Origin of the sequence: Hydrogenibacillus schlegelii (genome assembly GCF_001653195.1) — a bacterium.
GTDB classification, from domain to species: Bacteria; Bacillota; Bacilli; order Thermicanales; family DSM-22653; genus Hydrogenibacillus; species Hydrogenibacillus schlegelii.
In genome coordinates this window covers 1-57,671 of sequence record NZ_JXBB01000007.1, presented here as the reverse complement: position 1 = coordinate 57,671, position 57,671 = coordinate 1, and the positions used below count along the sequence as shown (strand labels likewise).

The 57,671-nt window shown below is 68.3% G+C and carries 47 protein-coding genes (1 of these 47 running past the window's edge); 4 read left to right on the top strand and 43 right to left on the bottom strand.

What is annotated here, in order from left to right:
• From SA87_RS03465 to SA87_RS03455, 3 genes are all read right to left on the bottom strand, one after another.
• On the bottom strand, positions 1-1,914 hold the 5' portion of the coding sequence (locus SA87_RS03465; protein ID WP_066199233.1) for a transglutaminase-like domain-containing protein. Its footprint begins 558 nt before the window's first position; only the first 1,914 of its 2,472 coding nucleotides appear in the window; its start codon is at positions 1,912-1,914; its stop codon lies off the left edge, out of view.
• An 85-nt stretch (positions 1,915-1,999) separates the two neighbouring features.
• On the bottom strand, positions 2,000-2,947 hold the full coding sequence (locus SA87_RS03460; protein ID WP_066199231.1) for a DUF58 domain-containing protein: 948 nt from the start codon (positions 2,945-2,947) through the stop codon (positions 2,000-2,002).
• Positions 2,948-3,133: 186 nt separating this feature from the next.
• Complete coding sequence (locus SA87_RS03455; RefSeq protein ID WP_082718213.1) at positions 3,134-4,120, bottom strand: AAA family ATPase; 987 nt, start codon at positions 4,118-4,120, stop codon at positions 3,134-3,136.
• A 249-nt stretch (positions 4,121-4,369) separates the two neighbouring features.
• Between SA87_RS03455 and ytaF the strand changes: the two genes are divergently transcribed.
• Complete coding sequence (ytaF, locus tag SA87_RS03450; RefSeq protein WP_322787498.1) at positions 4,370-5,116, top strand: sporulation membrane protein YtaF; 747 nt, start codon at positions 4,370-4,372, stop codon at positions 5,114-5,116.
• 179 nt (positions 5,117-5,295) lie between these two features.
• On the opposite strand, the gene groL is transcribed toward ytaF, so the two are convergent.
• The 17 genes from groL to acpS all read right to left on the bottom strand — a co-directional run bounded on the left by groL (position 5,296) and on the right by acpS (position 22,940).
• Positions 5,296-6,915: a chaperonin GroEL gene (gene groL, locus SA87_RS03445; RefSeq protein WP_272999956.1), complete on the bottom strand. Its 1,620-nt coding sequence runs from the start codon at positions 6,913-6,915 to the stop codon at positions 5,296-5,298.
• 222 nt (positions 6,916-7,137) lie between these two features.
• The gene (groES, locus tag SA87_RS03440) at positions 7,138-7,419 is read right to left on the bottom strand and encodes a co-chaperone GroES (protein ID WP_066199228.1); all 282 of its coding nucleotides are present in this window, start codon (positions 7,417-7,419) and stop codon (positions 7,138-7,140) included.
• 216 nt (positions 7,420-7,635) lie between these two features.
• Positions 7,636-7,827 (bottom strand): twin-arginine translocase TatA/TatE family subunit, encoded by a 192-nt coding sequence (gene tatA, locus SA87_RS03435; protein ID WP_066199225.1) that lies wholly within the window; start codon positions 7,825-7,827, stop codon positions 7,636-7,638.
• A 6-nt stretch (positions 7,828-7,833) separates the two neighbouring features.
• Positions 7,834-8,316 carry a MogA/MoaB family molybdenum cofactor biosynthesis protein gene (locus tag SA87_RS03430; protein ID WP_066199220.1) on the bottom strand — a complete coding sequence of 161 codons (483 nt, stop codon included), beginning with the start codon at positions 8,314-8,316 and terminating at the stop codon, positions 7,834-7,836.
• Between the two features lie 207 nt (positions 8,317-8,523).
• Positions 8,524-10,323, bottom strand: coding sequence for a bifunctional metallophosphatase/5'-nucleotidase (locus tag SA87_RS03425; protein ID WP_066199217.1), 1,800 nt, complete (start codon positions 10,321-10,323; stop codon positions 8,524-8,526).
• A gap of 267 nt (positions 10,324-10,590) precedes the next feature.
• Positions 10,591-11,316, bottom strand: coding sequence for a 5-formyltetrahydrofolate cyclo-ligase (locus SA87_RS03420; protein WP_066199215.1), 726 nt, complete (start codon positions 11,314-11,316; stop codon positions 10,591-10,593).
• An 84-nt stretch (positions 11,317-11,400) separates the two neighbouring features.
• Complete coding sequence (locus SA87_RS03415; RefSeq protein ID WP_156516483.1) at positions 11,401-13,692, bottom strand: hypothetical protein; 2,292 nt, start codon at positions 13,690-13,692, stop codon at positions 11,401-11,403.
• A 111-nt stretch (positions 13,693-13,803) separates the two neighbouring features.
• Positions 13,804-14,931 carry a tRNA (adenosine(37)-N6)-threonylcarbamoyltransferase complex transferase subunit TsaD gene (gene tsaD / locus SA87_RS03410; protein ID WP_066199209.1) on the bottom strand — a complete coding sequence of 376 codons (1,128 nt, stop codon included), beginning with the start codon at positions 14,929-14,931 and terminating at the stop codon, positions 13,804-13,806.
• Entirely contained in the window at positions 14,894-15,394 is a 501-nt protein-coding gene (rimI, locus tag SA87_RS03405; protein WP_066199206.1) for a ribosomal protein S18-alanine N-acetyltransferase, read from the bottom strand. The genes tsaD and rimI overlap by 38 nt, the downstream gene beginning before the upstream one ends.
• Positions 15,391-16,329 carry a tRNA (adenosine(37)-N6)-threonylcarbamoyltransferase complex dimerization subunit type 1 TsaB gene (gene tsaB, locus SA87_RS03400; RefSeq protein ID WP_082910458.1) on the bottom strand — a complete coding sequence of 313 codons (939 nt, stop codon included), beginning with the start codon at positions 16,327-16,329 and terminating at the stop codon, positions 15,391-15,393. The genes rimI and tsaB overlap by 4 nt, the downstream gene beginning before the upstream one ends.
• Positions 16,307-16,780, bottom strand: a complete 474-nt coding sequence (gene tsaE, locus SA87_RS03395; RefSeq protein ID WP_322787488.1) for a tRNA (adenosine(37)-N6)-threonylcarbamoyltransferase complex ATPase subunit type 1 TsaE — start codon at positions 16,778-16,780, stop codon at positions 16,307-16,309. The genes tsaB and tsaE overlap by 23 nt, the downstream gene beginning before the upstream one ends.
• Before the next feature lie 136 nt (positions 16,781-16,916).
• Positions 16,917-19,235, bottom strand: coding sequence for a methyl-accepting chemotaxis protein (locus tag SA87_RS03390; RefSeq protein WP_066199202.1), 2,319 nt, complete (start codon positions 19,233-19,235; stop codon positions 16,917-16,919).
• A 139-nt stretch (positions 19,236-19,374) separates the two neighbouring features.
• Positions 19,375-19,725, bottom strand: coding sequence for a type II toxin-antitoxin system PemK/MazF family toxin (locus SA87_RS03385; RefSeq protein ID WP_066199199.1), 351 nt, complete (start codon positions 19,723-19,725; stop codon positions 19,375-19,377).
• Positions 19,726-19,727: 2 nt separating this feature from the next.
• Positions 19,728-20,018: a CopG family ribbon-helix-helix protein gene (locus SA87_RS03380; RefSeq protein ID WP_066199195.1), complete on the bottom strand. Its 291-nt coding sequence runs from the start codon at positions 20,016-20,018 to the stop codon at positions 19,728-19,730.
• Positions 20,019-20,211: 193 nt separating this feature from the next.
• A complete protein-coding gene (alr, locus tag SA87_RS03375; RefSeq protein WP_066441266.1) occupies positions 20,212-21,387 on the bottom strand; it encodes an alanine racemase in 1,176 nt (391 codons plus the stop codon).
• 89 nt (positions 21,388-21,476) lie between these two features.
• Positions 21,477-22,496, bottom strand: coding sequence for a LolA family protein (locus tag SA87_RS03370; protein ID WP_082910457.1), 1,020 nt, complete (start codon positions 22,494-22,496; stop codon positions 21,477-21,479).
• 27 nt (positions 22,497-22,523) lie between these two features.
• Positions 22,524-22,940 (bottom strand): holo-ACP synthase, encoded by a 417-nt coding sequence (gene acpS, locus SA87_RS03365; RefSeq protein ID WP_066199190.1) that lies wholly within the window; start codon positions 22,938-22,940, stop codon positions 22,524-22,526.
• Between the two features lie 80 nt (positions 22,941-23,020).
• Here acpS and SA87_RS03360 point away from each other — a divergent pair, with 80 nt between their 5' ends.
• A complete protein-coding gene (locus SA87_RS03360) occupies positions 23,021-23,368 on the top strand; it encodes a hypothetical protein (protein WP_066199185.1) in 348 nt (115 codons plus the stop codon).
• Positions 23,369-23,456: 88 nt separating this feature from the next.
• On the opposite strand, the gene SA87_RS03355 is transcribed toward SA87_RS03360, so the two are convergent.
• From SA87_RS03355 to SA87_RS03330, 6 genes are all read right to left on the bottom strand, one after another.
• Positions 23,457-24,323, bottom strand: coding sequence for a 2-oxoacid:ferredoxin oxidoreductase subunit beta (locus tag SA87_RS03355; protein ID WP_415579189.1), 867 nt, complete (start codon positions 24,321-24,323; stop codon positions 23,457-23,459).
• Positions 24,289-26,055, bottom strand: coding sequence for a 2-oxoacid:acceptor oxidoreductase subunit alpha (locus SA87_RS03350; protein ID WP_245637635.1), 1,767 nt, complete (start codon positions 26,053-26,055; stop codon positions 24,289-24,291). Before SA87_RS03350 ends, SA87_RS03355 begins: the two co-directional genes overlap by 35 nt.
• Positions 26,056-26,226: 171 nt before the next feature.
• Positions 26,227-26,736, bottom strand: coding sequence for a hypothetical protein (locus SA87_RS03345; RefSeq protein ID WP_066441273.1), 510 nt, complete (start codon positions 26,734-26,736; stop codon positions 26,227-26,229).
• A 73-nt stretch (positions 26,737-26,809) separates the two neighbouring features.
• On the bottom strand, positions 26,810-28,348 hold the full coding sequence (locus SA87_RS03340; RefSeq protein ID WP_066199178.1) for an HD domain-containing protein: 1,539 nt from the start codon (positions 28,346-28,348) through the stop codon (positions 26,810-26,812).
• A gap of 45 nt (positions 28,349-28,393) precedes the next feature.
• The gene (locus tag SA87_RS03335; RefSeq protein ID WP_082718145.1) at positions 28,394-28,798 is read right to left on the bottom strand and encodes a metal-sensitive transcriptional regulator; all 405 of its coding nucleotides are present in this window, start codon (positions 28,796-28,798) and stop codon (positions 28,394-28,396) included.
• A 220-nt stretch (positions 28,799-29,018) separates the two neighbouring features.
• Complete coding sequence (locus SA87_RS03330) at positions 29,019-30,335, bottom strand: RNA-guided endonuclease InsQ/TnpB family protein (RefSeq protein ID WP_066199173.1); 1,317 nt, start codon at positions 30,333-30,335, stop codon at positions 29,019-29,021.
• A 167-nt stretch (positions 30,336-30,502) separates the two neighbouring features.
• Here SA87_RS03330 and SA87_RS03325 point away from each other — a divergent pair, with 167 nt between their 5' ends.
• Both SA87_RS03325 and SA87_RS03320 read left to right on the top strand, forming a co-directional pair.
• Entirely contained in the window at positions 30,503-31,618 is a 1,116-nt protein-coding gene (locus SA87_RS03325) for an undecaprenyldiphospho-muramoylpentapeptide beta-N-acetylglucosaminyltransferase (protein ID WP_066199165.1), read from the top strand.
• A 315-nt stretch (positions 31,619-31,933) separates the two neighbouring features.
• The gene (locus SA87_RS03320) at positions 31,934-32,641 is read left to right on the top strand and encodes a peroxiredoxin (RefSeq protein ID WP_066199163.1); all 708 of its coding nucleotides are present in this window, start codon (positions 31,934-31,936) and stop codon (positions 32,639-32,641) included.
• Positions 32,642-32,734: 93 nt separating this feature from the next.
• Here SA87_RS03320 and SA87_RS03315 read toward each other — a convergent pair whose 3' ends face one another.
• The 17 genes from SA87_RS03315 to SA87_RS03235 form a co-directional block, all read right to left on the bottom strand.
• Positions 32,735-33,970 carry a M15 family metallopeptidase gene (locus tag SA87_RS03315; protein ID WP_066199158.1) on the bottom strand — a complete coding sequence of 412 codons (1,236 nt, stop codon included), beginning with the start codon at positions 33,968-33,970 and terminating at the stop codon, positions 32,735-32,737.
• Between the two features lie 46 nt (positions 33,971-34,016).
• Positions 34,017-34,778, bottom strand: a complete 762-nt coding sequence (gene nagB, locus SA87_RS03310; RefSeq protein WP_245637634.1) for a glucosamine-6-phosphate deaminase — start codon at positions 34,776-34,778, stop codon at positions 34,017-34,019.
• 158 nt (positions 34,779-34,936) lie between these two features.
• The gene (mnmA, locus tag SA87_RS03305) at positions 34,937-36,076 is read right to left on the bottom strand and encodes a tRNA 2-thiouridine(34) synthase MnmA (RefSeq protein ID WP_281180919.1); all 1,140 of its coding nucleotides are present in this window, start codon (positions 36,074-36,076) and stop codon (positions 34,937-34,939) included.
• A gap of 181 nt (positions 36,077-36,257) precedes the next feature.
• Positions 36,258-37,115: a DegV family protein gene (locus SA87_RS03300; protein WP_066199155.1), complete on the bottom strand. Its 858-nt coding sequence runs from the start codon at positions 37,113-37,115 to the stop codon at positions 36,258-36,260.
• Positions 37,116-37,483: 368 nt separating this feature from the next.
• Entirely contained in the window at positions 37,484-37,855 is a 372-nt protein-coding gene (locus tag SA87_RS03295; protein ID WP_066199151.1) for a hypothetical protein, read from the bottom strand.
• A gap of 49 nt (positions 37,856-37,904) precedes the next feature.
• Positions 37,905-38,591, bottom strand: coding sequence for a response regulator (locus SA87_RS03290; RefSeq protein ID WP_169793262.1), 687 nt, complete (start codon positions 38,589-38,591; stop codon positions 37,905-37,907).
• An 8-nt stretch (positions 38,592-38,599) separates the two neighbouring features.
• A complete protein-coding gene (locus SA87_RS03285; protein WP_082718161.1) occupies positions 38,600-39,811 on the bottom strand; it encodes a sensor histidine kinase in 1,212 nt (403 codons plus the stop codon).
• Positions 39,812-40,147: 336 nt separating this feature from the next.
• Positions 40,148-41,380, bottom strand: a complete 1,233-nt coding sequence (gene metK / locus SA87_RS03280; RefSeq protein WP_066199134.1) for a methionine adenosyltransferase — start codon at positions 41,378-41,380, stop codon at positions 40,148-40,150.
• A gap of 288 nt (positions 41,381-41,668) precedes the next feature.
• The gene (locus SA87_RS03275) at positions 41,669-42,583 is read right to left on the bottom strand and encodes a polysaccharide deacetylase family protein (protein ID WP_169793261.1); all 915 of its coding nucleotides are present in this window, start codon (positions 42,581-42,583) and stop codon (positions 41,669-41,671) included.
• A gap of 120 nt (positions 42,584-42,703) precedes the next feature.
• Entirely contained in the window at positions 42,704-44,365 is a 1,662-nt protein-coding gene (locus tag SA87_RS03270) for a hypothetical protein (protein WP_156516482.1), read from the bottom strand.
• A 205-nt stretch (positions 44,366-44,570) separates the two neighbouring features.
• Positions 44,571-45,149, bottom strand: coding sequence for a hypothetical protein (locus tag SA87_RS03265; RefSeq protein ID WP_066441447.1), 579 nt, complete (start codon positions 45,147-45,149; stop codon positions 44,571-44,573).
• A 207-nt stretch (positions 45,150-45,356) separates the two neighbouring features.
• The gene (locus SA87_RS03260; RefSeq protein WP_082718233.1) at positions 45,357-48,377 is read right to left on the bottom strand and encodes a S8 family serine peptidase; all 3,021 of its coding nucleotides are present in this window, start codon (positions 48,375-48,377) and stop codon (positions 45,357-45,359) included.
• Between the two features lie 38 nt (positions 48,378-48,415).
• Positions 48,416-49,789, bottom strand: coding sequence for a TolC family protein (locus SA87_RS03255; RefSeq protein WP_066199120.1), 1,374 nt, complete (start codon positions 49,787-49,789; stop codon positions 48,416-48,418).
• Between the two features lie 210 nt (positions 49,790-49,999).
• Positions 50,000-50,740, bottom strand: coding sequence for a TetR/AcrR family transcriptional regulator (locus tag SA87_RS03250; protein WP_066199117.1), 741 nt, complete (start codon positions 50,738-50,740; stop codon positions 50,000-50,002).
• 21 nt (positions 50,741-50,761) lie between these two features.
• A complete protein-coding gene (locus tag SA87_RS03245; protein WP_066199115.1) occupies positions 50,762-53,923 on the bottom strand; it encodes an efflux RND transporter permease subunit in 3,162 nt (1,053 codons plus the stop codon).
• A 149-nt stretch (positions 53,924-54,072) separates the two neighbouring features.
• On the bottom strand, positions 54,073-55,416 hold the full coding sequence (locus SA87_RS03240) for an efflux RND transporter periplasmic adaptor subunit (RefSeq protein ID WP_066199113.1): 1,344 nt from the start codon (positions 55,414-55,416) through the stop codon (positions 54,073-54,075).
• A 170-nt stretch (positions 55,417-55,586) separates the two neighbouring features.
• Complete coding sequence (locus tag SA87_RS03235) at positions 55,587-57,563, bottom strand: copper amine oxidase N-terminal domain-containing protein (protein WP_082910455.1); 1,977 nt, start codon at positions 57,561-57,563, stop codon at positions 55,587-55,589.
• Positions 57,564-57,671: the final 108 nt, after the last annotated feature.

Here is a 57,671-nt window from a genome sequence, read left to right as displayed (position 1 = left end):
CGTCGCCGGAGCGAACGCCGCGTCTGCCTCCACCCCCTCCGGCACGCCCCCTCCCTCCGGCGGCGTCGGGTCGAACGGCACCCATCCGCTCCCGGGAAGATACGCCTCGACCCAGGCGTGGGCATCCCGGGCCCGAACGACGATCGTCCGGCCGTCGGCGCTCACCTCGCCGGGCCCGAACCCCTTCACCCACCGGGCCGGCACCCCGGCCGCCCGGAGCAGGACGACCATCGACGTCGAGAAATGGTCGCAGTAGCCGGTCTTGAGCGCGAACAAAAATTGATCGACGAAATCGTCGCCCGGCTCGAGGACCGGCGCGTCGAACGCATAGCGGTATCCGCCCTCTTCCCGAAGATACCTTTCCACCCGCTCGGCGATCTCGACCGGCGTCCCGGCCCCCCGGGCGAGCCTTGCGGCAAGCGACCGCACCCGATCCGGGAGCGTCGTCGGGAGGGCGGTGGTGACCCGGACCATCTCCTCACCGAGCTCCGCCGCCGCCACCGCGGGCCATTCGGACGGAGCGAAGCCGAGCGCCTGAGCCCGGAGCCGGTACGCCTGAAGCAGGACCTCCGTCGGCGGCCGCCGATACGGAACGAATTCCACGACGTACCGGTCCGTCGGCGGCAGGGTGAGCGCTCCGCTCTCCAGATCAAACGTCGCCGGCGCCGGCACTCCGGCCGCCGCTTCCCGGGGAAGGGCAAGGGCGACCGCCCCGTCCGGGTAAACCGCCGCCGTCGCCGGCGTCTCAAGCCGCACTTCCACCCGCCGGAGCCCCTCGCCGGCGCCGGACTCCGGTCCGACCGCCGCGCCGGCCGGACCGACCGTCCGCCCCGGCGCTCGGTGGATCGCCATCGCCGGCGCGAGGTCATACCGCCAGAGGCGCGCTTCCCCATCCGCCCCCGCCGACGGCGCCGGGCCCGGAAGGATCGACCGCTTGGCCTCTCCTTTTCCCTCCGCCGGAAGCCAGAGCTGACCGGTATACCGTTCCAAGCTCACAAGCCGCCACCGCACCCGGGGCACGGGAGCGCCGTCGGCGGAACGGACCGCAAAGATCGGCCGGTCGCTCGGGCGAAACGGCCCGCCGAGGGCGGAGAGGCCGCCGCGATACCCGTCGAGCGTCGCCGCCGCCCCGCCCGGCGACTTTTTGAGCGACGACAAAAACGGCACCGGATCCGGCCAGGCCGGCGCCGTCTCCGGCGCAAGCGTCCCGGCGGCCACCGCCCCGGCGGCAAAGGCCGAAAGGCCGAACGCCCACGCGAGGCCCAACCCCCCCAGCGTCCGGGGGCGCTCCCATCCCCCGCCGGCGTCCGTCGCCCGGCCGAAGGCGCCCCATCCGAGCAAAAGAAGGGCCAAAAAGGCCGCCGGCACGATCGCTTCCCGGCCGTCGTAGGGCCAAAACGTATCCATCGCCGCCAGCGCCCCGATCGCCGGACCGATGACCCGAAGCGGCCGGCGCCGGCGCACCGCCGGCAGGACGAGCCCGAAGACGGCCAGGCCGACCGCCACGTCAAAAGCGAGGGTCCGGGCTTCCCGCGACGGCAGGCCCCGCTCGGCGGCCCACCGGGGAACGTCGACCCCGAGCCACGCGCCCACGTCCGCCAGCGACGGCGCGACGATCTCCTGAGCGAGCCCCTGCCAGTGCGCCGGTCGGAACGCGACCGGCCCCCACGGCGTCTGCGACCAGAGGGCGAGAAGGACGAGGCCGACCGCCGGCCAAACCAGCCGACCGGCCGGGGCGCGCCGGGGCTTGAGCCAGGCGAACGCATGCGCGAGGACGACCGTCCCGTAAAAGTGCCCGAGCGCCTCCGGCGCCGTGTCGCTCACCGCCGGAAGCGCCGCGACGATCAGGCCGAAAAGCGCCGCCGACAGCGCAAAGCCGATCCCTTCGTACAGCCGGACCGCCCGCCGGCCCATTCCGCCCCCTCCTTTCCCGACGTCCCTTCCCCGCTCCGCCGCTTTGTGGAGCCCGTTGACCGAGGCGCCGTTTCCCGATCGCCCTTTAGATCCCCGTCGCTCGGCGGCCGACGGGGATGATCGCCGTCGCCGCCGAAAGCCGCGGCCCTTCCCCGGGCGGAGGACGGTCGATCGGCCGGACGTCGACGAGGAGCTCCCACATCCGCTCCACCAGAGCCCGATGCCGGGTCGGCGGGATGAAGCGCGGCCCTTCGTCCGTCCACGTCCAGAGCCCCACCGGGACGCCGTCAGAGACCAGCGCTTTCAGCCACGTCGCCGCCAGCGCCACATCCCGCTCAAAGGCCTCCGGCTCCGCCGGACGAAACACGTCGAGGACGACGACCACGCGGCCCGCCGCCGCCGGCGATCGGTCGGCGACGAGGAGTTCCCCCGCCCGGGCCGACGCCTTCCAGCGGATCCGACTCACCCGGTCCCCCGGCCGGTACGGCCGGAGCTCCGACGGCTCGCCCGTCCCGTCCGCCCAGCGCAGGCGGCGCCTTTCCTTGAGGACGGCCGTCGCCGGAAGCGGCTTCGGACGGACTTGGATCTCCACCTCCTCCGGAAGGCGCCACCGGCGGTGAACGAAACCGAACAGATCGCCCGCCTCGAGGTCGATCGGCCCCAGCCGGTGCCGGCCGCGGGGAAGTTCCCCGAGCGGGACCGTCACCCGCCATCGCCGGCCCAAAAAGAGCCGCACGTCCCGGCGGACGACCGCGCCGTCGAGGCGTTCGGCGACCGCCAGCCAGGAAAGCCCGAGAGGGAGCCGCCCCTCCACCTCCAGCGTCACGAAAAGGGGCGTCCCGGCTTCATGCGGTCCCGGCGGCAGCGTCCGGCGAACGCGGACGCCGGCCCCGAGGGCCGCCGCCGACCAGAGCGAAACCCCCGCCGCCGCCGCCAGCGTGACCAGCAAAAAATTGCTCACCCAGCCGCCCTGAAACTGCCGGTAACTGAACAAAACGGCCGCCAGGCCGATCAGTCGAAGCCAGCTCCCCACCCGCTCATCCCTCCCCGCCGCTCCGAATCCGGCCGGCCCCGCCGCCCGCCGACCCGAATCCGAACCCGTACGACAAAAGGGCCCGGGCGACCGGCGTCCGAATCCGCCCGACGACACCGCCCCGCCCACCGGCGCCCGACCGCGGCCGGCGGAACCGCCTCCCGGCCTCCGCTCCGGCCGGGCGCCTTATCGGGACGGGAGCCCGGCGAGCTCCCGGATGATCGCTTCCGGCCGCACGCCGTCGTACGCCGCCTCCGGTTCGACGACCACCCGGTGGGCGAGAAGCGGCACCGCCAGCGCAAAGACATCTTCCGGCACGGCGTACGTCCGCCCCCGGACGAAGGCCCGGGCCTGGACGGCGCGGAAGTACGCGATCGACGCCCGAGGGCTGGCGCCGAGGCGAAGGCGCGGATCCCGGCGCGTCCGGGCGACGAGCTCCAAGAGAAGCCGCCGAACCGCCTCGTCCACCCGCACCTCTTCCCGTGCGGCCATCAGCTGAAGCAACCGCTCCCGGTCGAGATGCGGCTCCGGAAGCGGCACCTCGGCCCGACTCCCATACTGCAAAAGAAGCCGTTCCTCTTCTTCCGGATGCGGGTAGCCGAGGAAGAGGCGAAACAAAAAGCGGTCCAGCTGCGCTTCCGGCAGCGGATACGTCCCCTCGTACTCGATCGGGTTTTGCGTCGCCAGGACGAAAAACGGCTGCGGCAGCGCATACGTCTCGCCGTCGACCGTGACCCGTCGCTCCTCCATCGCCTCCAGCAGGGCCGCTTGCGCCTTCGGCGTCGCCCGGTTGATCTCGTCCGCCATGAGGACGTGGGTGAAGATCGGCCCCGGATGAAAGCGAAAACGGCCCTCTTCCGGCACCGTCGTTCCGAGCACATCGCCCGGGAGCACGTCCGGGGTAAACTGCAGCCGCCGAAAGGGAAGGCCGAGGGCCGAGGCGACCGCCCGCACGAGAAGCGTCTTCCCGACCCCCGGCACGTCTTCCAAAAGCACGTGGCCGCCGGCGAGGAGCGCCACGAGGACCAGTTCCACCCGATCCGCCTTGCCGATGACGACCTCCGAGACGGCGTCGATCACCGCGCCGAGCTCCGGATGTCGCCCGTCGACCGCCTGCCGATCCTGCCGCACGGGATCCGCCTCCTGCACCGCTTTCGCCGCCTCAGGCCGCATTTTCTTTCATTGTACCGGTCTGGCGTGCGGAAAAAAAGGGACAGGCACCGTCGCTGCCCCGCGGCATATCGTGTGAGCGTCACGCCCAGCGCCGCCGAAGCCACCGGCCCGGCCGCCGCCCGGTCCGTGAGAGGCCGGGACGGCCGCCGCCCGTCCGTGATCGGGTCCCCCATGCGACCCGGCCTCGCCCGGCTTTTCGCGGCCGGAACGACCGGTGCCGAAATCCTCCGGCCACATTGCCCAAAGGAGGTGAACGGCTGGTTCGACGGCTTCCCGCCCGAAGAACGCGGAAGGGACGATCCGAACCGGGCGACCGCCATGAAATGGCTCCTCCTCGTCGGTTTCGCCATCTCCTCGAGCGTCGACAACTTCGGCGTCGGCATCACCTACGGCCTCCGGCGCATCCGCATCCCCGTCCCCTCGAATGCGCTCATCGCCGCCATCGCCTTTCTCTTCAGCCTCGCCGGCATCCTCTTCGGCCGGTGGATCGCCGACGTGCTCCCGGGGATGCTTCCGGTCTTTCTCGGCTCGTTTCTCCTCGTCGTCATCGGCCTCCGGATCATCCTGCTCGCCGTCCCCCGCGACTGGCCGAAACAGCGCCGCGCCCGCCAGCGGGGAGGCGCCGGGGCGGCCGATCGAGACGCCGAAGCGACGGCCCCCCGACCGAGCGGGTGTCTCACCCGCATCCTGAAGCATCCGGAACAGGTCGACGTCGACCGCTCCCAGACGATCGGCCTCGGCGAATCGATCGTCCTCGGGGCGGCCCTCTCGGCCAACGCCCTCACAAACGGCGTCGGCGCCGGGCTGTTCGGCCTCTCGCCCTTCTGGCTTTCCTTCATCACCGCCATCGGCAGCTTTGTAAGCGTCGCCGGCGGCGTCGCCGTCGGGGAACGCGTAAGCCGCCTCCGGCTCGGCCCGTTTACCGTCGGACAATTCGGCACGCTCTTAAGCGGGGTCATGCTCATCCTCATCGCCCTTTTCGCCCTTTACGACTGACCGCTTTTCGATCGGCCCGACCCCTGCGCCGATCCGAACCTGAACGGGAAGCGCCCTTCGCGCCCTGGCGTGGAACACGAAAACCGGCCCATGCCGAACGCCAAAACGAGCGCACGCAAAAAAGCGGGAGCCGAAAGGCTCCCGCTTTTTCCGCCGGACCCCTCCGCCGAGGCGACGGATCAGAAGTCGTCCATGCCGCCCATGCCGGGGTTCGCGGCTTTTTCTTTTTCCGGAATCTCGGCGACGGCCGCCTCCGTCGTCAGGAACATCATCGCCACCGACGCCGCGTTCTGGAGCGCCGAGCGGGTGACCTTCGCCGGGTCGACGATGCCCGCCTGGATCATGTCGACCCACTCACCGGTCGCGGCGTTGAAGCCGACGTTCCCGGTCTCCTTCTTCAGCCGCTCGACGATGACCGAGCCTTCGAAGCCGGCGTTTTCGGCGATGAGCCGCACCGGCGCCTCGAGGGCCTTGAGGACGATGTTCACCCCGGTCTTCTCGTCCCCTGCCGCCTCGAGCTTCTCCACCGCGGCGATCGCCCGGACGAACGCCGTGCCGCCGCCGGGGACGATGCCCTCTTCGACCGCCGCCCGGGTGGCGTTCAAGGCGTCTTCGATGCGGAGTTTCTTCTCCTTCATCTCCGTCTCGGTCGCCGCGCCGACCTTGATCACCGCGACGCCGCCGGCAAGCTTCGCCAGCCGCTCCTGGAGCTTTTCCTTGTCGAACTCCGACGTCGTCTCTTCGATCTGCTGCTTGATCGCCTTGATGCGGGCCTCGATGTTCTTCTTGTCGCCGGCGCCCTCGACGATCGTCGTCGTCTCCTTCGTGACGATGACCCGCTTGGCCCGGCCGAGCTGGTCGATGCGGGTCGACTTGAGCTCCAGTCCGAGGTCCTCGGTGATGACCTGGCCGCCGGTGAGGATGGCGATGTCCTCCAGCATCGCCTTCCGACGGTCGCCGAAGCCCGGCGCCTTGACGGCCACCGCCGTAAACGTCCCGCGAAGTTTGTTGACGACGAGGGTCGCCAGCGCTTCGCCCTCAACGTCTTCGGCGATGACGAGAAGCGGCCGCCCGTGCTGGACGATCTTTTCGAGGAGCGGCAGGATGTCCTGGATGCTCGAGATCTTCTTGTCGGTGATGAGGATGTACGGATCTTCGAGCTCCGCCTCCATCCGCTCCGTGTTCGTCACCATGTACGGGGAGATGTAGCCGCGGTCAAACTGCATCCCTTCGACGACGTCGAGCTCCGTCTGGAAGCCTTTCGACTCCTCGACGGTGATGACGCCGTCCTGGCCGACCTTCTCCATCGCCTCGGCGATGAGCTTGCCGATCTCTTCGTCGTTCGCCGAGATGGCCGCCACCTGAGCGATGGCGTCCTTCCCTTCGACCGGCTTGGAGATCCGCTTGATCTCCGCCACCGCCGCCTCGACGGCCCGTTCGATCCCCCGGCGGATGATCATCGGATTCGCGCCGGCGGTGACGTTTTTGATCCCCTCGTGGATGATCGCCTGGGCGAGCACCGTCGCCGTCGTCGTCCCGTCGCCGGCGACGTCGTTCGTCTTCGTCGCCGCCTCCTTGACGATCTGGGCGCCCATGTTTTCAAACGGGTCCTTCAGCTCGATCTCCTTCGCGATCGTCACGCCGTCGTTCGTGATGAGCGGCGAGCCGTATTTCTTCTCCAGGACGACGTTCCGGCCCTTCGGCCCGAGCGTCACCTTCACCGCGTTCGCGAGCGCGTCGACGCCCCGAAGCATCGCCCGACGGGCGTCTTCCGCAAACCGGACTTCTTTGGCGGCCACGATCGATCCCTCCTTCTCCTTCGGTGTCGTCTATGGACAGACCGCTTCGGCCGCGCCCCAAGGCGCCGGCCCCGTATGTGCCCCGCCGTCCGAGACCCGGCCCATCACCGGCCTTCTTCGGCCCGGGCCAACTCCTGCCGGCCGCCGGACGGCGCGCCGGTCGACGCCGTCGACCTTTTCTCCGCTGACCCGCGGCGGATCCGACGGCGAACGCCGACGGGCTCAGTCGATGACGGCGAGAATGTCGGACTCCCGAAGGATGAGGTATTCCTTGTCCTGATACTTCACTTCCGTGCCGGCGTACTTCGAGAAGATGACGCGGTCCCCTTCCTTGACCTCCAGCGGCACCCGCTTGCCGTCTTCCAGCCGGCCGGTGCCGACGGCGATGACCTTGCCCTCCTGCGGCTTTTCCTTGGCCGTATCCGGCAGGACGATGCCGCTCGCGGTCTTCTCCTCCCGCTCGGCGGGTTCGACGATGACGCGGTCGCCCAACGGACGGAGCATCGGCGATCCCTCCTTTGCCACTCGATCTTCGTTCGTCGCGCCCGCGGCGCTCTCCGCCGCCTTGTTAGCACTCAATGGATCCGAGTGCTAACACCACTTCTCATCATAATCATCCGCCCGGCAAAAGGCAAGGGGAGCGGTTTTGTCGTTTTTGCATATTCCTGGATGTCGCCGGCCCAACCGATGCCCCCGGCCGGCATAAAAAAAGCGCCGGCATCAGGCGCCGGCGCCGGACGACGGCGGAGATTTTTTCTGGTCGTCGTCGGTGAGTTCCTGGGCCGCCTTTTTAAATTCTTTGAGCGTCGTGCCGAAGGCGCGGCCGATCTCCGGCAGCTTGCTCGGGCCGAAGATGATGAGCGCGAGGATCAGAATGAGGATGAGCCCGGGGATGCCGATGTTTTGAAACACGGCGGATCAGCCCCTTTTGCCGGCGAGAAGCTCCAGCGCCGGCGGAATGAATTCCAGAATCGCGCTCAGGCAGATCTCGGCGGAACGGGGCGCGCCGGGAAGGTTGACGATGAGCGTCCGCTTCCGGGTGCCGATGACGGCCCGGGAAAAAAGCTCGTTCGGCGACACTTGCGACGCCCGGCGGCGCATCTCTTCGGCGAAGCCCGGGATGACCCGGTCGACGATCTGAAGCGTCGCCTCCGGCGTCACGTCCCGGGGACCGAGGCCGGTGCCGCCGGTCGTGACGATGAGGTCCACCCCGTCCCGCTCGATCATGTCGATCATCGTCTCCTTGATCGTCTCGATCTCGTCCGGGACGACCTTGTACGTGACCACCCGGCCGCCGATCCGCTTTTCCAAGAGGTCGGTGATGATGCCGCGGCTTTGGTCTTCCCGCTCCCCGCGGGCGCCGCGGTCGCTGATCCACAAGATGCCGAATCGCCAATCCAAGCCCGATGCCCCCTTGTGTTCCCATCATAACGCAACCGGCGGGGGAACTCAAGGCGAAACCGCTTACCGCCGCCGGCATTCGGTGTTGCTTTGGCTCGGCGTCCCGAGCGGCGAACGGCATCGCTTTGGATCGGCGAAACGGACGGCGTCCGGCGTTTCCTTCGCCCCGCGAAACGGGGGCGATCCGGCGGTTCCGGCGTTTTTTGATCAGCGGAAACTGTACGTCGTCCCGGGGACCGGCTCGTTGTACACCTCCTCAGGACCAAACCCCTCCGCAAAAGCGAACACGTCTTTCGCGTCGAGGGCGACGACGCGCCCTTCGATGCCGTCGTCGATCGGGCTGTGCTTTTGCAAAAACCGTTCCACCACCGTGTGCAGGTCGACGTCGAGCACCTTCGGCTCTTTGACCGGCTTCAGGCGACAGAGCATCTCCGGCGGGTCTCCTTCCCGATCGCAGGCGGCGACGAAGTATGTTTTGTCCCGCTCGAGGGGCTTTCCGCCGATCTCGATCGACTGAACCCGCTTCCCCATCGGCCGGTCGATGAACATTTTCACCTTCATGCCGGAGAAGCGGACGACCCAGCCGCCGACCCGCTTCGGGATGTCGTTCGTAAAGACGTTGTTGAGCTCCCGCTCCATCCACTGCCAGATCATCTCGCCGGTGGCGATGCCGGTCTTGATCGGAGCGTTGACCGGGAGCCAGCTCCAGAGGTCTTCCACCGTGATCGGCCCCGGCGCGACCGGCGGCGCGAAGCGAAAGCCGTTGGAGATGCCGATGTCGGCGCCGGTGGCTTCGCGGATGGCGTCGGTGATGAGGTTGTCGATCGGGTTTTCCAGCACGTTGTAGCGGTAGAGGTACGATTTCGTCTCGCCGATCTTCCGCTCGATGATCGGCCGGTAGGGCTTCCGGACTTCCAGGACGACCTTTTTGACCTCTTCGTCTTCGGGGTAGCGCTCGGCGAGGACGGGGATGAGCTCGTAGCGGTAATCTTTGATCTTTCGGTCTTCGACGAGGACGTCCAGCCGGCCGACGAACGAGCCGAAGGCGCCCGCCTCGGTCACCGGCACGCCGAGGGTGATCGGATCGTACGTCCGCTGGTGCGTGTCGCCGCCGAAGATGAAGTCGATGCCGCTCGCCTCGGGTTTCTGGGCAAACGTCACCTGCTGCGCCAGGCCGAGGTGGGCGAGCATGATGACGATGTCGCATTTGTAACGCGTCCGGAGGAGATCGACGAGCCGGGGCGCCGTCTCCTCGGGAAAGCTGAACTGAATGCCTTTATGATACGCCGGCGCCTGGCGGATTTTCGTCAGCGGGTCGTTGTAGCCGATGAAGCCGATGCGGACGCCCCCCATCTCGGCGATAAAATAGTTCGGGTAAAGCGGATAGCCGGGATCGAGCCCTTCCTGATCCCAGACCATGTTCGAGCAGATGACGGGGAAGTGGTAGCCGACGGCCAGCTCCACCAGCCGCGCCGGGCCGTAGACGACCTCCCAGTTTCCCGGAAGCGCGAGGTCGTAGCCCATGCGATTCATGATGTCGATCATCGCCCGGCCGCGGCTCAAGGCGGCGATGGCCGAGCCCTGATAGCAATCGCCGGTGTCGACGATAAAAACGTTTCCCGGGTTTTCCGCCCGGATGAGTTTAAACAGCGTCTTAAGCCGCGCCATGCCGCCGGCCGGTTTGAAGACGTTCTTCCCGTTCACCCGAAACATCTCCGGGTGCGTCAGCACCTGGCCGTGGATGTCCGTCGTGTGGAGAAAGGTGAGCTGGACCACCTTCCGCGGCGGCACCGACCAGTCCTTGGCGTACGCCCGCTCCCCGGCGGCGAGCCCCGTGACGATCGGGTACAGCCCGAGGCCGACGCCGACGGAACCGATGACCTTGAGCACCTCCCGGCGGGTGAGCGTCCGCGCCTCTCCGGGCGCATGGGCGCACCCGCCGGCGTGATCGTGACCGCACCCTTGGGCCCCGACCGGCGGTTCGGCGACCCGGCGCCGCTCTTCCATGGCCATCCCTCCCAGGGTTCGCGTTTTGGATCTGCGATTTGCCCTTAATATACTTTTTCGATAAGTGAGACGGTAAGCGCCTTCATCGCTCATCATACCGAACGTGATACGGTATGTCAAGTATGGATAGGGTGAATTCTATACACTATTCATAATGCTATACCCGGTATTGTACCCCTGCGTCCGAATGCGGCGTCCGACGAAACGACCGGGCGCGCCGGTTGCCCGCCCCAACCTTACGCCTGAGCGAGGTTCGGGCCCGCCGCGTCATGCGCCGTTCGCTTCGCCGGACGACTTCTTGAAGCCATCCGCCGGAACTTCCGCCGGAACTTCCGCCTTTTCTTCCGCAACGGCTTTCCCTCCGTTTTGGGCAAGCTCTTCCTGCCTTGCCGGTTTTTCCGCGCCTTCGCTCCCCGCGATCGGCACCGGGCCGTCCGGCAAAAAGAGAACATCGACCCGAACGTCGTGGGCGACCGCCGGGAGCCGATCGACGATCTGCCAGGGAAACGCCGGCGCCACCCGGAGCGCCCGCCGGAGTCCGGGCAGCGTCCGGTCGTAAAACCCGCCGCCGTACCCGAGCCGCACGCCGCGGCGATCAAAGGCGAGCCCCGGCACGAGGACGAGGTCGATCGCCGCCCCGTCCACCGCCTCCTCGGGCGGCGGCTCCAAAATGCCGAAGGCGCCCGGGCTCAGGACGGCGGTGGGCTCGACGCGGTAAAAGCGAAGCGGCCGGCCCCTTCCTTCGACCCGCGGCAGGGCGAGCGTCTTCCCGGCCTCCCAGACCGCCGTCCAGAGGGGACGCACGTCCACTTCACCGGGAAGCGGCGCGTAGGCGGCGACGACGGCGGCCGCCCGGTACGCCGGGTGGGCCAAAAGATGCGCGACGATCCGCCGGGAAAGGTCGGCCGCGACCTCCGGCGGGACCTTTTGTCCCCGAAAGGCCCGCCGGAGGGCCGCCTTTTCCCGATCGAGCGCGCCGTCTGAACCGGCCATGTCGAACCTCCTTCCCCGATCTTGTCGAGGCGCCTCAAGAACGTTCAGGCCGCCCTGACCTGGGCGATCGCCCCTTTCCGACCGTTACGGCGACCGACCCGGCGCCCGGGCGGCGCCGGCCGGGGACGACGCCTCCTCCGGTTCAGGGTCTTCCCCCGCGGCGCCGGCGATCGGATAGACGGCAAACAAAAGCCCGAGCGCCGCCGCGACGACGCCGGAGTCGTTCACGACGGCGTTCACCGCGCTCACCCAGAGGGCGGAAGCGGCGCCCCGGCGCTCGGCCGCCTCGACGCCCGCCGCCCGCCTGGCCCAGAAGAGCACCAACGCGGCGGCGACGATGAAGGCGACGAAGAACAGGCGGCCCCACAGCGACGTCCGCATGAGGCGGACGTTCATCGCTCCTTTCCGGACGATCGTCTCCTGAAGCGGCGCCACCCCCTCCGCCGCCACCGCCTCGGCGAGGCGCGAAAGGTGGCTCGGCGCCTCGGCGACGGCATGCCAGGCGAAAAGACCGGCGACGCCCAGAAGAACCGCCCCGGCCCCGACGAAAACCGCCTGCCGGAGGCGCCGAGGCGGAGCCGCCGGCCGAACGCTTTCCGGAAAAAGAACCGGCAGGGCGGCCAGCCACGCCACGGACCCGCCGAAGTTGGCCCCGGCCCAGGGCGCTCCCAAAAAGAGGAGGAGAGCGGCATAGGCGGCCGCCCGAACGGGGAGGGCGGGCCGCATCCGGGCGAGGAGGTAGGCCGCTCCCGCGACCACGAGGCCCATCCGCTCGTTGCCGAGACCGTAGAACCGGGCGCCGAGCAAAGGATCGTAGCCGAAGAGGCTGTAGCGGCTCTGGGCGTACCCGCCGAGCTGGTCGAGGGCAAAAAGCCCGAGGAACGCCGCCGCCACGCCGGCGAGCGTCCGGCGGAAACCGAGGCGAAGCCAGAGGCAGGCCAGGACCAGCGCGCCGCCGCCGTAGAGAAGACCGACGACCGCCGGCGGCGGTCCGCCCGCCGGCGGCCGGCCGAGGCCGAGAAGGGGGCCGAACGCCGCATCGGCGAGCGGCACGCCGAGGCTTACGCCGGCGGCCAGGGCGACGAAGCGGTGCCCGAGGCCGGCGCCCCGAGCCGGATGCCGGTTCGCCCGGCGCCCCCGGAGGACGACAAACGCTCCGGCGAGCGCGGTGAGGCCGACGGCCGCGTTGACGTAGACGGGCATCACGGCCTGCCGGACGGCGGCAAGGTGTCGGAGGGAAACCTCGATCGCCCGGGCGGCGCCCGCCGCGCCGGGGAGCGCCGCGCCGCCCGGCGCTTTCGGCCCGTCGGCGGCGTCCGCCGGCCGAATCGGCGCTCCTTCCGCCGGCTCGCCGCGTAGGCCGAGCCGCTCGGCCCACGTGGGCCCAAGGTCGACGGCCGCGACGATCCCGGGCCATCGGGTCGTCGCCGCCGTGAGGAGCGTTCCCGACGGGATGAGCCTCGGGGATCCGTCGTTCGCCGAAAACGGCCGCGCTTCCGGCGATGGGCCACGCCCCGGCAGAAACCGCCGCTTAAGTGGCGCATAGGCTTCCGGCGGCGCGTCGTGAGCCGGACGGCGCCTTTCGAAAAGACCGAAGGGGATGCCCCGGCCGCTTGCCCGGGGCGTCGGATGGGCGAGCAAAAAGACGTCGGCCTCCTCCCGGAGCGCCTCCACGACCGCCCGAAGAACGTCCGCCGCCCGTCGGTCCGGCGCGCCGCCGGCCAGATCGAACGCCACCCACGCCCAGTCGGCGCCGGCGGCCGCATCCCGCACCGCCGCCGCCACCGCTTCAGCGCTTTTGCCCCCCTGCAGGCGAGATGGGCGAAGGCCGAGCCCCGCTTCCACCGCCCGGCCGGCGTCCTCCGCCTCAAGGCCGAGGGACGGCGCCTCGACGGCGACCGCCGCGACCGTTCGCCCGGACGCCTGAAGGAGCGCCGGAAACGTCCGCCTCCCGGCCGCGCCGCACGGCGCCTCGGCCGGGAAGCGGACGTCCGCCCGGCGCCCGCAGGCGATCGTCCGGAGGACGTTGACCCGGCTTCGGCTCGACGGCGTGCGGGTCGTCAGAATCGCCCAGTCCCCCTCGGCGATGAGCGCCCGGAACGCCGCGTCGGCCGCGAGCCGCTCGAGCGCGGCGAAGGTAAGGCCGCCGACGTCGACGACGGCGATTCGGGCGGAGGCGCCGGCCGCCCCTTCCCCTTGGACGTTCGCTTCCGCTCGACCGGACGCCGCCGCGCCGCCGCCCGCGCCGGACGCCGCCGTCACCGCGCCCGTGGCGCCGCACGCCGCCGCGACCGCCACCCCGATGGCGACGACGCTTGCCGCCAGGCGGGGGATCCTCCCCCGGCGGCACCCGTCTTCTCTTCCGTCGCGCAGCACCGGATCGCTCCTTTGCGGAACGGAGCGCTCCGTTCCCGCCGCTCCCCGGTTTTCTCGGTTTTCCGGCTGCCGAAAAGCGCCGTCCCCAAAGCGCCGCCGGTTTTCCACCGGCTATCCCCGGGTTATCCCCGGGTTATCCCCAACATCCACAGGCTCTGTGGAAAACCTTGGGATGACCGCGGCCGCCTTCCTCGTCGGCCCGGGCGGCGCCTCCCGGCCCGGAAGCGAAGCCGCCGCGAGGGGAAGATCGGCCGCCGCCCCGAGGGACCAGTCGGCAAACACCCCGTGGACGTACAGCACGTCGGCGTAGGCGCCGATCATCGCCGCGTTGTCCGTGCACAATTCCGGCGGCGGCACGACGAACTCGACGCCGGCCTCCTCCGCCAGCGCCCGGAGCGCCCCCCGGAGGTCCCGATTCGCCGCCACCCCGCCCGCGAGCGCGAGCTGGCGCGCTCCCGTCTCCCGGAGCGCTTCCGCCGCCACCTCCCGGAGCGCGGCGACGACCGCCTGCTGAAAGCTCGCCGCCACATCCGCCGCCGGCGGGGTCTCCCCGCGGGCCTCCGCCTCCTCGAGCAAGCGCCGGAGGTGCGTCTTCAGGCCGCTAAAGCTCAGGGCATACCGGTCCCCTTCCCGCGGCCGCGGGCTCGGGAGCAAAAAGCGGGGCGTCCCCTCCTGCGCCAGGCGGTCGAGGTGCGGCCCGGCCGGGTACGGAAGGCCGAGGAGCCGGCCGACCTTGTCGTACGCCTCACCGACGGCGTCGTCAAGCGTTCCGCCGAGAGGGACGAACGCGCCGTCCTCCGGCATATAGACGATTTCCGTGTGGCCGCCGGAGACGACGAGGGCAACGAGGGGAAAGCGAAGCGGTCGGACGAACCGGTTGGCGTAGATGTGCCCGGCGAGGTGGTGCACGGCGATGAGCGGCACGTCTCGGGCGAAAGCGAGCCCCTTCGCCACCTGCACCCCGACGAGGAGAGAGCCGACGAGGCCCGGGCCGTGGGTGACGGCGACGGCGTCGATCCCCGAAAGCGGCACGCCGGCGCGGCGGAGCGCCTCGTCGACGACGGCGATCACCGCCTCGACGTGCATCCGGGCGGCGATCTCCGGGACGACGCCGCCGAACACCCGGTGTCGGTCGATTTGCGACGCGACGACGTTCGCAAGCACCCGCTCGCCGTTTTCCACCACCGCCGCCGCCGTCTCGTCACAGCTCGTCTCGAGGGCGAGAATCCGCCGCGGCACCGTCCGTCCCCCCTTCGAGGTCCGCCCACAGGATGAGGGCGTCCTCCCCGTTGTCCTCATAATACCCTTTCCGGACTCCGGCCGGCCGAAACCCGAACTTGGCGTACAGCCGCTGGGCGATCGTGTTCGTGACCCGCACCTCGAGCGTCATCCGCCGCACCGAATGGTCCCGCGCCACGTCGATGAGGTGCTGCATGAGCCGGGTGCCGTAGCCCCGTCCCCGGACGTCCGGCGCCACGGCGATGTTCGTCACGTGGGCCTCGTCGAAGACGAGCCACATCCCGGCGTAGCCGAGAATCCGCCCCGCCTGCTCGAGGACGAAATACCGGGCCAGCGGATTGTGCCGGAGTTCGTGGCGAAACGACGCCTCGCTCCACGGCAGGGTAAACACCGCCCGATCCAGAGCCGCCACCGCCGGGACGTCGTCCTCCGTCATCGGCCGGAGGATCGGCTCCGCCGTCATCGCCCCCCGCCCCCCTCGCCGGCGCGGGCCCGCTCCGGCGCGCTCGCGAGAAGATAGACCGGCTGATAGGCCGAAAGCGCCGCCACGTCCCCGGGCGGCACCGCCTCCCCCAGCCCGTACCGGGCGGCCCAGGCGAGCCGCGCCGCCCGCGGCGCCGCCCAGGCCGGCGGCACCAGGACGGCCCGGGCGCCGAAGGCCGCCCGCACCGCCGCCCCTTCCGGCACCTCCGGATACGCGACCCAGTAGATCGGCGCCTCCGGCGTGAACGCCCCCCGCCGGGCGGACGCCGCGCCGGCGAAAGCCCCGTCCCCCTCGCCGGCGGCTGCGCCGGCCGCTTCGCGGGCGGAGACGCCGGCGGCTGCGCCGGCCGCTTCGCGGGCGGAGGCGCCGGCCGCTTCGCCGCCCCCGTTTTCGCCGGCCCCGCCGGCGCCTGCCCCGAAGGGCGCGTCTCCTACCGCCCGGAGGCCTCCGTCGGCGAGCTCGGCGACGAGCGCCGCCACCTCGATGACGCCCTCCGCGCGCTCCCGGACGAGGCGATCCCCGTCCCAGCGATAGACCGCCGCATACGCCCGTCCCCGGCGGGCGTCGATGAGCGACACGATCCGCCCCGACACCCCCGGCGGGACGGCCAGCGCAAGGGCGGCGAGGCTCGAGACGCCGGTGAGCGGCACGCCGAGGGCGTAGGCGAGCGCTTTCGCCGCCGTCACGCCGATCCGGACCCCGGTGTACGACCCGGGCCCCCGGGCGACGACGATCGATTGGACGGACCGCTTGGCGACGCCGGCCCGGTCAAAGAGCGCCTGAAGCGCCGGGTAGAGCGCCTCGGCGTGGTTCAGGCGTGCCGCCGCCGTCCACTCCGCCAGGATGTGCTCCCCGTCGACGAGGGCGACCGACAGGGGGAGCGCCGACGTATCAAAGGCCAGCGTCAGCATCATCGATCGCCTCCCGGATCGCCGGAAGCCGGTCGGCCGGCGCTTGAAGGTGCACCCGGCGAGGCCCGTCGCCGGCCCCTTCGATGCGGAGGCGAAGCGCCTCCGGCGGCCAGAACGCTTCCCCGGCCTCCGGCCACTCGACGACGACCACCCCGTCGCCGGACAGATATTCGTCAAACCCGAGATCTTCCCCGGGCGGAAGGCGGTACAGGTCCATGTGGTGCAGCGGCAAAACCCCCCGGTACGACTGGATGAGGGTGAACGTCGGGCTTCGGACGGGCTCCGTCACCCCGAGCCCGGCGGCGAGACCCTGGACGAACGTCGTCTTCCCGGCGCCGAGGTCGCCGTACACGAGCAAAACGTCCCCCGGTCGGAGGGCCGCGGCCAGCTTTCGGCCGAACGCCCGCATCGCCTCCGGCGTCGGAATCGTGCGCGTCACCGCCTCACCGCCCAACGCAGATGCCCTCCTTTCCCGCCCATCATACCGCAACTTCAGGGCCGGAGAAAACGGCCGGCCGGCGGCGTGGCCGGAAGAAAAAAGAGCGGCCCGCCGTCCGGCAAGACCGCCCCGTCGATCCCGATTGGCTTTCTTACACCCGAAAGCGTTCGACCCGCTCCCGAAGCGACCGGGTCGCGTCGACCAGATCCGCCAGCGTCTTTTTCAGGTCGCCGATCGTCGCGCTCGTCTCCTCGGAGGAGGCGGCCACCTCTTCGGCGCCGGCGGACGTCTCCTCGGCGAGGGCGGCCGCCGTCTGCGCTTCTTCGGCGAGCGCGCGGATGAGGGCTTTTTCTTCTTCGACCGCCCGGACGATCTCGCCGACCGCCTGCTCGACCTCCTGCATGAGCGCTTCGAGTCCGGAGAACGTCTCGCGGGCCGCCCGGGCGCCTTCGCCCTCCCGGGCGATCGCCGCCGCCCCGGCGGTGATCGCCTGTTCGACCGCCTCCATCGTCCGGAGAACGTCCCGGACGATCGCTTCGATCTCCCGCGCCGACTCGGCGCTCGATTCGGCGAGCTTCCGCACCTCGGCGGCGACGACGGCAAAGCCGCGGCCGTGCTCCCCGGCCCGGGCCGCCTCGATCGCCGCGTTCAGGGCAAGGAGGTTCGTCCGGGAGGCGATCTCGCCGACCGCCGCGGCGATCTTCACGATCGAGCGCATCTTGTCGGCAAGCGTCCGGACCGCCTCGGCGTGCTCCGCCGACGTCGCCGACGCCCGCTCGACGCCGGCAACGAGCCCGTCGAGGGCGGCGGCGCTTTGGGCGAGAGCCGCCATCGCCTGCTCCGCCCGCCGGTGGATCGCCTCGACCCGTTCCGCGACGAGCGACCCGTGGCGATCGAGGGCGTGGACGCTTTCGTCCGTCTTCTGGGCGATCTGGGCGTGCTCCTCGGCGCCCCGGGCGATCTCCTCGATCGTCTGCGCCACCTGTTCCGTGGCGGCGGCGACGTCGTCGAACGCCGACCGAAAGCGCTCCGCCGCCTGTTCCGAAGCGGCGGCGTTTGCCTGCACCGCCCGAACGAGCGACCGGAGGTCCCCGACCATCCGGTCGAATGCCGCCGCGAGGCGCCCGAGCTCGTCCTGCCGGGGCAGGGCGATCTTCACCGTGAGATCCCCCTGGCCGACCGCTTCCGTCGCCTCAAGGAGGCGCGCCACCGGCCGCGTCACCGATCGGGCCGTCAGAAGCGCTCCGAGGACGAGGAAGACGACGCCGGCGAGAAGGACGATGAGCATGAGCCGCGACACGTCCCGGACCGGCCCTAAGGCGAGCGCCTGCGGCATTTCGACGAAGACGGCATAGCCCCGCACCGGGTCCGCGGCGTACGCCGCGAGCACCGGTTCGCCGAAGGCGTTTTTCGTCTTCAGCGCAAAGACTTTCCCCGCCTCGGCCTCCGCCTTATGGTCAAAGTAATGGGCAACGGCGCCGTCTTTGCGAATCAAGTCGAGGTTCCACTTCTCCCGGGGGAGCGCCGTCCCTTCGGCGTCGAACATTTGCGCCTGAAGGAGCCGATCGTCGTCGGCGGCGGCGACGAGGCCGTCGCGGGTGAGGAGGAAGACCGTCTGCCCCTGGATCGACTGCCCCCGGAGCGTCGGCCAGAGGAGCTGGATGTTCACCTTGGCCGCGAGCACATACCGCACCCGATCGAACAGATCGAGCGCCGGCGCGGCGTAGTTGATCTCAAAGATCGTCGGGATCGCCTTGTTCGGCTCAAGGGGCCCGACGTAACCGTCTTTGTTCTGGCCGCCTTCGAAAAAGGGTTCGTTTTTGAAGCTCACGCCGTCGCCGACCTTCTCTCCGTCGGCGGAAAACCCGAGGCGGGCGACGACCCGGCCGTCCAGATCGATCAGGGCGAGCTCCCGGAGCTGCTTCGAGGCGGATTTGATGTTGAGGAAGGCGAGCATCGCCTCGTTTTCGCTTTCGGTTTTCCCGAACGACTGGGCGACGGCCTTGATCTCATCGAGCAACATATCGTGAAACGCCGAAAGGCGCGCCAGCGTGTTTTGCGCCTTGGAGCGCATCTGGTCCATGATGCGCTCTTCCATCGTGACGGCGATGGTCGGCGTCACCACCGCCTGAAGCCCGATGGCGATGAAGACGATGACGATGAAAAACCGGGCCAAGATCTGAAACCGGAGCGAGCGGAAAAACGGCACGGCGCCCGGCGCCGGCCGCGCCGGCCCCCTCGGGTCCCCCGGCGAGACGCCGGCACCGCCGGATCGGTCCTCCGGCGCCCGCCGCCCGACCGATGCCCCGGCGCCCTGCATCGACCGAAGCATGCGCCGAGCAGAAGACCTCCCCGCCTGAAGGCCCCGGCCGAGGACCGGCCCGAGGCGCCCGAGCCAGGCGGCGAACGTTCGAACGGCCAGCCGCACGGCGGCGGCGACGCGCCGGCCGAAGCGCTGCGGATCGCCCATCGCAGTCCCTCCATTTCTCTCTGTAAGGGTTTATCGACCTCTTTCGGCCGGCGTTTTATAGGACGTTCGAACGATCTCGCCACCAAAAAACCGCTTCGGGAACCCCCGAAGCGGACGGGCCGGCGCCGGCGTCGGTCGGTCAGAAATCGACCAAGCCGAGGCTGATCATGAGCGCTTCGTTGACGCGGCTCATCACCTCGTCGTCGAGGTGGGTGATCTTGTCCGTGAGCCGCTGCTTGTCGATCGTGCGGATCTGCTCCAGGAGGATGACCGAATCCCGATCGAGGCCGTGGGCCTTGCCCGAGATCTCGACGTGCGTCGGCAGCTTCGCCTTCTGGATCTGCGAGGTGATGGCGGCGACGATGACCGTCGGGCTAAAGCGGTTGCCGATGTCGTTCTGAATGACCAGGACCGGTCGCATGCCCCCCTGCTCGGAGCCGACCACGGGGGAAAGATTGGCAAAAAAGACGTCGCCGCGCCGGACGATCATCCCTACACCCCGCTCACCATGCGCAAAATGGTGAGATCGGCTTCCTCTTCCGCTGGCTGCGCTTCCACCGCCATGACCAGGTTGATCCGGGCCATCTCCTGATAGCCGGCTTCCATCCGGGCTCTTAAGTGCTCCTTTCGCTTCTCCCAGACGTAGTGCCGCATCGCCTCTCGGATGAAGGCGCTCCGGCTGGACCGCTCCCGCTCGGCGAGGCCGTCCACCTCGGCCAAAAGGTCCTGCGGAACGCTCACGACGATCCGCTTGACCGCGCCTTCCTTGCCCAACCGATCCACCTCCGCCCGTCGCCCCGGCCCCGCGCCGGAAAGAGCGTCGATTTCCGCTGTGTAGCATTGTACCAGACGCCGGATCCCGCCGCAAACGGGGTCGCGGCGGCTCCGGGCGGACGTCGGGCCGCCGCCGGCGGCGCTCCGACCGCACCGGCCGCGGCGCCGGCCCGACGCTCCGACGTAAGCGGCGGCGACGGCATTATGCCCCGACCGCGCCGGCCGCGGGGCCGTCTGCTTCGCCCTCGACGACGACCCGCGGAATCCGCCGGGAAAGCCGCGTCACCACTTCATACGGAATCGTCCCGAGGGCTTCCGCCAGCGCCTCGGCGGTGATCGCCTCCGACCCCTGCCGGCCGATGACGACGACCTCTTCCCCCGGCGCTGCCTGCGGCACGTCGGTCACGTCGACGACGATCGCGTCCATCGTCACCCGGCCGACGACCGGCACCCGGCGCCCCCGGACGAGCACCTCGCCGCGGTTCGAAAACCGCCGATCGTACCCGTCGCCGTACCCGACCGGAACCGTCGCCAGGCGCCGGGGGCGGTCGGCGACGTACGTGCCGCCGTAACTCACCGCCGTGCCGGCCGGCACCTCGACCACCTGAGCGATCGACGAACGAAGCGTAAGCACCGGCCGGAGCGCGATCCCGAGGCGCTCCAAAAAGCCCGGCGCCGGCGAAAGGCCGTAGAGGGCGATGCCGAGCCGGACGGCCGAAAGGCTCCGCTCCGGATAGCGGAGGGCGGCCGCGCTGTTGGAAAAATGGAGCACCGGCGGCAGAAGCCCCGCCTCCCCGAGGGCGGCCGCCATCGCCTGAAAGCGGGCAAACTGGCCGTCCGCCGAGTCGCCGTCCAGATCGTCGGCGGCGGCGTAGTGGCTGTAGAGCCCTTCGACCTCCACCCGGCCGAGGCTTCGCAAAGCCCGGACGGCGTCCGCCGCCTCGTCCGGCGAACGAAAGCCGTAGCGGCGCATCCCCGTGTCGACCTTGAGGTGCACCCGAAGGGGCGGAAGGAGCGGGGAGAGCCCCTGCCGGATGAGGTCGACCTGATGGCGGTCAAACACGGTGAGCGTCAGCCCCTGCGCCTGGGCATCGGCGACGCACGAGGCCGCATACGGGCCGAAGACGAGCACCGGCGCGCCGATCCCCGCCGCCCTAAGCTCCAGCGCCTCGCCGACCGTGGCCACCGCCAGCGCTCCGGCCCCGGCCCTGAGGGCCGCCTCGGCGATCTCCCGGGCGCCGTGGCCGTAGGCGTTGTCCTTCACCACGGCAATGACGCCGGTCCCCTGCGGCAGGCGGGCGCGAATCGTCTGCAGGTTGTGCCGGAGGGCCGAAAGGTCGAGAACGATCGTCGTCGAACGGCAGGCGATCCGGCTCACGGGCCTCTCTCCTCGTCGGCAAGGCATTCGTTTCTTCATCTTACCGCGAATCGGGGAGAAGAGGCAAGGAGGCCGCGGCCGGATGGCCGCTATTTTTCCGCCGGGGCGAGGAGCGACTCGGCGACCCGGAGGAGGTCCTCCCGGGCCAGGTCGACCGTCGTGAGCTTGTAGTCGACGCCGCCGGCGGTCACCCGGAGCGTCGTGAGCTCGCCGATCCGGGTGAGGACGCCGATCGCCCCGCCGGAAAGCCACACCGGCTCGCCGCTCGGCGCCACCACCTCCACCGCCCGGGCCGGCTGGGCCGAGATCGTGAGGCGAAAGGCCCCGCCGTAGGTGAGGGTGTAGCTCCCGTCGGGTTTTTTCTCCACGCCGACGAGCTCCGTCCCCGGCGGCCGCCAGAGAGGCTCCCGGTACTCGACGCCGGCCGAGGCGGGAGCCGTCTCACCGGCCGACGAAGACGGCTTTTCTCCGGCGGCGTCGGGCTTGAAATCCTCCGGCCGAAGCGGCGGATTCCACTCGAACCGGGAAAAGACGAGCACGACGAGGGGGCGGTCGTCGGCGTCAAGCACTTCCACCCGCTTCGGCGCGAGCGTCCGCTTGTCGAACCAGATCTTCTGCGTCGAAAGGAGGCGATTCTGATATTCGGCCTTCACCCGGAAGACGTAGCCGTCGTCCGCCGCCTCGAACACGCGGGCGCCGTCGGCGGCGATGCTCCGGACGAGCGACTCGAAGAGGTAGACCTGGCTCTGGTTTTCCGGCCAGCGGCTCTGAAAGCGGTACGTCTTCCCGAGGTTGGGCGTGACGACAAAGACGCCGTCGTCGTTTTTGACGATCACCTGCCGGATGCCGCCGGCGGCATTCGAAAGCGACACGCGGTAGTACGCCGGCTTCAAATGCTTGACTTCGACGGCATAGTCGACCGGATGGGCGCCTGTGGCGATGGTGAGCGTCCCTTCCGCCCGATACCCCTGAATCGACTTCGCCTTCCGCTCGAGGTCCTGAAGCACCCCCTCGGCGTCTTTCTTGCCGCCGCATCCGGCGAGCATGCCCGGCACCGTCAGAAAGGCCAAAAGCGCCCACACCATGCGCGCCGTCCACCGTCGGGCCACGCGCTCCACCCCTTCCCGAGGACTTCGTCATCCCATGTCTATGTCCAAGCGGGGGGCGCTAGACCACCGCTCGACGATCGCCACGGCGACGGTGTGGGAACGCTCATGGGAAATGGCGACGTGAATCCGGACGTCGCCCGGGGCGCCGAGCGCCGCCTTCAACCGGTCCCCCTCCGCCCGGACCGCCGGACGGCCGCCGGGGCCCGGAAGGAGGCTTATGTCCTGAAAGGAAAACCGCCCGCCGATGCCCGTTCCGAAGGCCTTCGCCAGGGCTTCCTTGGCCGCAAAGCGGCCGGAGATGAACTCCAGCCGGCGCCGCCCCTCGGCCGGAAGCGCCGCCCGTTCCGCCGGCGTGAGCACCCGCTCGATGAAGCGCGGACGGCGTTCGAGCAGGCGGGCGAGGCGGGCCTGGTCGACCAGATCGATGCCGACGCCGACGATCACGCGCCTTCCCTCCCGGACGTTTTTCCGTGTGGTATACTGAGTGTATAAAAAAGAACGCAACCGAAAAAAGGAGTCAGGCCATGGCAGCCCACGACCGTCCGGAAGCGGCGTTCGAGCTCGTCGATGACGCGGACCTCGGGCTCAAGATCCCGCGGCTCAAAAAGCCCGTCGAGGCGTTCACCCCGGCGGAAAAAGACGCCCTCGCCCTCGAGCTGGAAAAGCTGAGCGGCCTCATCCCGGACCGCATCCGGGCCCTCGAGGCCCGTTACCTCGCCCTCTTTCGGGAAGCCGAAGCGGCGGGCGAGACGGACGACGCGGCGTTTTTCGAGGCCCTCGAGCGGGCCGGCGCCGTCGCCCGGAAGATCGCCGAGCTGAACACCCTCTACTACGCCATCCAGGGGGAATTTTTGACGACGTACGTCGGCTGAGATCGCCGAACCGCAAACGCAAAGCGCCGCAGCGTCATGCCGCGGCGCTTTGCGTTACTTGCTCGGATCCTCTTTGCCCCGCCTCGGTTCACATGAACTCCGCTTCGATCTCCCGGATCGTCGCCTCGTCCATCGGACCGGCGGCGATGTCCCGCATCTTCCAGTCGATGCCGAGGAGGGTCTGGAAGTCCGGCCGCTTTTCGACGTAGAGGATGCCGTGAACGTGGCCGCCGTGCTCCTTCACGACCCGGATCGCCTCCTCCCGCGTCGGGAGCGGCTCCGGCACGTCGACGAGGTGCTCGCGGTAGAAGTCGTACGTATTCACCTTGTTGTACGTCACGCACGGCGAAAGGACGTTCACGAGCGAAAAGCCCTTGTGCTTGATCGCCGCCTCGATGATCTCCGTCATGCGCTTCACGTCACCGGAGAAGGCCTGGGCGACGAACGTCGCCCCGTTCGCGAGGGCGATCGAAAGCCCGTCCATCGGGTATTCTTTGTTCCCCTTGACGGTCGTCTTGCTGACGAAGTTGTGGGGGCTCGTCGGCGACGTCTGGCCCTTCGTCAGGCCGTAGATGCTGTTGTCCATGACGAGGTAAGTGATGTCCATGTTTCGCCGGACGGCGTGGACGAAGTGCCCGGCGCCGATGCCGTAGCCGTCGCCGTCGCCGCCGGTGACGATGACGTGCATCTCCGGCGCCGCCAGCTTCGCCCCCTGGGCGACCGGAAGCGCCCGGCCGTGGATCGTGTGGAAACCGTAGGCGCGGGTGTACTCCGGCAGCTTGCTCGAGCAGCCGATGCCGGAGACGATGATCACCTCGTGGGGGTGGAGGCCGAGGTTGACGAGAGCCCGCTGCAGGCCGGCCATCACGCTGAAATGGCCGCAGCCCGGGCACCACGTCGGCTGGTCGCCCTTGTAATCTTTAAGCGTGGGCTTCTTGAGCTCGACGGACACGATCGAGCACCTCCTTGACTTCCCCGGCCACCCGCGTCACCCGGAACGGATTTCCGTCGTACTGGGTGATGGCCGTCGACCGGTCGTGAATCGGGAAATGCTGCCGGAGCCACTGCAGGAGCTGACCGGAGTAGTTGTTTTCCACCGTGATGATCATCCGCTTGCCGGCGAGATAGGGCCGAAGTTCTTCCACCGGAAGCGGCTTCAGCTGCTGGATGAAGAGCCCGCCGACGGTCACGCCGTCGTCTTCCCGAAGCCGCCGGGCGACCTCCTCGATCACGCCTCGGGCCGAACCGACGCCGACGAGCATGACGTCCGCCTCGCCGTCCTGGACGTAAAACGGGCGGCTCAGGCGGGCCGTCTTCACCTTTTCCATCCGCTTCTGCATGATCTTCGTCCGGATGACCGGATCTTCCGTGATGTAGCCGTCCTCGCCGTGCTCGTTCGAGCTTGCCGTATGGACGCCGTAGGGGTTGCCCGGTAGCGCCCGCGGCGAGATGCCGTCTTCGGTGAAGCGGTAGCGCTTGAAGATGAACTCGCCGTACTTCTTCGCTTCCTCCGGCGTGACGATCTTCCCCCGGTCGATCGGCACCCGCTTCGCGTCGATCCGCGGGATCGTCGTCCGGTTCATCGAAAGGACGAGGTCGAGGGCGAGGATGACCGGCGTCTGATACCGCTCCGCCAGGTTGAACGCTTCGGCGGCGACGTAGAACGCGTCCTCGATGCTCGACGGGTAGACGACGATCCGCGGGATCTCGCCGTGGGTGGCGAACAGCATGTGGAAAAGGTCGCTCTGCTCGTGCTTCGTCGGCAGCCCCGTCGACGGGCCCGCCCGCTGGGAGTCGACGATGACGATCGGCGTCTCGCTCATCGCCGCCATCCCGAGGGCTTCCGTCTTCAGGGACATCCCGGGGCCCGACGTCGACGTCATCGCCCGGGCGCCGGCGTACGCCGCTCCGACGGCAAAGGTGATCCCGGCGATCTCATCTTCCACCTGGAGGATCGTCCCGCCGACCGCCGGAAGGTGCGCCGCCATCCACTCCATGATCTCCGACGCCGGCGTGATCGGGTACGCCGAGAGGAAGCGGCAGCCGGCCATGAAGCTGCCGAACGCCGTCGCTTCGTTCCCGGAGATGTAGAGCCGCTCGGTCGACCGCGGAAGCGGCTCGAGGCGCTTCATCCGATCGGCGAGGTGCTCCCGGACGAGGGCGTAGCCTTTGTCGACCGCCGCCTTGTTGGAGGCGATGACTTTTTCCCCTTTTTTCTCAAACTGCTTCTCGATGAAGGCGTAAAACTCTTCCACCGGCAGCGACACGAGGGCGCCGCTCATGCCGAGGGCGATCATGTTCTTTGCGAGGGGGTTTCCGAGCTCCGTTGCAATCGCTTTCAACGGAAAGACGGCAAGAAGATACCCGTCCTCTTCCCGAATCGCCGTCTCCTTCCCTTCCTGGATGACGATCGCGCCGGGCCGAAGCTCGTGGCGGTTGATCGGAATCGTCTCGTCGTCGAGGGCCAGCAAGATGTCGACGAAGTCGCCGGCGTGCTGCGTCGGGTACGGCGTCGCCCGAAGCTTGTAGTTCGTGTGTCCGCCTTTGATCCGGCTCATGAACTGCTTGTACGTCGTCACATAGTAGCCGTAACGAAAGAGCGTCCGGGCAAAAATCTCCCCGGTGGAGTCGATGCCTTCGCCCTGCTGGCCGCCGACCTTCCACTCGAGGGTGCGGATCGTCTCCACGCCCGCCGCCTCCTTTCCGGTTCGGTGTATCAGTACAGATCGCGCCCGTGTTTGATACACCTTTTGCATTCCTACGTTTATTGTAGAGGAAAGGCGGCAGAAGGGCAATATGACAGAAATACATCTTTCCTTAAAACAGCTCCCCTTCGCGGGCAAATCAAAAGCCGGCGGTCATCCGCCGGCGCGGCCTTCCAGGCGGGCGGCGTACGCTGCCGCCGCCGCCGGAAGGAGGGCGGCCAGGTGGGGCTTGAGCGCGGCCACTTTGGCCTCGGCCGCCTCCGGCGCAAGGCCCGCCTGGCGAAAATAGGCGTAGGTGGAGAGCACCTCCAGAAACGACGCCGGTTCGGCGATGAGCGACCGGTAGAGCTCGGCGTCGATCGGAAAGCGGTACCCGTCCGCCTCGAGCCGGGCCAAAAACGACCGCCCCCGCTCCGTCAGGCGGTATTCGTACCCGTCCGGGCCCGTCCGCTCTTCGACGAGGCCGTCTTCGACGAGCCGATCGATCGCCTCCTGCAGCGTGTGGGCGTACGGCCCGAAGTGATGGTACTGAAAGGGGTAGGGAAACGGCGCGCCGGAGACTTTCAGAAGATGCACCGTCTTCTGAAGTCTCTTCCGGCCGACGATCGGCGCGATGGACAGCATCTTGAGCAGGGCATGGGTCGAGCGAAACACGTCGACCATCCCCGATCCCCCCTTCCCGCGGTGATATCGGCGTCTTCCGGCCGGGCGCCGGCGCCGCCGTTTTTTGGCCTTTTTAACGGAGCGCCCGAAGCCGCGCGGCCATCTCTTCCCGGATCTCCCGCGGGACGTACACCCGCCGGTAGGCGTGCCGGTGCTCCCGGAGAAAACGAATGAGCTCCGACGCCCGGGAAAGCTCCACCGCCCGGCCCTCCCGGTCGATCATCCAGACGGCGACCGTCGACTCGGCGTCGCCGTCCGCCGGCGCCGCGGCGCTTTCGCCCCCCCGAGCCCGGGCATCGTCCTTCGCCGGCGCCGGGACCTCCCCGACCCCCGTCCCGCCGGCGCCGCCCGCCGAAGCGCCGCTTTCTTTGTCCGAACCGCCGCCCGCCGTCGTTTCCGCCGGCCGCCGGCCGGCCGGCAGAAGATAAGGATCTTTGTACGGGATCGTCTCTTCGGTGTCGAGGAAAAGGGCATATCGGCCGGGAATCGGCCGGCCGTCCAATCCGGCGAGGCCATGGGCGCGCAGGCGCTCGGCCGCTTCCTCATGCAGTTCGTAGAGGCGATCCGTCGGCAGGCCCCCTTCCGGGAGCGGAAGCGCTTTGTAGAGGTCCCGGGCGATGAGGCGACGGCTGAGCGTCCGAAGGACGGGGTCGGGGTGCTCCTGCCAGTCGAAAAACGCCGACCACACCGTCGCGTCGGTCAAGGTGAGGAACGCCCCGAGGATCGCCTCCGCCGCCTGCTCCGGATCCCGGCGGGACCGGAGGGCGAGCACCGCCCCGAGCGCCGGCGGCAGCGTAAGCGCCCCCGCCTCGGCGAGTTCCGCCGCCCGCAGCAACAGATGCTGGACCATGAGTTCCGCCGCCCGGGTCGTCTTGTGCAGATAGACGTGGCGGTACATGTAGAAGCGGGCCATCATGAAATCTTCCGCGATGCTGAGCCCCTTTTCCAGGTCGAGGCCGACTTCCGCCTCGACGCTCCCCTCCCGAGGGACCGACACGCCGAGGCGGAGGGAGTGGATGAGCCACTCCAGGTCGAGGGCGCCGTAGCGGGCGCCCGTCATGTGGGCGTCCCGAAGGAGATAGTCCGTCCGGTCGACGTCGAGCTGGCTGGAGAGGAGCTTCACGATCGCCCGGTTGGCGTGGGAGCGGCCGATGACGTCGGAGACCTCCCGGGCAAGCCCCGGCCGTTCGGCTTCGAGCACGCGGGTGACGGCCGTGCCGCCGGTGACGATGAGGCGGCTCCACGCCTCGTGGTGGACCCCCGTCACCGCCTCGATGGCGTGAGAGAGCGGCCCGTGGCCGATGTCGTGCAAAAGCGCCGCCGCCATGGCAAGCAGCCGATCTTCCTTCAGGCGCTCGCCGCCGGGCGCCGCCCGGCGCGCCCCCTCATCGGCGAGCAGCCGGTCGACGAACCGCTTCATGAGGTGGGCCACGCCGATGGAGTGGCTGAAGCGGGTGTGGGTCGCCCCGGGATAGGTGAAAAACGAAAGGCCGAGCTGGCGGATGTGGTGGAGCCGCTGGAACTCCGGCGTGTCGATCAGCCGGACGATGAGGCCTTCCGTCTTCAGGTCGAACTGGATCAGGTTGTGGACCGGATCGCGAATGGTCTTCATGGCGGCCTCCCGCTTCGCGCCGCGCCCGATCGCCGCAAGGCGCGCCTAGACGCCGGTCCGCATCATCGCCCGGACCGTCCGCAAAAACTCCTCCAGGATGTCCGGATCGTCTTCCTTCAGGCGCGGAATGACGCACGTGCGGATGTGGCTCTCCAGGATCAGACGGGCCACCGCCGACAGGGCGTTTTGCGCCGCCGTGATCTGATGCAGAATGTCGTCACAGTACGCGCCGGCGTCGATCATCCCTTTGATGCCCCGAACCTGCCCCTCGATGCGGTTCATCCGCCGCTCGAGATCCCGGCGAAGCTGCGGCGAGATCTTGCCCCGTCGGCCGCTCGGGAGATGGCAGGTGAGGGCCCCCGCCTCGCCGGCCTCCGGCGCTACCCGGTCGGGACGCGGGTCGGCGCCGGTCGACGCGACGGGCGGGTTCAGATTGCGCTGTTCGTCCATCGAAGTCCCCCGCCGCTTGCCTTTTCCTCGATTCTAACATGCTCCCCACCGGTATACAAGGCGCCGGCGGCGCGTACAAAGTGGATATGGCGTGACTTTCTCCCTCCCCCTGAAAGGGAAGGGCTTCCTGGCGGCAGGATGTCCTGCCGGGTTACACCGCAGGCTTCTTGCCTGCGGAGGGGACCGTCACCGGGGTCCCGACTACGTCAGGTACCGGGCCTCAGGCCCCGGCCCTTGACGATACGTGCACAAAGCGGTTATGCCGCCTGTCCCAGCGCCAGTGCCGGATCACACGGACAGGCACCGGCGCCGGAAGATCGATGCGGTCGCCCGTGAACCGGCGTTTCAGCAAATTCCCGGCGCCGTTCAGATCCGCCTGCAAAGAGAAGCCGCATCGCCTGCACTTCCAGTGCCCGCGATGTCTTCTCGACGACGGGTCCCGCCGGCCGCAGGCGTAACAGGTCGATGACGTGTACTTTTCGGGAAGAAAGATCGTCCGAATCCCGCGCATGAGGTTTTTGTACCCCTGCTGGGAGCCGAGGCGATCGTAGGCCATCTGGTTGATCTTCTGACTGGCCTTCTTCCCTTTCATCCCGGCTCTGGCGGAGCGGCGAAGGCCGGTCAGATCGCCGAGGACGGCGACGGCGATGCCTTCTTTACGGTCGAGTTCGGCCAGCGCTTTCGTCAGGGCGTGCTCCATGTGCCGGATCCGGCGATCGAGCTTTTCAAGCACCCGGCCTTTGGCCGCCTGAAGCCGGCGAAAGCGCCGCGATCCTTCCCTGAGGCGGCTCAGCTTCGCCTGAAATTCCGCCAGCACCTTGTTGCGGTACTGGATCTGGGCCAGGAGTTCGCGGCCGACGAAAAGATCCAGCACACCGGCGGAGGTCGCCCGGGCAAGCATGGCCGCGTTGTAGTCGTACGCCGCAACGGGCCCCGCCTCAGGGCGGACCGGCACGACCCCGAGATCGAAGGTCACGTGGAGGATGAGGTTTTCCACCTTCCGGCGACGGACGATCGCCTTCACCTTGACCTCGACCGGAGTCCCGGTGATGCTTTGTCCATCCGGCAGGACGATGACGTTCCATCCCGCAGGCAGCGGAACCGAAACGGGATCTTTTCCCCGCGATCGCTTCAGCCCAAGGCCGTCCGGTCGGACGTCAAAGCCCTGCTTTTTCCAGGTGACCGTCCGAAGATGCTTCTTTGGCTTGAAATCCGGGGGCTGCATTTCCTCGTGACCGTTTTCCCGGTGCTTCCGGTAGCCGGAGACGGCCTCAAAGTACTCTTCCACCACCGCCTGAGCCGACTGGGAGTGGAGTTCCTTCCAGGATGCGAAGAACTTGAATTTGGCCTTCAGTTCCCCTTCGTTCGGCCACCGGTTTTCTTTTTCCCGGATCTCCCGCGAATGCCAGACGCACGAATTCCAGATCCGGTTGGCCGCCTGCATGATCGGTGCGAACTCCGGCAGGCGGTCCGGTCCGATCGGAAACTGCCGGGTGAGCAGCAGTCGATCGGGATGGGAGGCGGAACTCCAGGCCATGCCTTTCACCTCCTTAAGTTTAAGGATACTGAAATTCGAACAAGTGCTCAATCGCCGCTATCATCCCGCCCTCTGAAGAAGGCGGGTCTTCCCGCGGCGTACTATAATGAAAGGCGCAATCCAGCCAGAATTCGATCCGGATATCCGGAAAGGAGCCTTGGGCCCTCATGCCGAAAGCGGTCCTGACCGGCGGCGGCACCGCCGGGCACGTCATGCTGAACCTCGCCCTCATCCCCCACCTCCGGGCGCGGGGGATCGACGTCGCCTACATCGGTTCGCGGGACGGCCTCGAACGCCGGCTCCTCGCCGCCGCCGCGGCCGACGTGCCGTATTACGCCGTGTCCACCGGCAAGCTCCGGCGCTATTTCGACTGGCAAAACTTCAAAGACCCCTTCCGCGTCGCCGCCGGCGTCGTCGAAGCCGCCCGGCTGCTCGGCCGCCTCCGGCCCGACGTCGTCTTTTCCAAAGGCGGCTTCGTCGCCGTTCCGGTCGTCCTCGCCGCCCGTCTTCGGGGCCTTCCGGTCGTCGCCCACGAATCGGACCTCACGCCGGGGCTCGCCAACCGGATCGCACTCCCCTTCGTCCGGGAAGTGCTCGTCACCTTTCCCGAGACGAAAGCGCGCCTTCGGCACCCGAGGGTGCGCCTCGTCGGCGGCGTCGTCCGGGAGGCGCTTTTGAACGGCCGGCGGGAGGAAGGCCGCCGCCTCTGCGGCTTTTCGTCGCCCGAGGACCGGGCCCGGCCCGGGCGGGCCAAACCGGTCCTCCTCGTCACCGGCGGAAGCCTCGGCGCCCGGAAGCTCAACGAAGCGCTCCGGGCGCGCCTCGACGATTTTCTCGCCCGCTACGCCATCATCCACCTGACCGGCGAGCAAGGGTACGATCCGTCCTTGCGGCGGCCGGGCTACTGCCAGTTCGCCTTTGCCCGCGAGGAGCTTCCCCACCTCTTTGCCGCCGCCGACCTCGCCGTAAGCCGCGCCGGCGCCAACACGATCTTTGAACTCGCGGCCCTCAGCATCCCGATGCTCCTCGTCCCGCTTTCCCGGGCGCAAAGCCGCGGCGATCAGATCGAAAACGCCCGCTCTTTCGAGCGGCGGGGGCTCGCCCGCGTGCTCCCCGACGAGGCGGTGACGCCGGAGGCGCTCCTTCAGGCCGTCACGGCGCTTGAAGCGGAGGCCGAGGCGATCCGCCGCCGCCTGCTCGAGGCGCGGGACGGGCTCATCGCCCGGCCGGAAGCCGTGGCCGACGTCATCGCCGCCTACGCCGGGGGGACATCCCTCGACTGAACCGCCGATGCCGGAGGCGATCGCCCGCTGCATCCGCCCGCGCCGGAGGACCTCCTCCGTCCGAAGCGCCATGCCGGCGTAGATCCTTCGACGCATCCGCCACCGCCGGGGAACCTTCCTGTCCGAACCGCCGCACCGCCGGAAGCGGAGATCCCAACGGTTCGCGGGCAAAGCTTCCGCTGCTCAGGACGATCGGGCACGTTGACGGGCGGCTTCGCATAGGCTGAAAGCGTGACGATGGCCCGATCCGCCCGCCTTCGGGCGTACCCGAGGGGACAGACGGGTCGGGAAAAAGTCTAAGGAGGGAACACGCGGATGGCCGATAGCGCCCGCCCGACCGCCGCCTCGGAAGAACCCCCCCGCCCGCTCGTCATCGGGGATCCGTTTCCGTCGATGACGGTCGCGACGACCCACGGCACCCTCACCCTGCCGGATCACTACCGGGGGCGGTGGTTCGTCCTCTTCAGCCACCCGGGGGATTTTACGCCGGTGTGCACGACCGAATTTCTGTCGTTCCAGCGCCACCTGCCGGAATTTCAGAAAATGAACACCGAGCTCATCGGCCTCTCCGTCGATCAGGTGTACGCCCACCTGAAGTGGGTCGAATGGATCCAGCAAAAATTCGGCGTCCCGATCACCTTCCCGATCATCGCCGATCCCCTCGGCGACGTCGCCCGGCGGCTCAACATGTTGCCGAAGGCGAGCCCCCGCACGGTCCGGACCGTCTTCATCGTCGACGATGAGGGCATCGTCCGCCTCATCCTCTCCTACCCGGAAAACGTCGGCCGGAACATCCCCGAAATCGTCCGGGCCCTCCGAGCCCTCCGGGTGGCCAAAGAAGAGCGCGTCTCGACGCCGGCCAACTGGCCCCACAACGAGTGGATCGGCGCCAACGTCTTCGTCCCGCCGGCCGACTCCGTCGCCGAAATCCAGAAACGGATGGAGCAGCTCAAAAAAGGCGAGATCCAGTGCTACGACTGGTGGATGTGCTACCGGCCGCCGACCGGCCGGAGCGACGGCTGACCGGAACCGGACGCCCGCAAGCCGGAAGCTTTCCGGCGCAAAAAAGCCCGCCCTGGGGCGGGTTTTTCTTCTGAACCGAGGGCCGGAGGAAAGCTACGGCGCGGCGGGATCCGGCGCAGGCGCGGCGGGATCCGGCGCGGGCGGCCCTTCCGCCGGCCGCTCCGGCGGACCGCTCCCGCCGCGCTCCGGCGGTCCGGCGCCCTGGAAGACCGCGGATCCGGCCGCCTGCGGTTCCGCCGAACCGTCGGCCCGGTGCTCCGCCGGCGCCGAAACCTCCCGCTCCGGTGGCCGGGCGGCGAGATACGCCTCCAGCGTCCCGTACCGCTCCGCGATCGCCCGGGCGGCGTCGACGCCGACGTAGCGCAGATGCCACGGTTCGTACATGTACCCCGTGACCGATTCCTGGCCTTCGGGATAGCGGATGATGAAACCGAACGTCGGCGCGTGAGCCTGGAGCCACCGGCCGGCCGCCGACGCTCCAAAACACGGCTCGAGCAGGCAGCGGCCGCTCCGATCGGCGACGTCGATGGCGAGCCCCGTCTGATGTTCGCTCATCCCCGGCGGAGCACTGACCTTCAAGGCTTCCGCCTCGCCTTTCCGCCGCACGTTGGCTTGGAAAATCTGCTTTTGCAGCTCATACGAACGAAAAGCCGACACGCCGATGAGGCGAATCCCGTCCGCTTCGGCGGCCCGAACAAGCGCCTCGATCGCCCGAGCCGCCTCCCGGCGCATGAGCCGCCTCTCGTCGCCTTCCGGCTTGTCGAAGGGGATGGCGACCGGAACGAGATCCGGCGGGCGAAAATCCGGCGGCAGCCGGTGGGCCTTGTTCACCAGGACGAGGAGCGACAGCGGATCCGGCACTTCTTTCGCTGCCGTCGGAAGCGCAAACGGATCCGCCGTCGCCTCACCGGCTCCGGCCGCCGGCGCAGGCGTCCCCGGTCCGGGAGGCCCGCCTTGGGGCAAAGCGCCGGACGCCGGGGCGTCCGAGCGGCCGGGCTTCGGCGCCCCGGCGCTCCCACCGGCGTCGGGCGACGGCGCAGGAGGGAGGCGATCCCCGTCGGCCGGATGATCGCCGCCGGAAGGATCGCCGCCGGAAACCGAAGCGATCGGCCCACCGGCCCCTCCTTCCCCCCCGACCGGGGAAGCCTCGCCGGCGGCCGGCCCTCGCTTTTCGTCCTCGCCGAAACCGGAAAGGTTTGCCGCAGGGGAAGCCGGTCGGCCGACCCGGTCGTTCCCGTCGGCCAAGCTGAAGCGCCATCCGGCGATTCCTCCGGCGACCCCAACAACCAGCGCGCCGATGACGGCGACGGCTCCGGCAAACCGCTTCACCTTCCCTCACCTCCGCCCTTCCCCGGACTTCGGCGCCGGACCGCCGTCAGCGGATGTCCGCCGCCGCCGCTTCGTCGACGATGACGGTGACGCGCGGATGATGCTTCAGCGCCGACGCCGGCAGATCCGGCGACGGCCCCTCGTGATACAGGCGCCGGATCGCCTCCCGTTTCGACGGCCCGCTCGCGAGCAGGAGGATCTCCCGCGCCTCGAGGATCGTCCCGAGGCCCATCGTCACCGCGTGGGTCGGCACGTCTTCCGGCCGCTCGAAAAAGCGGGCGTTCGCCTCCCGGGTCGAGGCGGTGAGCGCCACGACATGCGTCCGGGCCTCGAACGGCGTCCCCGGTTCGTTAAAGCCGATGTGGCCGTTCGTGCCGATCCCGAGAAGCTGCAGATCGATGCCGCCGAGTTCCCGGATGTGCGCTTCATACCGGGCGCATTCCGCCTCGAGGTCGGCTGCCGTCCCCCGGGGGATGTCCCACGCGTCCGCCGGCAGATCGACATGATCGAACAGCTGCTCCCGCATAAAGCGGGCGTAGCTCTGCGGATGGTCCGGCGCGAGGCCGACGTATTCGTCGAGGTTCACCGTCCGAACCCGGGCAAACGAAATCTCTCCCCGCCGGAACGCGTCGACGAGGCGCCGGTACGTCCCGACCGGGGTCGATCCGGTGGCGAGTCCCAGCACGAGATCGGGTTGGGCCTTCATCCGTTCGATGATCCGCCGGGCCGCCTCCTCGGACATCGCGTCGTAGTCCCGGACGACGATCCACTCCATCGCATTTTCCTCTCCGGGTCCAAGCTTCAGCATCGGCCCGTCCGCTTCGCGGCCCCGTCCCGAGCCGAAGCCGGCCCGATCGGAGCCGGCACGGGGAAAGGGCGGCCGGCGAGCGGCCGGCGGCCGATCTCAGTGTACACCCGACGGAAGCGACCGGTGCTGCCGCATTTTGCATTTTTTCCGGACGGCCGTCACAAAAGGACGCGATCGAACACGTCGCCGAACGCCGAACGCCGCGCCTCGAAGTACGGCCGCCGCACCCGATCGATCACGCCGCCTCCCAGGCAGATCTCGCCGTCATAAAAGACGACCGACTGACCCGGCGTGATCGCCCGTTCCGGCGCCTCGAAGCGGACGAAGGCCCGACGCTCGTCCAGCACCTCCACCTCCACCGGCCGGTCCGGCTGCCGGTAGCGGAACTTCGCCGTCGCCCGAAAGACCCGATCCGGCGGCGCCCCGGCGATCCAGCGGACGTCTTCCGCGAGAAGCGCCGTGGCGAAAAGCGCCGGGTGATCCCGCCCCGCCGCCACGTACAGCCGGTTGTGGACGAGGTCTTTTTCCGCCACGAACCACGGCCCCGGCCCGAATCCGCCGCCGATCCCGAGGCCGTGCCGCTGGCCGTGGGTGTAGTACATGAGCCCCTCGTGCCGGCCGAGGACCCGGCCGTCGTCGACGTTCACGATCTCGCCGGGCTGCGCCGGCAGGAACGTCTTCAGAAACTGCCGGAAGTCCCGCTCGCCGATGAAGCAGATGCCGGTCGAATCTTTCTTGTCCGCCGTCGCGAGCCCCGCCTCCCGGGCGATCCGCCGCACTTCCGCTTTCGTGAGCGCTCCGATGGGAAAAAGCGCCCGGGAAAGCTGGGCCTGAGACAGCTGGTGGAGGAAATACGACTGATCCTTCGCCGCATCGACGCCCCGGAGGAGGAGCACCCGCCCGCCTTCCCGGCGCACCCGGGCGTAATGCCCCATCGCCACGAAATCCGCCCCGAGCTTGAGGGCCTCTTCGATAAAATCGCCGAATTTGATCTCCCGGTTGCACATCACGTCCGGGTTCGGCGTCCGCCCCCGGCGGTATTCTTCCAGGAAGTAGGCGAACACCTTCTCCCGGTACGCCGCCTCCAGGTTCACCGCGTAGTACGGGATGCCGATCGCCTCCGCCACCCGCCGCACGTCGGCAAAATCCTCCTCCGCCGAGCAGCGGCCGGCGGCATCCGGTTCCGTCCAGTTGCGCATGAACACGCCGACGACGTCGTACCCGGCCCGCTTCAAAAGGAGCGCCGCCACCGACGAATCGACGCCGCCCGACATGCCGACGACGACCCGTTCCGCCACCGTCCTCCCTCCTTTCGACACCGCCCGCCCGGTTCGACACCGCCCGTTCGCAAACCGCCTCGCCCGGCGCCCGACCGCGCCGTCCGGAGGCCCCGAGCTTCCGCTCCGTGCGCCTTTCAGACGCGCGCCCTTCCGCCCCGTCCGCCTTTCAGACGCGCGCCCTTCCGCCCCGTCCGCCCGGTCACGCCTCGCCTTCCCGAAGCGGATACCAGCCAAACCCGATCGTCCCCTCGCCGACGTGGGTGGCGATGACCGGACCGAACGTCGACACGACGACGTCGAGGTGATCGTAACGCTCGCCGAGGCGCGCCTGCCAGCGGAGCGCCTCCTCCGGCACGTTGGCGTGGATGATCGCCACCCGGGCCCGCGGGACATTCCGCACCGCCTCGTCGAAAAGCTCGAACACCCGGGCGACGGCCTTTTTCTCCGTCCGCACCTTCTCCAGCGGCACGATCCGGCCGTCCACGAAGTGGAGGATCGGCTTCACCTGAAGGAGGCTTCCCACCACGTACTGGGCCATGTTCAGCCGCCCGCCCCGATGGAGATAAGAAAGGTCGCGGACGAGAAAAAGCGCCCGCATCCGGTCCCGGACGTCCTCCATGTGGCGGACGATCTCCTCGACCGGCCGGCCGGCTTCGGCGAGGCGGATCCCGGCCTTCAAGATAAACGCCATCGGATACGTGGTGATCTTCGCATCGATCACGTGGACCGGAAAGCCGACCATCGCCGCCCCCTGACGGCTCGTCTCCACCGTCCCGCTGATGCCGCCGGAGAGGTGGACGGCGATGCCGACGTCGTATTCCGCCTTCAGCCGCTCGTACAAGGCGACGAAATCGCCGAGGGACGGTTGCGACGTCGTCGGCGGCGCCGGCGATTCCCGAACGAGGCGGTAAAACGTCGCCTCGTCGATCTCCTCCCCTTCGCGATAGCTCCGGTCGCCGAAGACGACGCTGAGCGGCACGATGTGAATCCCTTTTTCCTGCGCAAACGCGGGCTCCAGGTAAGCGGTCGAATCGGTAATCCACGCGATGCGGGCCAACGAGCCCGACCTCCCCGGTCCGCACCTTCCGGCTTCGGTTTCCGGGCCCCCGTTTCCGGCTCCGCTTCCCGGCCTTCGCTCCATCTGGCCCATCGCCGGCTTCTCGCCGAAGCGCGCCGCAGCCGCTTGCCGAGGCGCACCGCGGCTACTCGCCGAAACGCACCGCAGCCACTTGCCGAGGCGCGCCGCGGCCGCTTGCCGAGGCGCACCGCGGCTTCTCGCCGAAACGCTCCGCGGCCGCTTGCCGAGGCGAACCGCCGCGGCTTTCCGCCGGAATCCGTCGCCGGCGCCCGCCGGAAGGCGCTTTCGTTTATCCGGATTGTATCAAATCTCGAAGCGCCGCAAAACCGGAGCGCGCCCCTCGGCGCTTACCTCCGTCCCTCGGCGTCGGCCCGGCGGTCGGCCCCCGCCTCCCGCCGAACGCCGTCCTCCCGCCGGGGCGCCCGTTCCCGGATGACGGCGCCGGCGTAGCGGCGCTCGAGCGTCTCCAGCATCCGGGGCGTCTCATCCCGGGAACCGCCGTCCCGGGCGAGCAGCGTGATCGCCACCCCCCGCCGCCGGGCGGAGCGGACGAGGCTGCCGACGACATGCTCCAGCTCCCCGGCGGCGTCTTTCGCTTCCAGGCGGATGATGAGCGCCCGATCCCGCCCGGCGGCCCGAACGGCCAGGCCGCCGAAAATGAGCGCCAGAAGCACCAGCCAGCCGGCCATCGCAAGGCCGATCCACAGCGCCTCGGTCATCGCCGATCCCTCCTCATCCCATGTCTATGCGGGATGAAGCGGGACCAGTTCAGCGCTTCAGCCAGTCTTCCTCGAGCGCTCGGATGATGAGCTGCTTTCGATCGGGAATGCGGAGCTTCGACAGGATGCTCGAAATGTGGTTTTTCACCGTCTTGTCGCTGATGCCGAGCGCCCGGCCGATGTCCCGGTTGGTGAGCCCCCGGACGATCAGCCGGAGCACCTCTTTTTCCCGATCCGTGAGGCGGTGCCACGGATCGGCCTTTTTGACTCCCTCGACGATCTCTTCGCCGACGAGCCCTTCGCTCAGCCGACGAAGGCGGCGCATTTCGTTGATCACCATCGGCGTCAGCCGCGGATGTATGTACCCTTCGCCGCGGGCCACGAGCCGAACGGCCTCGACGAGCGTCGAGGCGTCGACTTCTTTGAGCAAATACCCCGTGGCGCCGAGCTGGAGCGCCCGGTAGACGTACTGGGCGTCGTCATGGATCGAAAGGACGATGATCTTGGCATCCGGATGCCGCTCGTGGATCACCCGCGTCGCTTCGACGCCGTTTAGGTTCGGCATGTTGATGTCCATGAGGATCACGTCCGGCCGAATCGCTTCCACGAGCCGGAGCGCCTCTTCGCCATCCCCCGCCTCGCCGACGATCTCCAGGTCTTCTTCCATCTCGAGGATGCGCTTTAACCCCTCCCGAAACAGCGTGTGGTCGTCGGCGATCAGGAGGCGGATCGGCAGCCGCTCTCTCATCCGTCGTCCCTCTCTGTCTTATCTTCCGGCCCTTTTGCCGTTCCGGTCCCCTGATCGTAGATCGGCACCTCGATCCGGAGATCCGTCCCGGCGCCGGGGCGAGTCTGGATGTCGATCTCACCGCGGAGGAGCTTGACCCGCTCCCGGATGCCCATGAGGCCGAACGTCGGCCGATCCTTGAGCGCCTCGAGGTCAAAGCCTTTGCCGTTGTCCTTGATCCGGAGGCGCACTTTGAGCGGCAAAAATTCCAACACGATCTGGACCAGGGTCGCCTCGGCATGTTTGACGACGTTGTTCAGCGCCTCCTGGATCATGCGAAACAGGGCCACCTCGATCATCGGCTTCAGGCGCTCTTCCCGCCCGTGCACCTGAAATTCGATGTAAAAAGGATATTTTTCGTTATACTCTTCAACGAGGCGCTTGACCACCGGCACGAGGCCGAGGTCGTCGAGGGCCATCGGCCGAAGGTCGTAGATGATCCGCCGCACGTCGGCCAGCGACCGCCGCACGCTTTCCCGAAGCGCCAGAAGCTCCGCCCGGACGGCGTTCAGATCGCCGCCATCGAGCGTCCGCTCGATGATCTCGAGCCGCAGGATGACGTGGGCGAGCGACTGGGCCGGCCCGTCGTGCATCTCCCGGGCGACCCGGCGGCGTTCCTCCTCTTGCGCTTCGATGATCTTGAGGCCGAAAAGCTGCCCGCTTTCCGCCGAGGCGAGGGCCTCCGTCATCCGGGCGATGTCCCCCTGCAGGTAGCTCAAGACGACGCTCACCTGGGCGAGCAGCCGGTCCGCCTTCTCGAGCGTCCGCTCGAGGTTTTTCAGGCGAAGTTCGAGCTCATCCCGCCGTTTGCGCAAAAAAATTTCCTTTTCTCGGTTGAGCGTGAGGGCCATCTGCGCCCGGTGGGCCGCCTCGTACGCCTCCCGGATGTCCGGCTCCCGGTAGCGGTGAAAGTGCCGGCTCACCTCCATCAGGCGGCGGCGCATTTTCTTGACTTCCCGTTCCAGGGCGTCGTTTTGCGCGATGTGCCGCCGGACGTCCTCCCGGACGGCGTCGAGCTCCTTTTTGAGCGCCTCGTATTCTTCCCGGGCGTGCTCCGCGATCTCATAGATCTGATCGCGGCTCATCTCCATCGTCTCGATCGCCCGCCGGAGCACCCGGTCGAGGGCCCGGCTGGCGGACTGCGCTCCGTTCTCCGACCACCGATCCATGAAGGCGATCACCTCGTCGGCATCGCCTTCATTGTATCACATTGATAGAATGCCGTCTGCCGGCCATGTGGCGCATTTTTTAAATTTTCATCCCCCGAATGGCCTAGGCAACTCTTCCCAAATTTCGCCTGCAGACGACAAGAAACGCGCAAAAAACGCTTCCGGCCGCCGATCGGGCGATCGGCGGCCGGAAGCGATCCTGAGGCGGAAACGGCGCCCGGCGGGCGACGCCCGGCCGAGGCAGACGACAAGCCCAAACGGACGGCCCCCTGGCGGAGGGCGCCCTTTCGCCAGTGCGACCTTTGACGGAGATCGCCCCCGCCGGGCGACGGCCCTTCAGAGGTTCCCCGCCTGGGCGCCGCTTACGTACGCTTCGGCGTCCCGCCGGAGCGCCTCGGCGACGTCCGTCCGCTCCCACGGAAGATCGAGGTCCGTCCGGCCGAAATGACCGTAGGCGGCCGTCTGGCGGTAGATCGGTCGCCGGAGGTCGAAACGGCGGATGATGCCGGCCGGCCTGAGGTCGAAGTGCCGCTCGATGAGGCGGATGAGCACCCCTTCCGGCACCTTCCCCGTGCCGAACGTATCGACGCGGATCGACACCGGGCGGGCGACGCCGATGGCGTAGGCGATCTGCACCTCGCACATGTCGGCAAGGCCGGCGGCGACGATGTTTTTCGCCACGTGGCGGGCGGCGTAGGCGGCCGAGCGGTCGACCTTCGTCGGATCTTTGCCGGAAAAGGCGCCGCCGCCGTGGCGGGCGTAGCCGCCGTACGTGTCGACGATGATCTTCCGGCCCGTCAGCCCCGCGTCCGCCTGGGGGCCGCCGAGGACGAAGCGGCCGGTCGGGTTGATGAAGTACTTCGTCTCTGCGTCGAGATACGCCGCCGGCACGACCGGCCGGATGACGTGCTCGAGGATGTCCCGGCGGATCGTCGCCTGATCGACGTCGGGGTCATGCTGGGCGGAGACGACGATCGTATCGACCCGGACCGGCTTCGGCCCGTCGTACTCGACCGTCACCTGCGTCTTTCCGTCCGGCCGGAGGTACGGGAGCGTCTTGTCCTTCCGCACTTCGGCGAGCCGCCGAGCGAGACGGTGCGCGAGGGCGATCGGAAGGGGCATCAGTTCCGGCGTCTCATTGACGGCAAAGCCGAAAACGAGCCCCTGGTCGCCGGCGCCGATCGCTTCGATCTCGTCTTCGCTCATCTGCCCTTCCCGCGCCTCGAGCGCCCGGTCGACGCCCATGGCGATGTCGGGGGACTGCTCGTTGATGGACGTGAGCACCGCGCACGTGTCGGCGTCGAAGCCGAACTTCGCCCGGGTGTAGCCGATCTCCCGGACCGTATCCCGGACGACCTTGGGAATGTCGACGTAGCCGGACGTCGTCATCTCGCCGACGACGAGGACGAGCCCCGTCGTCACCGTCGTCTCGATCGCCACGCGCGCGTTCGGGTCCTGAGCGAGGACGGCGTCGAGGATGGCGTCGCTGATCTGATCGCACATCTTGTCCGGATGGCCTTCGGTGACCGATTCGGAGGTGAACAGATGGCGGCCTTTCAGGTGGCGCATGACGGGGCCTCCCTTCTGCGGATTGAAAAACCGACGCGGCTCCGGCTCGAAAGGCCGGCCCGGGCGAGAACGCGGTGCTCGCTGACACGCTTCAAAAAGCGAAACGCAACGCTCCAAAAGCCGCAGCGCAACGCTCCAAGGGGCGCAGCCGACAAAACCCGCGACGATCAGGCACCCAAACGAACGAAAAAGCGCCTTCCCCCGGCCACAGAGGAAAAGGCGCAGCTTCGTCCGCGTGTCTCCGGCGCCATAACTGTCTAGAGATTGTATCCTACCCCCGAACGCCTGTCAAGGCAGCGCCGGATGCCGCCCGGCCAGCGACCGAAGGCGCTGCTCCAGTTTTTCGGCGGTGATGTCCGGCGCTCCGGCGTTGATCCGCGGCAGGCGGACCGGATCGGACGTCCGCGTGACGAGACCGGGCCTTGTCGTAAACATCCAGCGGTATCCCAGCTCTTTAAGCACCGCCACCACATCCGCGTTCGTTTCGCCGTACGGATAGGCGAAAAAGCGCTCTTCATGGCGCCTTTCGCCCGCGCTCAGGTGCTGTTCCAGCGCCTGCTTGGCCGCGAACAGGTCTTCTTGAATCCGCCGGCGATACGCTTGGGTCGTCTCCATCCGATGACGATCGCTTAAATAAAGCCGGTGTGTCAGGGCACTGCCGCAAGGGTGTGGACATCCTCGCACCATGACCAAATCATGCATGTTGTACGTATGAGAGTAAAAATCAAAACCCTCTCGATACAAATTTTCAATTGCCTGCCAATCCAGATACGATAAAGCCGCCGAACGGCGTGGCCGCTCTGCAAAGCTCACGATCAGAAAATTAGTGGCCGTCATCCCGTATTTTTTTAAACGCGGAACGGCGATCGTCCGAAAACTGTCGTAGCCGTCATCAAACGTCAGCAAAACGGCGTTCGGCGGCACCGGAGCCTTCCCTTCCAGCCACGCTCGAAATTGTTCCATCGAGATCACATGGTAGCCTTTGGCTTTGAGCATGGCCAGATCGTCTTCAAATTGCCGCGGCGTGATGGTGACTGGGGAACGGAACGTCTCGTCGAGGTGATGAAACATGAGCACCGCGACTTTATCTTGATAGTAGACAGAGTGAGCATCCCCGCCGGAAGGCGGAGCGCCGGAAAAACCCGCCGCGGCCGGCGGTCCCAAAATCCAGCACGGCAAGATCAGGACGACCGGCGCGAGCAAGACCGCCCATTTTCTCCTCTTTCGTCGACCGGGCCCCCGACCGGATTCGAGCATTGCCCCTCGCTCCTCCAACGCGTTTTGGCTTCTTCGAGCCGTTTCGCTTTTTGGGGCCGGCGAACGTCACTTTCGCCGGCGCTTCGTCCACCCGACGGCCCCGAGGGCAAGGAGCGCCGGGAGCGCGTCGTAGCGGTAGCGCACCTGGATTTCGATCACGAGGTGCGCCGCCGCATAGCCGAGGAGAAAGAGGGCGAGGACGGCCCCTCCCGGGCCGATCTCCGGTCGCCGCAGGCGACCGAACGCCGAGAGCCCAAGGACCGCAAGGAGAAAGAGGACCCGCTCGAAGGCGAGCGCCGCCGCCAGCACCGGCTTCGGCGGCGCCCAGCCGCTCCAGATCGGCGCCTGATCGGGAAACCCCCACAGATACGCCGCCTTCTCCATGAAAAACGCCCCCAGCCCCGGCGCCCGAAGCCGCTCGGCAATGAGCGCCCGCTCGAAGGCCGACCGGGCCTCGCCGGCCGGAAGGCCCATCACCGCCTCGTAATCCGCCCGGGAAAAGTGCCCGATCGTCTCCCGGTTGAGACCCGCGACGAACTTCCAGAGCGGCTCGTGATTGCCGAGGGGTCGGTCGGTCACGCCGGTCGTGACGAGGACGACCGAAACGGCGGTGCGCCCGGCGAAAAAGACGGCGACAAGCCCGAGGGCAAGACCGAGCCGCCCGAAAAAACCGAATCGGGCGCGACCTTCTTTTCCGGACAGCCTCGGTCGCTCGCCGGCGAATAGAAGGGCGCCCGTCACGGCGGCGGCGACGAAGACGATCCCGATCGGCCGGACGAGATCGCCGGCGGCCAAAAGCGCCCCCGCCGCTCCCGTCAGCATGAGGGCGCGACCTCCCTTTCCGCCGCTTAAGCGCCGAAGCGCCCGCCCCCAGACGAACAGCCCCCCGTACGCCAAAAGCGCCGCCAGGTGCTGATTCGTAAGCACGCTCGCCATCATCACCGTCGACGGGTAGACGGCCAAAAGAAGCGCCGCCAGCTTGCCCGCCGTCTCCGCCGCTTCCGCTTCCGCCGCGCCGTCCCGAGGTTCGGCCTCCGTCGCCCCGGCTCCCGCCGCGCCGACCGCACCGTGCCGGGGTCCGGGATCCGTCCCTCCGACTTCCGGCGCATCGACCCCACCGTCTCGAGATCCGGGCTCCGGAGCGCCGGCTTCCGCCGTGCCGTCTGCCGGAGGCCCCGCCGGCGCGCCGCCCGCCCGGCGCGTTTGCCCGGCGCCGAAGGACCGCCCGCCGCCGGCGGCCGAGCGGCCGAGGGCGTAGCCGACGGCCGGAAGGAGGGCCAGGACGACGGCGTTGGCCCACTTCAAAACGGCGAGATCCGGCCCGAACAGACGAAAAAGCGCCGCCTCGCCCAGGACGAACGGGACCTGGTACGTCCACAATTGAAAATACTCCGAACGAAGCGGACCGACGTCGCCTCCCGCCACCGCCCGCGCCGCTTCCGCCATCGTTCGGAAATCGGACACCGGCGCCGTCGGCACCGTCGCGATCCAGACCGCCCGAAGGCCAAAGGCGATGAGCATCGCCGCCGGGACGACGAAGCGGGCCGGAAGGCGGCTCATTCGCCAAATGAGCCAGAACCCGGCGCCGGCCGCGGCCGCTCCGCCGGCGGCCGGCGCCGCCCCGCCCAGGGCGACGATGCCGCCGAAGTGCCGCACCGTCCCGACGATCGCCGCAAGCCCGAAGGCGGCCAGGCCGGCGACGATCAGCCGGTCGGCCCATCGCTTCATGAGCGCCACGCGTCTTCACCCGGTTTCTTGCGGTTTCTTGCGGCGCCGGCGTCTTCACGGGCCTGTCCCGGCGCCGAGCCCCGGACCGCCTCCCCGGCATGAATTCCGGGGCTTTCGCCGGGGGTTTCCGTAAAACCGCCCGGCGCCGCCCGATCGTCGTTCATGCGCCCGCTCGACGCCGCTCGATCGCCGCTTATGCGCCCGCTCAGCGCCCCGACCCGCCGCGAACGATCTCATACGGCCCCCAGACGGTGACGTAGCACGTCGCGTCGCCGACGACCCGGATGCCCCGGCCGTCCTTCGACGGCACGACGAGCAGATGGTCGTATTTGACCGGCTGGCCGTCCTTGACGTCGATCCCGGCCGTCACGTCCGACAGGCCGTTGCCGCCGGCATTGCCGATGGCGAGCGCCTTCCCCGTCCGGACGATGAGCATCGTCCCGCTTCCGCCGCGGAGGATGTCCCCCGGCTTGAGGGCGAGCACCTGGTACGGCATCGCCGTGGCCGCGGCGCCCCCGCCCGAAGCGCCGGAGCTTCCGCTTCCCGAGCCGCTCCCGGAAGTCGGCGCGCCGGCCGGCGCGTTCGACCCGGCGCCGGAAGAAGGCGCCGTCCCCCGCAGCTCCGCCCGAAGCGCCTCGAGCTTCTCGTCCACGTAGCTTTTCGTCACGAGCGGATCGTCCGCCGAGCCGGGGATGCCGGCGTTCGCGTCGGCGTATGCCAACGAGGCGACGCCGATCAGGAGAAGTCCCGCCCCGAGCGCCCGAAGCCGCGTTCGCATCGTCATCCGTCCGTCACCCTTCCGCCGCTTTTCGCCGTCGTGCTCTCCGCTTCACCCTCGAACGCCCCCGCCGTCGAAGGACGAGGGGCGTCGGCACGCGACCTTAGCCCGCTTCGCCTTTTTCATTGTACCGGGTGTGCGGCACCTTTTCTAGGGAAGGACGTCGCATCGCTTTGACGCCTCGCCCCTACGCCTCGCCGCTGCGCCTCGCCGCTACGGCCAGAGCTTCGCCATCATCGCCGCCGCTTCGGCGCGGGTCGCCGTCCCGTCCGGCCGGAGCGTCCCGTCCGGATAGCCGCTCATCCGCTTCGCCTCGACGAAGAGGCTGAGCGCCGGAAGCGCCCAGTGCGTCGGGGGCACGTCCCGGAACGCTTCGGCCGCCGCATCCGTCGTGACGTCCGGGTCGAGGCCGGGAACGGGAGACGTGCGAAGCGCCTGCCGGAGGATCGCCGCCATCTCCGCCCGCGTGATCGGCCGATCCGGCCGGATGCCGCCGTCGGGATAGCCCGAAAGCCACCCCGCGGCCGCCGCCCGCCGGAGCGCGTCGGCGGCCCAGTGCCCGGCCGGGAGGTCGACAAACGTCGGAAGCGGCGCCCGAGCCGCCGGAAGCCCAAGCCGGCCGGCGAGGAGCGCGACGAATTCCGCCCGGGTGATGGACCGATCCGGACGAAACGTCCCGTCCGGATAGCCCGCCACCGCCCCCCGGGCCTTGAGCGCGGAAAGCGCCTCCCGCGCCCAGTGAGACGCCATGTCGACGAACGGCCCGTCCGCCGCCGTCGCCCGGAGGACATAGAAGCGATCGGTAAAGGGCCGCTCCGCCGTAAGCCGGAGATAACTGAGCCCCGCCGGGAGCATGAAGACGTGCGTCAGGCGCCTCTCGTCCGGACCGGCCGGGAGGCGCACCCGCTCGATCAGGCCCCCCTTTCCGTCCAGCGCTTCCAGCGCCCCGCCCGTGCCCGGCGGAAACCCGCGGACGTCCACCCGCACGAACCCCGGTCGGTCGAGGTAGACGTGGTAATGCTCCGCCCGGTCCGCCCGCGGCACCACGCCGAAGGCGGGCTTCCCGAAGAAAAGGGCCCTCGACTTGGGAAGCGTATCCGGACGAGCGGCCGCTACGGTGGCGGCCGGCCGGTAGTCGAAGGAGAGGCGGTACTCGGCGTTCACGCCGGCGCGGTAAAAGTTCCGCACCCCGACCTTGAGGACCGAACCGCCCTTCACCGGCACTTCCGCTTCTTCATCCAGCCGGCCGTTGTAGGGCCCGTTGTCGTCGATGACCCGCGTCGCGCGATCGTCCTGGAGCATGAGCACGAGGTCGAGGGCCGGATCGTTCGTCTCCGCCCGCACCGTAAGCCGGCCGTCCTCCGGAAACTCCAGGCGGAACCAGGCCTCATCCCCGGCCCGGGGGAGCGTCCCGACGAGCCCCGTCCTTTCGAACAGATCGATCGGATACGCCCTGGCCGGCGAGCCGTTGTCCCCGTACGGCGCCGTGTAGATCGTAAAGCTCGCCCGGAGGGTGAACCGGGCCGCCGCCTTATCACCATTCGTCAGGCGGAGGACCGTCCGGCCCTTCGGCACGGCAACGCTCGTGCTCCCGCCCTCCGCAAGGCGCATCGTCTTTTGCGCCTGCCCTTTCGCATCCACCGTGGCCACGGTGAGCGGCACGGAGAGCCCCGACGCCGTGAGCGAAACGCTCCCCGCATACGGGGCGTCGAGGGCAAAATAGACCGACCCGCCGGGCGGGACGGCGATGCCGACCGTTTTGTCCAGCGGAAGCGGCGCCGCCCGGTCCGGCGCCGTGTTGCCCCCGTAGGGCGTGACGGGCCCGCCCTGCCACGTCGAAAGCGCCGCATACGCATCGACGCGGCCGAAGCCGACGGACGGCCGCGGCGCGCCGGGGATCGGAGACGCCGTCGTCCGGAGCTGATCCCGCACGGCTTCCGCCGGGCCGGGCTTTTTCGAGATGAGAAGCGCCGCCACGCCGGCGGCCTGCGGCGCCGCCATCGACGTCCCGGAGTAGGCGTCGTACCCGCCGGGGCGGGCGGTGAAAATGTTCACGCCGTAGGCGACGACGTCGACCGCATCGCCCCGGTTGGAAAACGGCGCCGGCCGGTCCCGCTCGTCGAGGGCGCCGACGCCGAGCACCGTCGGGTAGGCCGCCGGGTACGGCACCTTGCCGCCGTCGTTGCCGGCGGCGGCCACGACGACGACCCCGGCCCGCTCCGCCTCCTCGAGGGCGTTTTCCATGGCGAACGAATAGACCGGGTCGGTGAGCGACAGGACGATCACCTTCGCCCCCCGGTCGACGGCTTCCCGGATGCCCCGGGCGACGGTGTACGAATTGCCGCTTCCGAAGGCGTCGAGCGCCTTGATCGGGAGCACCTTCGCCGCCGGCGCGATCCCCTGAAGGCGCCCGCCGCCGACGAGGATGCCGGCGAGGGCGGTGCCGTGGCCGTTGTCGTCGTACGGCGCTCCGCCGGTGAGGAGGTTCACCCCGCTTTCGAGACGGCCCCGAAACGCCGGATGGTCGAGGGCGACGCCGGTGTCGACGACGGCGATCGTCACCCCGCGGCCGTCGGCGATTCGCTGCGCCTCCGGCACCCGAAGCCGCTCAAGGTACCACTGGGCCGAAAGGGCGGCCGTATGGAGGGCCGAAAGGGCGGACGCATGGAAGGCCGACAGGGCGGACGCCTCGATCGCCGGCGGGACGGACGCCGGCCCCTGCGGCAGGGCGGCTCCGGCGCCGCTGACTCGGACCCGGCCGTTCGGCTGGTAGCGGACGACGTTCGCGTCGGTCTCGAGGGCCGAAACGACGTCTCCCTCCCGGCCCGGAAGCGCCCGGATGCGGCCGATTCCGGACTCCGGGTCGACGTCGACGACCGCATACGGCGCCCCGGGAACCGGGCCCGGCGCCGGCGGCGTCCGCCACGCGACGATCCATTCGCCGGGGATGAGATCCTCCGGCGCCGGCGCCTCGCCCCGGGCGGCGAGGACGTCTTTGGTCGGCGGCACCTCCGCCGCCCCCGAAGGGTCCGGTGGGGAGCCTTCGTCGCCGGAAACCTTCGCCGCGCTCACGGAAAAGGCGGCCGGGGCGGCCGGCGGCTCTGCCGCGTCGGCGAGCGCCTGCGGCATCGCGAAAAAAATGCCCGCCGGACCGGCGGCCAGCGCCCCCAAAAGACCGGCGATAAAAAGAATTCGAATCCGCTGCATCACGCGCAAATGCCGTCGTGGGGCCATCTCGGAACTCCTTTAAGGGGGCGGCGTCCGGCGAGCCGTCACCGGCCGGCGGAGCCGGCGCCGTCTCCGGATGCGGCCGCCGACGCCGGCGCTCCTCCGCTTCCGGATGAAGCCGCCGGGGCGCTCCCGCTCGTGTCGAGGTAACCGCGCTTGAGCGCGGCGAGCTTTTCGACGGCCAGGTAGTACGACCGCTTCGCTTGGTCCATGGCCGCCGCCGCCTGCCGCGTCATGAGCTCGGCCCGAGCGGCATCGAGCGACGAGATGAGTCCGAGCTCCTGCCGCACCCGCACGGCGGAGACGTCCACCGTCGCTTCTTTCCATTTCTCCGTCGCCCGTGCAAATTCCTCCCGCGCCTCGGCGACCGAGCGCATCAACTTTTGCACCGACGTGCGGGCATCCTGCCGCGCCTGCGCAAGCGCCAGTTCCTTCTGGCGGACGGCGTTCGCGGCTTTTTCTTTTTCCCGCGTCGCTTTGCTGTCGTCGTTCGGGTCTTTGTAGGTCGGGTTGTCCTTGTCGATCTGCTGCTTGACGTACCGTTCATCGGCCCGCGCCTGCTCCAGGTCGAGGGCCGCCTGGCGTACGGAAAACGTCTGATCGATCCATTCGTCCGGCGCCTCGGGAGACGGGACCGGTTCGACGGCCTCCGGACGGAAGGGGACCTCCGAAAGCCGGACCTTCGGGTCGAGGGGCCGGTCGATGAGGGCCGAAAGGGCATCGAGGAGGTTTTCCCACGCCCGTTCGGCGTTGGCGATCGCAAGCGCCTGGTCGGCCTTCGCCCGGGCCGCTTTGTCCCGGTCGTAACGGGAGAGAAGCCCCAGAGAATACCGGTCCTCGGCGGCGGCGACCTCCCGGTCGGTGAGCGCCTGCTTCTCCTTGAGAAGTTCGATCTGATCCTTGAGGTTGAGGAGCCCGACGTACAGTTCTTTGACGCCCGCCGCCAGCGCCTCTTCAACCTGCGCCTGCTGCAGGAGGAGCTTTTCCCGCTGCCGCTTCAGGTCGGCCAGCTGCTTTTCAAACTGATCGTCCGCAAACTCGAGCTTCTTCCGCTGGTCTTCGAGCGCCTGAATCTGCCGGTCGAGCTGATCGATCTGCTGGACCGGCGGATTCGGCAGCTTCGCCAGCTGGCTCATCTGCATCCAGAGGCCCTGGATCTGCCCGTTCAAAATCGCCCGCTGATCGTCGAGGCCGTCCTGCGCCTTTTGAATCTCCTGCCGGCCGAGGTCAAGATTTTTCAGGGCGATCTCAAGCTGCTTCAGTCCCCGGTTCGACGACACGGCCCGTTCGACGGCCTCGTCGAGGGTGAGGGCCGTCAGGGCGACCGCCGGTTTGTCGTCCGCAAGGGCGCCCGCCGGGAAAGCCGTCCCCCCGAGCAGGGCGGCCACCGTGAGCGCCAGCCAGCGGCGTCGATCCATCGTTCTCCGCTCCCTTCGCCAGCGGCGATCTCTCGTTGCATGACCGATCCGGTCCGGGCCCGGACGGCCCAACCGGCGACATCGACTCCGGTTCCCGGAAGCGCCAGTTCCCCGAAGCGCTTAAGCGCGAGGTCCGGCCGCCTTGCCGGAAGTCGTTCGGCGGCATCTTCGCGTTCGCCGGCACCTTCGGCCCCGATCCGCGGCCGCGCTTCAGCCCTCGTCGCGGGGTTTTTCCGCCGCGGGCCGATCGGCCGGATCGGCCGCGGATCCCGCCGGCCCGTCCGGCGGCAATTCGGCGGAACCGGTCGGTCCCGTGCCCGCCGACGCCCGCTCCGGCGCTCCGGCGTCCTGCGCCGGAGCGCGCCACAGACCGAAGCGGATGAGATCGAGGAGCGCCTGCCGGCGCTCTTCGACGGCTGGCCCTTCGGCGACCTCTTCCATGAGCGCCGCCCCGAGGGCGGCAAACACCCACCCCGCGGCAATCCGGGCGTCGACCGGCCGGAACTCGCCGCGTTCAATCCCCGCCGCGATCGTCGCCGTAAGCCGCTCCAGGAAGCGCCGCTTCGCCTCCTTCAGCCACGCCCGAAGCCCATCGTCGGCAAAGCCGAAGTCCCGCCGGTGCCAGCTGAACGGCGGCGGCCGGTCGGCCCAGAGCGCGAGATGGGCCTCGACCATCGATAGCAGGCGCTCGCCGGCCGACCCGGGCCCCTCCAGCCGGGCGAGGAGGGCGTCGAGGTGGCGACCGACGAAGGTCATCACCATCTGCCGGAAGACGTCGTCCTTGCCGGAAAAATAGAGGTAAATCGTCCCCTTGCCGACGACGGCCCGCTCGGCGATCGCCTCGATCTTCGTTCGGGCGTAGCCGAATTCGGAGAACACCCGGTAAGCGGCCTCGAGGATCGCCTCTCGCTTTCCCCCGTATTCGGCGTCCCGATCCGTCGCGCGTTCCATGGTTCTTCCTTCCTCCCGGTTTTACGCATCAAGGGGCGGCAGGTTGTGGGAGGGGCCGGCCGTCCGCTGGCGGAAGCGGCGCCCGAAGCGGGCGAACAGATCGTGGGTGAGGCTCAGCACCGCCGGGATGAGGACGAGCGTCACGAGGGTGGAAAAGAGGAGCCCGTAGATGACGACGAGCGCGAGCGGCCGGAGCGACTCCGACGACTCACCGCCGAAGTAGGCGAAGGGGACGAGGACGAGGTTTGTCGCGAGCATCGTCATGAGAATCGGCCGAAGGCGCACCGGACCGGCCTCCAAAAGGGCCGCCTCGACCGTCCGGCCGTCCCGGCGGAGGCGGTTCGCATAGTCGACGAGGACGATGGCATTGTTCATGACGAGGCCGATCACCATGATGAGCCCGATGAACGCCGTCACGCTGAGGGGCTCCCGGTGGGTCCAGAGGCCGACGAAGGCGCCGACGAAGGTCGGCGGCAGGCTGAACATGATGACGAACGGCTGGAAAAACGATTCAAACTGCGCCGCCATGATCATGTAGATGAGAAGGATCGCAAGCAGCATCGCCTGGGTCAGGGAGGCAAACGACTCCGCGAGCTGCTCTGCCTCCCCACCGAGGGACCAGGTCACCCCTTCGGGGAACTTCGCCCCCTCCAGCGTCCGGCGAACGTCCTGCAAAAGCTCCCCGAGGGGCCGCACGCCGGAGGGGGTGATCGTCAGGCGCGCCTGCCGCTGGCCGTCGCTTCGGGTGATCGCCGTCGGCGCCCCTTCGGCGTCCACCCGGGCGACGTCGCCGAGGGCGATGACCGCCCCCGACGCCGCCCGGAAGGTGAAGGTCCGGAGCCGCTCCAGATCTTTCGTCGCCCAGCCGTCGGGGAAGGTGAGGCGGATGTCGGTCTCGTCCTTCCCGTCCCGGGCGACGGCGACCTTCTTTCCGCCGAAGGCGACCTGGACGGCCGTCAGGATCTCCTGCGGCGAGACGCCGGCCTGGACGGCCCGCGCCCGGTCGATGACGACGGCCGCCTCCGGCCGGGACGCCTGGACGCTGCTCGTCACGCTCGCCACGCCGGGGAGAGCGGCGAGGCGCTCCTCGAGCCGATCGGCGACCTCGCCGAGGAGGCGCGGGTCGCGGCCGGAGAGATTGACCTGCACCCCGGTGGAGCCGGCCATCGTCATCTGCGTGTCCGCCGACACGGTGACGCCCGGGAGGCGGCGCGCCTCCTTCAGCACGGCGTTCATCACCTGCTGCGTCGTCCGCGTCCGCTCCGACCGGGGCTTCATGTTGACGAAGAGCGTCGCGGTGTTCGTCTGGGTGATGCCGGTGATCTGGGACTGGGAACCGGCGCCGATGAGGCTTGCCACGGTGTCCACTTCCGGCTGCCGAAGGAGGATCGCTTCGATCGTCCGGACGGCGGCGGCCGTCGCCTCGAGGGTGGTGGCCGGCGGCAGTTCGACGCTCACCGTCGCCATCCCTTCGTCCGCCCGGGGGATGAATTCGCTCCCGATGAGGGGCACGAGGGCGAGGGCGGCGATGAATAAAGCGAAGGAAAGGCCGATCACGACCAGGCGGTGGCGAAGCGACCAGCCGAGAAGCCGCCGGTAGCCCCGCTCGAGGGAGGCGATCGCCCCCTGGAACGTCCGCACCGGATGCCGGAGCGCGGTGAGGAAGCCCCGGCGCCCGTCCGACCCCGCCGGACCCGCTTCGCCGACCGGCGCCGGCGGCAGAAAGCGGGCGGCGAGCATCGGCACGAAGGTGACCGCCCCGAACCAGGCGGCGACGTGGGAGAAGATGACGGCGAGCGCCATCGGCCCGAACAGTTCCTTCGCCAGGCCGGCGGCAAACAGCATCGGCACGAAGACCGACGTCTGGGCGAGGGCCGAGGCGGTGACGGCGGCGGCGACCTCCTTCGCCCCGACGGACGCCGCTTCCTCGGGGGCCGCCCCCCGCAGCCGGTGGCGGTGGATGCTTTCGATGACGACGATGGCGAAGTCGACGAGGGAACCCATGCCGATGAGGAGCCCGCCGAGGGTGAGGAGGTTGATCGACTGATCGGTGACGGCCATCAGGGTGAAGGTGGCGATGACCGAAACGGGCAGCATCGTCCCGACGATGAGGGTTGTGCGGACGCTCCCGAGGAAGGCGTAGAGGACCGCCATGGCGATGAGCCCGCCGAGGAGGCCGTGCTCGACGACGTTCTGGATCGAGCGGTTGATGAAGGTCGCCGCGTCGTAGATGACGGTGAGTTCCGTCCCCGGAGGGAGCTTTTCGTGAAGCCGCTCGAGCTCCCGGTGCACGGCGGCGGAGACGCGGACGGTGTTCCCGCCAGACGACTTCAGGACGCTCAGCTGCAAAAAGGGCTTTCCGTTCAGCGTCGCGAGCTGGGTCGCCTCGGCGGGGGCCCTCCGGACGGCGCCGAGATCGCCGATGGCGACGGCGCCGCCCCCGGGAAGGGGCACCCGGATCGCCCGGACGTCGGCTTCGTCCTTGAGCTCGGCGTCGAAGCGGACGGCGAGCTTCCGGTCGCCCGACTCGACGCCGCCGGCGGTGGCGAGGAAGCCGGCCTGCCCGATCGCCTGGGCGATTGCGGCCGGCGACAGGCCGTAGACGGCGAGCCGGTCCGGGTCGAGCTCGACGCGGATCTCCGTCTTTTCGCCGCCGGCGATGCCGACGGAGGCGACGCCGTCGAGCTTCCGCAGGGCCGGCTCGACGACGTCTTCCGCCAGGCTCTGGAGCTCGGCGAGGGGTCGGTCGCCGCTTAATCCGATGAGGAGGATCGGCTGCTCCGTCGGGTCGATCGTGAGGACGAGGGGCCGGCCGGCATCGTCCGGAAGGAATCCGCTGACGCGGTCGACCTGCCGGGCGAGGTCGAGGGCCGCCTTGTCCATGTTCGTCCCCCACTCGAAGCGGACGAGGACGAGGGAGGAGCCGGTCTGGGACTGGGATTCGACCTTCGAGACGCGGCTTACGGTGCCGACGGCGTTTTCGATCGGGCGGGTGATGCGGTTTTCGATTTCCTCCGGCGAGGCGCCGGGGTACGACGTCACGACGACGGCGATCGGAAGGTCGAGCTTCGGAAAAAGGTCGACGGGAAGCTTCGGCAGGAAGAAGAGGCCGACGAGGAGCATCCCGACGATGACCATGGTGATGAAGACAGGTCGCCGGACGGAAAAGTCGACGACGTTCACCCTCCTGGCCCCTTTCTTCCGGCGTGATCATGCCCGTGCGAAGGCGTTCAGACGGCATTCCGCACCCCGTATTGTCCCTGACTCGGCAGGGCCGCTTTTCGCTTTTCCATCAACGCCTTCATCTCAAGGGGAGGACCGACGGACGGCGATCAGGGGGCCGGCTTTCCGCTCGTCCCCTCGTCCGTCAGGCGGACGCGGTCGCCGTCTCTGAGTAGATACTGCCCCTTGACGACGACCTTCTCCCCGGCTTTGAGGCCTGCGCGAATCTCGACAAACGACTTTGTCTCCCGGCCGAGCTCGACCGTCCGCTCGTGAACCACGCCGTCTTCATAGACGAAGACGGTCCCTTTCCCGGTGTCCTTCGATGGAAGGACGGCGTCCGCCGGGACGAGGAGGACGGTCGGGGCGCCTTCCGGCGGGAAGACGACGGTCGCCGACTGACCGGAGACGAGGGCGCCGTCGTCGTTCGGCACTTCCACCTCGACGCGGTAGGAGCGCGTCTGCGGGTTCGGCGTGAGGTCCTTTACCTTGACCGTGCCGGGGACGGTCCGGTCGCCGACGGACACCGTGACCGCCTGGCCGACGGCGACGGCGTCCAGCGCCTGCTCCGGCACGTCGACGACGACGCGGGCCGGCCGCATGTTGACGATCGTCGCCACCGCCACCTGCGGCGAAACGAGGTCGCCGACGGCGACCGGAAGGCTCGCGACGACGCCGCCGACGGGGGCGGTGATGCGCAGGTTTTCCCGCTGGTGCAGCGCCGCCTGGAGGCCTGCCCGCGCCTGTTCCAACTGGGCGGAGGCGGCTTTGGCGCCGAGGCGCTGTTCGGCGATCTGGAGATTCAGCTTAGCGACTTCGAGCGCCTGGGCGGCATTGTCGCGGGCCGACTCCGCCTGCTGAAGCGCCGCTTCCGCCTGCTTCTTCTGCTGTTCGGCCTGCTCGAGCTCGACGTCGGTGGCCAGACCGGCATCTTTGAGCTTCGTCACCCGCTCGACGTTCTTTGCAGCAAGGTCGCGGGCGTACTGGGCGGCGGCGAGACTTTTTTCCGCCTGCTTGACGCCTTCTTCCGCCTGGAGGACCGCCTGACGGGCCTGAGCGATCTGAGCCTCCGCCTGCGCCTCGGCGCTTTCCTTCCCCGCTTCGGCGGCTCTGACCGCCGCTTCCGCCTGGCGGATCTGGGCCTCCACGTCGGAGGCGTCGAGTTCGACGATGAGAGCGCCCGCCTTGACCGGATCTCCGACGGCGACGGCGACGCGGGCCACCCGGCCGGACGCCTTCGGAAGGAGCATAAGCTCGACCGAGCCTTTGACCTTCCCCGTCAGCGTCAGGCCCGTCTCGAGCGTCCCTTCCTTCGTTTCGGCCACGACGACCGTCGGCGGTTCGAGTTCAGCCGGCGCCGAAGCCGTTTCTGCCCGCTGACAGCCGATGAGGAGCGCCGGAACGAGCGTCACCAGAGCCAGCGACCGCCAGGCGCTCTTCTGGCGCGACGTCATCGAACGACGTTCTTCCATCTTCCGCGCCTCGCTCTCCCTGCGAAGTCTTGGTCTCATCCGACTCACCCTGTCTGCCGGGACTGACCGGACGTCCGGTCAGCTGCCGACACGGCTACTATACACAAAAAACCACCCCCGGTTCAAGACCGGGGGTGGTTCGCCATCCCGAATTACCGGGCGACGTAGTTGAACTCGACGGAGCGCTCGGCGTCGTTCCAGACGTAGTCGACGTTGAGCGCCTTCGCGACCCAGGCGATCGGAAGGACCGTCCGGGCGTCCTTGATCTCCGGCGCGGTGTCCATCTCGATCGTGGCGCCGTTCACGAGGAGCGTCTTGGAACCGATCTTCATCTGGATGACGCGGTCACCCTTGAAGATCGTCACGCTCTTCGCGTACGGGTTCCAGATGATGTCGCTCTCCTTCACACCCAGCGCCTCGGCGACATACTTCACCGGAACGAAGGTGCGGTTGTCCTTGATGAACGGCGCGACGTCCATCGCCTTCGTCTCGCCGTTCACGACGTAGGACATGCTGTCGATCGTGAACTTGGCGGAGACGGTTTTCGTTTGGTCAGCGGGCGTGATGACGCGTGCCGGGTAGATGGAGAGCGTATCGGTGTAATCATATGCGGCTGGTCCGCCCAGCTTAACCTTCAGATCGCCTTCCGGCGTCACCCGGCTCAGAGTGATGGCAACGTTCTTGATGATGAACTCCGACGGCGTGGTGCTCGCATGCTTTACGTTCGCATACCACTTAGTGCCGTCGTTGGTAGTGTCAGGATGACCCGGCTGGAACTCGATGTCGCCCGAACGGACCTCAATCTTGCCCGCATCGTCAAAGACGAAGGAATTGATGTTGCCGAGAATTTCCGAGCTAAGGGTGAGGTCTTTACCGCCCTTAAGGGCTCCGGCAACATTTTCCTTCACGACGATGTCCCCGATGACCTGGTTCCGCGCACCGATTACGACATCACGCTTGTTTTCAACGGTGACCGTAATGATCGGTTTGACGTTGGCGATGGTCGCCGTGCCGCTCGCACCGGCAGTGCCGCTCACTTCAACCGTCAGGGGACCGTTGAAGGAGGGCTTGGTTTTGACCTGCTTAATTTCAATGACGGTCTTGCCCGCGTCGCTGGACGCATGGCTGGTAACTGTAAATACAGCAACCCGCACATCGTCGCCGATCTTTTCGTAACGCTCAAATTGAAGATTCGCCTTATTGGAAGCCGGGAAGTTGAAAGACTCATACCAAGCGATGGAATCGTCCCATTGCGCCCCGTCAGGCAACGTTACCTTAATCGTGCGACCATCGATTAACGACTTGGGCAGCAATTCATCGAGTACGAGCTTACCGACCAGCTGGCCCGTCTCTACTTTGCGGGCGGCCCAGATGTCGTTCGGTTCACCGGAAACGTTGACCTGATAGTCGCCGTAGCGACCGATCGTCAGCGTCGCCGGTTTCGCTCCTCCGATGGCGACGACAACATCCCCTTTCCGGGCCACCTGCGAGTCGACCTTGATGCCCGCCTTAACCGTGAAGAGGTAGCGACCCGTGGAGCTTGTTGAAGGATCTGTGATCTTAATGGTGATATCCTTGCTGCCGTCCCCGCTTACACTAAATGTGCTCGGACCCAAAAGCACATTTTCCAGGCTGACGCCATTCCACGTAAAGCCGTCCGGAAGTGAGATTTTAATTTGATCGTTCGCTTTGAATACACCCGGCACTGGCTCGCTGATTTGGAAGATGACAGGATCCGACAGCTGGACACCGTTGTCTCCGAAGGACTTCGACCCGCTTACGACGCTCACGGTGGCTTGGGCCGCTTCAAACTTCGCCAATTCCACCATCGTCGCCGGGAACTGATCTTGACTGCTAACCGGATCTACCTTCAGGTAGAGCGATCCCGTTCCAGATTTCTTAGATTCTACTGTGATGGGGATGGTGAAGGTCAATGGATTCGCATTACCGGCATAAAGTTTGACGGAACGAACATAATCTGTCTTGTTTTCGACGATGGCCTTTCCATTGCTATCATCATTTGCTTTGAACTTAAATACTTTCCCGCTGCTATCCACAACGCTTAAAATCGCAGTGGACGTATAGCTAAAGGGAGAATCGGAATAAGTTTCAGTCGTGTCCGGTATCATGTGTAAAAACGGATGGTCCAGGTAACATAAAATGAGCCATCCGGCCCTCTTTGGTAGAATGTGAGACGGAGAAGAAACCACTTCACCAGGAGGGATACCGGATGGCTC

Excerpts from the sequence above, each read along its gene's own strand:
- SA87_RS03455 (WP_082718213.1), bottom strand. The coding sequence starts at position 4,120 with ATGCGGCCTGAGGCGGCGAAAGCGGTGCAGGAGGCGGATCCCGTGCGG.
- groES (WP_066199228.1), bottom strand. The coding sequence starts at position 7,419 with ATGCTCCGTCCGTTGGGCGACCGCGTCATCGTCGAACCCGCCGAGCGG.
- SA87_RS03425 (WP_066199217.1), bottom strand. The coding sequence starts at position 10,323 with ATGGAAGAGCGGCGCCGGGTCGCCGAACCGCCGGTCGGGGCCCAAGGG.
- SA87_RS03420 (WP_066199215.1), bottom strand. The coding sequence starts at position 11,316 with ATGGCCGGTTCAGACGGCGCGCTCGATCGGGAAAAGGCGGCCCTCCGG.
- rimI (WP_066199206.1), bottom strand. The coding sequence starts at position 15,394 with ATGACGGCGGAGCCGATCCTCCGGCCGATGACGGAGGACGACGTCCCG.
- tsaB (WP_082910458.1), bottom strand. The coding sequence starts at position 16,329 with ATGATGCTGACGCTGGCCTTTGATACGTCGGCGCTCCCCCTGTCGGTC.
- SA87_RS03390 (WP_066199202.1), bottom strand. The coding sequence starts at position 19,235 with ATGGGCGATCCGCAGCGCTTCGGCCGGCGCGTCGCCGCCGCCGTGCGG.
- SA87_RS03385 (WP_066199199.1), bottom strand. The coding sequence starts at position 19,725 with ATGATCGTCCGGCGCGGCGACGTCTTTTTTGCCAATCTTTCCCCCGTG.
- SA87_RS03360 (WP_066199185.1), top strand. The coding sequence starts at position 23,021 with ATGGCAGCCCACGACCGTCCGGAAGCGGCGTTCGAGCTCGTCGATGAC.
- SA87_RS03345 (WP_066441273.1), bottom strand. The coding sequence starts at position 26,736 with ATGGTCGACGTGTTTCGCTCGACCCATGCCCTGCTCAAGATGCTGTCC.
- SA87_RS03340 (WP_066199178.1), bottom strand. The coding sequence starts at position 28,348 with ATGAAGACCATTCGCGATCCGGTCCACAACCTGATCCAGTTCGACCTG.
- SA87_RS03335 (WP_082718145.1), bottom strand. The coding sequence starts at position 28,798 with ATGGACGAACAGCGCAATCTGAACCCGCCCGTCGCGTCGACCGGCGCC.
- SA87_RS03330 (WP_066199173.1), bottom strand. The coding sequence starts at position 30,335 with ATGGCCTGGAGTTCCGCCTCCCATCCCGATCGACTGCTGCTCACCCGG.
- SA87_RS03325 (WP_066199165.1), top strand. The coding sequence starts at position 30,503 with ATGCCGAAAGCGGTCCTGACCGGCGGCGGCACCGCCGGGCACGTCATG.
- SA87_RS03320 (WP_066199163.1), top strand. The coding sequence starts at position 31,934 with ATGGCCGATAGCGCCCGCCCGACCGCCGCCTCGGAAGAACCCCCCCGC.
- nagB (WP_245637634.1), bottom strand. The coding sequence starts at position 34,778 with ATGCTGAAGCTTGGACCCGGAGAGGAAAATGCGATGGAGTGGATCGTC.
- SA87_RS03295 (WP_066199151.1), bottom strand. The coding sequence starts at position 37,855 with ATGACCGAGGCGCTGTGGATCGGCCTTGCGATGGCCGGCTGGCTGGTG.
- SA87_RS03285 (WP_082718161.1), bottom strand. The coding sequence starts at position 39,811 with ATGGATCGGTGGTCGGAGAACGGAGCGCAGTCCGCCAGCCGGGCCCTC.
- metK (WP_066199134.1), bottom strand. The coding sequence starts at position 41,380 with ATGCGCCACCTGAAAGGCCGCCATCTGTTCACCTCCGAATCGGTCACC.
- SA87_RS03270 (WP_156516482.1), bottom strand. The coding sequence starts at position 44,365 with ATGAAGCGATGGGCCGACCGGCTGATCGTCGCCGGCCTGGCCGCCTTC.
- SA87_RS03265 (WP_066441447.1), bottom strand. The coding sequence starts at position 45,149 with ATGACGATGCGAACGCGGCTTCGGGCGCTCGGGGCGGGACTTCTCCTG.
- SA87_RS03260 (WP_082718233.1), bottom strand. The coding sequence starts at position 48,377 with ATGGCCCCACGACGGCATTTGCGCGTGATGCAGCGGATTCGAATTCTT.
- SA87_RS03255 (WP_066199120.1), bottom strand. The coding sequence starts at position 49,789 with ATGGATCGACGCCGCTGGCTGGCGCTCACGGTGGCCGCCCTGCTCGGG.
- SA87_RS03250 (WP_066199117.1), bottom strand. The coding sequence starts at position 50,740 with ATGGAACGCGCGACGGATCGGGACGCCGAATACGGGGGAAAGCGAGAG.
- SA87_RS03240 (WP_066199113.1), bottom strand. The coding sequence starts at position 55,416 with ATGACGTCGCGCCAGAAGAGCGCCTGGCGGTCGCTGGCTCTGGTGACG.
- SA87_RS03235 (WP_082910455.1), bottom strand. The coding sequence starts at position 57,563 with ATGATACCGGACACGACTGAAACTTATTCCGATTCTCCCTTTAGCTAT.